The 57,671-nt window shown below is 34.6% G+C and carries 57 protein-coding genes and 2 pseudogenes (1 of these 59 running past the window's edge); 44 read left to right on the top strand and 15 right to left on the bottom strand.

Going from position 1 to position 57,671, the window contains the following annotated elements:
• The 6 genes and pseudogenes from ACFVT8_RS05285 to ACFVT8_RS05310 form a co-directional block, all read left to right on the top strand.
• On the top strand, nucleotides 1–3,859 hold a 3,859-nt coding region (locus ACFVT8_RS05285; RefSeq protein WP_387082563.1), incomplete at its 5' end, for a non-ribosomal peptide synthetase family protein.
• A gap of 783 nt (nucleotides 3,860–4,642) precedes the next feature.
• Entirely contained in the window at nucleotides 4,643–5,308 is a 666-nt protein-coding gene (locus tag ACFVT8_RS05290) for a 4'-phosphopantetheinyl transferase family protein (RefSeq protein ID WP_387082564.1), read from the top strand.
• Nucleotides 5,309–5,534: 226 nt separating this feature from the next.
• Nucleotides 5,535–6,677, top strand: coding sequence for an acyltransferase family protein (locus ACFVT8_RS05295; RefSeq protein ID WP_387082565.1), 1,143 nt, complete (start codon nucleotides 5,535–5,537; stop codon nucleotides 6,675–6,677).
• 292 nt (nucleotides 6,678–6,969) lie between these two features.
• Nucleotides 6,970–7,437: a tyrosine-type recombinase/integrase gene (locus ACFVT8_RS05300; protein ID WP_387082566.1), complete on the top strand. Its 468-nt coding sequence runs from the start codon at nucleotides 6,970–6,972 to the stop codon at nucleotides 7,435–7,437.
• Nucleotides 7,419–7,661: a YhjD family protein gene (locus ACFVT8_RS05305; protein ID WP_387082567.1), complete on the top strand. Its 243-nt coding sequence runs from the start codon at nucleotides 7,419–7,421 to the stop codon at nucleotides 7,659–7,661. Before ACFVT8_RS05300 ends, ACFVT8_RS05305 begins: the two co-directional genes overlap by 19 nt.
• Before the next feature lie 412 nt (nucleotides 7,662–8,073).
• A pseudogene (locus ACFVT8_RS05310) lies at nucleotides 8,074–9,292 on the top strand (IS110 family RNA-guided transposase); the annotation flags it as partial.
• Nucleotides 9,293–9,662: 370 nt separating this feature from the next.
• Here ACFVT8_RS05310 and ACFVT8_RS05315 read toward each other — a convergent pair.
• On the bottom strand, nucleotides 9,663–10,919 hold the full coding sequence (locus tag ACFVT8_RS05315) for an ATP-binding protein (RefSeq protein ID WP_387082568.1): 1,257 nt from the start codon (nucleotides 10,917–10,919) through the stop codon (nucleotides 9,663–9,665).
• A 524-nt stretch (nucleotides 10,920–11,443) separates the two neighbouring features.
• Between ACFVT8_RS05315 and ACFVT8_RS05320 the strand changes: the two genes are divergently transcribed.
• The 4 genes from ACFVT8_RS05320 to ACFVT8_RS05335 all read left to right on the top strand — a co-directional run bounded on the left by ACFVT8_RS05320 (nucleotide 11,444) and on the right by ACFVT8_RS05335 (nucleotide 13,362).
• Nucleotides 11,444–11,659 carry a YolD-like family protein gene (locus ACFVT8_RS05320; RefSeq protein WP_387082569.1) on the top strand — a complete coding sequence of 72 codons (216 nt, stop codon included), beginning with the start codon at nucleotides 11,444–11,446 and terminating at the stop codon, nucleotides 11,657–11,659.
• A 105-nt stretch (nucleotides 11,660–11,764) separates the two neighbouring features.
• Nucleotides 11,765–12,112, top strand: coding sequence for a YhjD family protein (locus ACFVT8_RS05325; protein ID WP_387082570.1), 348 nt, complete (start codon nucleotides 11,765–11,767; stop codon nucleotides 12,110–12,112).
• Nucleotides 12,113–12,249: 137 nt separating this feature from the next.
• The gene (gene tlp, locus ACFVT8_RS05330) at nucleotides 12,250–12,486 is read left to right on the top strand and encodes a small acid-soluble spore protein Tlp (protein WP_387082571.1); all 237 of its coding nucleotides are present in this window, start codon (nucleotides 12,250–12,252) and stop codon (nucleotides 12,484–12,486) included.
• A gap of 612 nt (nucleotides 12,487–13,098) precedes the next feature.
• Nucleotides 13,099–13,362, top strand: coding sequence for a hypothetical protein (locus ACFVT8_RS05335; RefSeq protein ID WP_387082572.1), 264 nt, complete (start codon nucleotides 13,099–13,101; stop codon nucleotides 13,360–13,362).
• 292 nt (nucleotides 13,363–13,654) lie between these two features.
• Here the strand turns inward: ACFVT8_RS05335 and ACFVT8_RS05340 are convergent, their stop codons facing one another.
• The 3 genes from ACFVT8_RS05340 to ACFVT8_RS05350 form a co-directional block, all read right to left on the bottom strand.
• Nucleotides 13,655–13,810 carry a hypothetical protein gene (locus tag ACFVT8_RS05340; protein WP_170938954.1) on the bottom strand — a complete coding sequence of 52 codons (156 nt, stop codon included), beginning with the start codon at nucleotides 13,808–13,810 and terminating at the stop codon, nucleotides 13,655–13,657.
• 1,284 nt (nucleotides 13,811–15,094) lie between these two features.
• Nucleotides 15,095–15,208 (bottom strand): DUF6440 family protein, encoded by a 114-nt coding sequence (locus ACFVT8_RS05345; RefSeq protein ID WP_387082573.1) that lies wholly within the window; start codon nucleotides 15,206–15,208, stop codon nucleotides 15,095–15,097.
• The gene (locus ACFVT8_RS05350) at nucleotides 15,208–15,339 is read right to left on the bottom strand and encodes a hypothetical protein (protein ID WP_387082574.1); all 132 of its coding nucleotides are present in this window, start codon (nucleotides 15,337–15,339) and stop codon (nucleotides 15,208–15,210) included. The genes ACFVT8_RS05345 and ACFVT8_RS05350 overlap by 1 nt, the downstream gene beginning before the upstream one ends.
• 287 nt (nucleotides 15,340–15,626) lie before the next feature.
• On the opposite strand from ACFVT8_RS05350, the gene ACFVT8_RS05355 reads away from it, so the two are divergent.
• Both ACFVT8_RS05355 and ACFVT8_RS05360 read left to right on the top strand, forming a co-directional pair.
• On the top strand, nucleotides 15,627–15,920 hold the full coding sequence (locus ACFVT8_RS05355; protein ID WP_387082575.1) for a hypothetical protein: 294 nt from the start codon (nucleotides 15,627–15,629) through the stop codon (nucleotides 15,918–15,920).
• A 465-nt stretch (nucleotides 15,921–16,385) separates the two neighbouring features.
• Nucleotides 16,386–16,883, top strand: a complete 498-nt coding sequence (locus tag ACFVT8_RS05360) for a hypothetical protein (RefSeq protein ID WP_387082576.1) — start codon at nucleotides 16,386–16,388, stop codon at nucleotides 16,881–16,883.
• 313 nt (nucleotides 16,884–17,196) lie between these two features.
• On the opposite strand, the gene ACFVT8_RS05365 is transcribed toward ACFVT8_RS05360, so the two are convergent.
• A complete protein-coding gene (locus ACFVT8_RS05365) occupies nucleotides 17,197–17,673 on the bottom strand; it encodes a GNAT family N-acetyltransferase (protein ID WP_387082577.1) in 477 nt (158 codons plus the stop codon).
• Nucleotides 17,674–17,864: 191 nt separating this feature from the next.
• Between ACFVT8_RS05365 and ACFVT8_RS05370 the strand changes: the two genes are divergently transcribed.
• The 7 genes from ACFVT8_RS05370 to ACFVT8_RS05400 all read left to right on the top strand — a co-directional run bounded on the left by ACFVT8_RS05370 (nucleotide 17,865) and on the right by ACFVT8_RS05400 (nucleotide 22,663).
• Entirely contained in the window at nucleotides 17,865–18,251 is a 387-nt protein-coding gene (locus ACFVT8_RS05370) for a GNAT family N-acetyltransferase (protein WP_387083359.1), read from the top strand.
• A gap of 255 nt (nucleotides 18,252–18,506) precedes the next feature.
• On the top strand, nucleotides 18,507–18,851 hold the full coding sequence (locus ACFVT8_RS05375; RefSeq protein WP_387082578.1) for a hypothetical protein: 345 nt from the start codon (nucleotides 18,507–18,509) through the stop codon (nucleotides 18,849–18,851).
• A gap of 486 nt (nucleotides 18,852–19,337) precedes the next feature.
• Nucleotides 19,338–19,886 carry a hypothetical protein gene (locus ACFVT8_RS05380; RefSeq protein ID WP_387082579.1) on the top strand — a complete coding sequence of 183 codons (549 nt, stop codon included), beginning with the start codon at nucleotides 19,338–19,340 and terminating at the stop codon, nucleotides 19,884–19,886.
• 295 nt (nucleotides 19,887–20,181) lie between these two features.
• On the top strand, nucleotides 20,182–21,243 hold the full coding sequence (locus ACFVT8_RS05385; protein WP_387082580.1) for a suppressor of fused domain protein: 1,062 nt from the start codon (nucleotides 20,182–20,184) through the stop codon (nucleotides 21,241–21,243).
• A gap of 165 nt (nucleotides 21,244–21,408) precedes the next feature.
• A complete protein-coding gene (locus ACFVT8_RS05390) occupies nucleotides 21,409–21,843 on the top strand; it encodes a GNAT family N-acetyltransferase (RefSeq protein ID WP_387082581.1) in 435 nt (144 codons plus the stop codon).
• Nucleotides 21,844–21,853: 10 nt separating this feature from the next.
• On the top strand, nucleotides 21,854–22,333 hold the full coding sequence (locus ACFVT8_RS05395; RefSeq protein WP_370081140.1) for a nucleoside 2-deoxyribosyltransferase: 480 nt from the start codon (nucleotides 21,854–21,856) through the stop codon (nucleotides 22,331–22,333).
• A gap of 12 nt (nucleotides 22,334–22,345) precedes the next feature.
• A complete protein-coding gene (locus ACFVT8_RS05400; RefSeq protein ID WP_387082582.1) occupies nucleotides 22,346–22,663 on the top strand; it encodes a YbjQ family protein in 318 nt (105 codons plus the stop codon).
• Between the two features lie 66 nt (nucleotides 22,664–22,729).
• On the opposite strand, the gene ACFVT8_RS05405 is transcribed toward ACFVT8_RS05400, so the two are convergent.
• Complete coding sequence (locus tag ACFVT8_RS05405) at nucleotides 22,730–23,494, bottom strand: DUF4085 family protein (RefSeq protein WP_387082583.1); 765 nt, start codon at nucleotides 23,492–23,494, stop codon at nucleotides 22,730–22,732.
• Between the two features lie 345 nt (nucleotides 23,495–23,839).
• Here ACFVT8_RS05405 and ACFVT8_RS05410 point away from each other — a divergent pair, with 345 nt between their 5' ends.
• From ACFVT8_RS05410 to ACFVT8_RS05445, 8 genes are all read left to right on the top strand, one after another.
• Nucleotides 23,840–24,817, top strand: coding sequence for a helix-turn-helix transcriptional regulator (locus tag ACFVT8_RS05410; RefSeq protein ID WP_387082584.1), 978 nt, complete (start codon nucleotides 23,840–23,842; stop codon nucleotides 24,815–24,817).
• 321 nt (nucleotides 24,818–25,138) lie between these two features.
• Entirely contained in the window at nucleotides 25,139–26,827 is a 1,689-nt protein-coding gene (locus tag ACFVT8_RS05415; RefSeq protein ID WP_387082585.1) for an AAA family ATPase, read from the top strand.
• A gap of 472 nt (nucleotides 26,828–27,299) precedes the next feature.
• A complete protein-coding gene (locus tag ACFVT8_RS05420; protein ID WP_387082586.1) occupies nucleotides 27,300–27,818 on the top strand; it encodes a TetR/AcrR family transcriptional regulator in 519 nt (172 codons plus the stop codon).
• A gap of 271 nt (nucleotides 27,819–28,089) precedes the next feature.
• Nucleotides 28,090–28,512, top strand: a complete 423-nt coding sequence (locus ACFVT8_RS05425) for a DUF3995 domain-containing protein (RefSeq protein ID WP_387082587.1) — start codon at nucleotides 28,090–28,092, stop codon at nucleotides 28,510–28,512.
• A gap of 28 nt (nucleotides 28,513–28,540) precedes the next feature.
• Nucleotides 28,541–29,152, top strand: a complete 612-nt coding sequence (locus tag ACFVT8_RS05430) for a histidine phosphatase family protein (RefSeq protein WP_387082588.1) — start codon at nucleotides 28,541–28,543, stop codon at nucleotides 29,150–29,152.
• A gap of 90 nt (nucleotides 29,153–29,242) precedes the next feature.
• The gene (locus tag ACFVT8_RS05435; RefSeq protein WP_387082589.1) at nucleotides 29,243–30,082 is read left to right on the top strand and encodes a D-alanyl-D-alanine carboxypeptidase family protein; all 840 of its coding nucleotides are present in this window, start codon (nucleotides 29,243–29,245) and stop codon (nucleotides 30,080–30,082) included.
• 314 nt (nucleotides 30,083–30,396) lie between these two features.
• On the top strand, nucleotides 30,397–31,011 hold the full coding sequence (locus ACFVT8_RS05440) for a DUF998 domain-containing protein (RefSeq protein WP_387082590.1): 615 nt from the start codon (nucleotides 30,397–30,399) through the stop codon (nucleotides 31,009–31,011).
• Nucleotides 31,012–31,742: 731 nt separating this feature from the next.
• Nucleotides 31,743–33,008 (top strand): polysaccharide deacetylase family protein, encoded by a 1,266-nt coding sequence (locus tag ACFVT8_RS05445; protein ID WP_387082591.1) that lies wholly within the window; start codon nucleotides 31,743–31,745, stop codon nucleotides 33,006–33,008.
• 63 nt (nucleotides 33,009–33,071) lie between these two features.
• On the opposite strand, the gene gltS is transcribed toward ACFVT8_RS05445, so the two are convergent.
• Nucleotides 33,072–34,256: a sodium/glutamate symporter gene (gltS, locus tag ACFVT8_RS05450; RefSeq protein ID WP_387082592.1), complete on the bottom strand. Its 1,185-nt coding sequence runs from the start codon at nucleotides 34,254–34,256 to the stop codon at nucleotides 33,072–33,074.
• Nucleotides 34,253–35,218 (bottom strand): formimidoylglutamase, encoded by a 966-nt coding sequence (gene hutG, locus ACFVT8_RS05455; protein WP_387082593.1) that lies wholly within the window; start codon nucleotides 35,216–35,218, stop codon nucleotides 34,253–34,255. Before hutG ends, gltS begins: the two co-directional genes overlap by 4 nt.
• A gap of 140 nt (nucleotides 35,219–35,358) precedes the next feature.
• On the opposite strand from hutG, the gene ACFVT8_RS05460 reads away from it, so the two are divergent.
• The 9 genes from ACFVT8_RS05460 to ACFVT8_RS05500 all read left to right on the top strand — a co-directional run bounded on the left by ACFVT8_RS05460 (nucleotide 35,359) and on the right by ACFVT8_RS05500 (nucleotide 43,920).
• Nucleotides 35,359–36,246 (top strand): LysR family transcriptional regulator, encoded by an 888-nt coding sequence (locus ACFVT8_RS05460; RefSeq protein ID WP_387082594.1) that lies wholly within the window; start codon nucleotides 35,359–35,361, stop codon nucleotides 36,244–36,246.
• A 122-nt stretch (nucleotides 36,247–36,368) separates the two neighbouring features.
• Nucleotides 36,369–36,746 (top strand): hypothetical protein, encoded by a 378-nt coding sequence (locus tag ACFVT8_RS05465; RefSeq protein WP_387082595.1) that lies wholly within the window; start codon nucleotides 36,369–36,371, stop codon nucleotides 36,744–36,746.
• 588 nt (nucleotides 36,747–37,334) lie between these two features.
• Entirely contained in the window at nucleotides 37,335–38,570 is a 1,236-nt protein-coding gene (locus tag ACFVT8_RS05470) for an acyl-CoA dehydrogenase family protein (protein ID WP_387082596.1), read from the top strand.
• The gene (locus ACFVT8_RS05475) at nucleotides 38,567–39,343 is read left to right on the top strand and encodes an SDR family oxidoreductase (RefSeq protein ID WP_387082597.1); all 777 of its coding nucleotides are present in this window, start codon (nucleotides 38,567–38,569) and stop codon (nucleotides 39,341–39,343) included. Before ACFVT8_RS05470 ends, ACFVT8_RS05475 begins: the two co-directional genes overlap by 4 nt.
• Before the next feature lie 12 nt (nucleotides 39,344–39,355).
• The gene (locus tag ACFVT8_RS05480) at nucleotides 39,356–40,399 is read left to right on the top strand and encodes a phosphotransferase family protein (protein WP_387082598.1); all 1,044 of its coding nucleotides are present in this window, start codon (nucleotides 39,356–39,358) and stop codon (nucleotides 40,397–40,399) included.
• A 426-nt stretch (nucleotides 40,400–40,825) separates the two neighbouring features.
• On the top strand, nucleotides 40,826–41,215 hold the full coding sequence (locus tag ACFVT8_RS05485; protein ID WP_387082599.1) for a GntR family transcriptional regulator: 390 nt from the start codon (nucleotides 40,826–40,828) through the stop codon (nucleotides 41,213–41,215).
• Complete coding sequence (locus ACFVT8_RS05490; protein WP_387082600.1) at nucleotides 41,212–41,901, top strand: ABC transporter ATP-binding protein; 690 nt, start codon at nucleotides 41,212–41,214, stop codon at nucleotides 41,899–41,901. The genes ACFVT8_RS05485 and ACFVT8_RS05490 overlap by 4 nt, the downstream gene beginning before the upstream one ends.
• A gap of 104 nt (nucleotides 41,902–42,005) precedes the next feature.
• Nucleotides 42,006–42,725: a hypothetical protein gene (locus ACFVT8_RS05495; protein ID WP_387082601.1), complete on the top strand. Its 720-nt coding sequence runs from the start codon at nucleotides 42,006–42,008 to the stop codon at nucleotides 42,723–42,725.
• A gap of 13 nt (nucleotides 42,726–42,738) precedes the next feature.
• Nucleotides 42,739–43,920: a hypothetical protein gene (locus ACFVT8_RS05500; protein ID WP_387082602.1), complete on the top strand. Its 1,182-nt coding sequence runs from the start codon at nucleotides 42,739–42,741 to the stop codon at nucleotides 43,918–43,920.
• Between the two features lie 237 nt (nucleotides 43,921–44,157).
• Here the strand turns inward: ACFVT8_RS05500 and ACFVT8_RS05505 are convergent.
• Nucleotides 44,158–44,378: pseudogene (locus ACFVT8_RS05505) on the bottom strand (SDR family NAD(P)-dependent oxidoreductase); the annotation flags it as partial.
• 844 nt (nucleotides 44,379–45,222) lie between these two features.
• Here ACFVT8_RS05505 and ACFVT8_RS05510 point away from each other — a divergent pair.
• The 3 genes from ACFVT8_RS05510 to ACFVT8_RS05520 are packed head-to-tail and all read left to right on the top strand — an operon-like array spanning nucleotide 45,223 to nucleotide 46,389.
• The gene (locus ACFVT8_RS05510) at nucleotides 45,223–45,711 is read left to right on the top strand and encodes a CDI toxin immunity protein (RefSeq protein ID WP_387082603.1); all 489 of its coding nucleotides are present in this window, start codon (nucleotides 45,223–45,225) and stop codon (nucleotides 45,709–45,711) included.
• 34 nt (nucleotides 45,712–45,745) lie between these two features.
• Nucleotides 45,746–45,943 carry a hypothetical protein gene (locus ACFVT8_RS05515; protein ID WP_387082604.1) on the top strand — a complete coding sequence of 66 codons (198 nt, stop codon included), beginning with the start codon at nucleotides 45,746–45,748 and terminating at the stop codon, nucleotides 45,941–45,943.
• A 59-nt stretch (nucleotides 45,944–46,002) separates the two neighbouring features.
• Complete coding sequence (locus tag ACFVT8_RS05520) at nucleotides 46,003–46,389, top strand: DUF5071 domain-containing protein (protein ID WP_387082605.1); 387 nt, start codon at nucleotides 46,003–46,005, stop codon at nucleotides 46,387–46,389.
• 844 nt (nucleotides 46,390–47,233) lie between these two features.
• Here ACFVT8_RS05520 and ACFVT8_RS05525 read toward each other — a convergent pair.
• Nucleotides 47,234–47,719, bottom strand: a complete 486-nt coding sequence (locus ACFVT8_RS05525; RefSeq protein WP_387082606.1) for a tetratricopeptide repeat protein — start codon at nucleotides 47,717–47,719, stop codon at nucleotides 47,234–47,236.
• Nucleotides 47,720–48,056: 337 nt separating this feature from the next.
• On the opposite strand from ACFVT8_RS05525, the gene ACFVT8_RS05530 reads away from it, so the two are divergent.
• A complete protein-coding gene (locus ACFVT8_RS05530) occupies nucleotides 48,057–48,902 on the top strand; it encodes an alpha/beta fold hydrolase (protein WP_387082607.1) in 846 nt (281 codons plus the stop codon).
• A 97-nt stretch (nucleotides 48,903–48,999) separates the two neighbouring features.
• On the opposite strand, the gene ACFVT8_RS05535 is transcribed toward ACFVT8_RS05530, so the two are convergent.
• The 3 genes from ACFVT8_RS05535 to ACFVT8_RS05545 all read right to left on the bottom strand — a co-directional run bounded on the left by ACFVT8_RS05535 (nucleotide 49,000) and on the right by ACFVT8_RS05545 (nucleotide 50,996).
• Complete coding sequence (locus tag ACFVT8_RS05535; protein ID WP_387083360.1) at nucleotides 49,000–49,383, bottom strand: ribosomal maturation YjgA family protein; 384 nt, start codon at nucleotides 49,381–49,383, stop codon at nucleotides 49,000–49,002.
• Between the two features lie 143 nt (nucleotides 49,384–49,526).
• Nucleotides 49,527–50,099, bottom strand: coding sequence for a GNAT family N-acetyltransferase (locus ACFVT8_RS05540; protein ID WP_387082608.1), 573 nt, complete (start codon nucleotides 50,097–50,099; stop codon nucleotides 49,527–49,529).
• 33 nt (nucleotides 50,100–50,132) lie between these two features.
• Complete coding sequence (locus ACFVT8_RS05545; RefSeq protein ID WP_387082609.1) at nucleotides 50,133–50,996, bottom strand: AraC family transcriptional regulator; 864 nt, start codon at nucleotides 50,994–50,996, stop codon at nucleotides 50,133–50,135.
• A gap of 317 nt (nucleotides 50,997–51,313) precedes the next feature.
• Here ACFVT8_RS05545 and ACFVT8_RS05550 point away from each other — a divergent pair, with 317 nt between their 5' ends.
• From ACFVT8_RS05550 to ACFVT8_RS05560, 3 genes are all read left to right on the top strand, one after another.
• On the top strand, nucleotides 51,314–52,072 hold the full coding sequence (locus ACFVT8_RS05550) for a class I SAM-dependent methyltransferase (RefSeq protein WP_387082610.1): 759 nt from the start codon (nucleotides 51,314–51,316) through the stop codon (nucleotides 52,070–52,072).
• A gap of 465 nt (nucleotides 52,073–52,537) precedes the next feature.
• Nucleotides 52,538–53,239 carry a M23 family metallopeptidase gene (locus ACFVT8_RS05555; RefSeq protein ID WP_387082611.1) on the top strand — a complete coding sequence of 234 codons (702 nt, stop codon included), beginning with the start codon at nucleotides 52,538–52,540 and terminating at the stop codon, nucleotides 53,237–53,239.
• A 192-nt stretch (nucleotides 53,240–53,431) separates the two neighbouring features.
• A complete protein-coding gene (locus ACFVT8_RS05560) occupies nucleotides 53,432–54,277 on the top strand; it encodes an MBL fold metallo-hydrolase (protein ID WP_387082612.1) in 846 nt (281 codons plus the stop codon).
• 115 nt (nucleotides 54,278–54,392) lie between these two features.
• Here ACFVT8_RS05560 and ACFVT8_RS05565 read toward each other — a convergent pair whose 3' ends face one another.
• Together ACFVT8_RS05565 and ACFVT8_RS05570 are read right to left on the bottom strand one after the other, a co-directional pair.
• Nucleotides 54,393–55,799 carry a sodium:solute symporter family protein gene (locus ACFVT8_RS05565; protein ID WP_387082613.1) on the bottom strand — a complete coding sequence of 469 codons (1,407 nt, stop codon included), beginning with the start codon at nucleotides 55,797–55,799 and terminating at the stop codon, nucleotides 54,393–54,395.
• Nucleotides 55,800–57,116, bottom strand: coding sequence for an aspartate aminotransferase family protein (locus tag ACFVT8_RS05570; protein ID WP_387082614.1), 1,317 nt, complete (start codon nucleotides 57,114–57,116; stop codon nucleotides 55,800–55,802).
• 245 nt (nucleotides 57,117–57,361) lie between these two features.
• Here ACFVT8_RS05570 and ACFVT8_RS05575 point away from each other — a divergent pair, with 245 nt between their 5' ends.
• A protein-coding gene (locus tag ACFVT8_RS05575; protein ID WP_387082615.1) for a LysR family transcriptional regulator crosses the window boundary here: on the top strand, nucleotides 57,362–57,671 show its 5' portion. It continues 569 nt past the right edge of the window; the window shows 310 of its 879 coding nt (coding positions 1–310); its start codon is at nucleotides 57,362–57,364; its stop codon lies beyond the right edge, outside the window.

Raw genomic sequence — 57,671 nt, forward strand, 5'->3', positions numbered from 1 at the left:
TTATTTGCAGTGGCTCGAAGAGCGAGATAAGGAAATATCAGGAGGATATTGGGAAAATTATTTAGCTGGTTATGACCAACAGAGCAGCTTACCAAAGTCTATCGTCAGTAAAGAAAGCAATGTTCCTTATAATCGAGTAGAGGAAATGATTGTCTTAGATAGAGGGATGACCGACCGATTGCGTCAATTGGCTGAATCCAACCAAGTTACATTAAATATTGTGATCCAAAGTATTTGGGGAATACTATTACAAAGGTATAATAACACGGATGATGTCGTGTTTGGAGCTGTCGTCTCTGGGAGACCACCAGAAATTAAAGGAATTGAAGAGATGGTTGGCTTATTCATAAATACTATCCCGGTACGTATTAAGGGTAGTGGGAATAAAACTTTCCAAGAGTTATTGCATGATGTTCAGCAAGGAGCTATGGATTCGAAGCGTTATGACGATTATCCGCTAAGTGATATTCAAAGTAAGAGTGAGCTAGGAAGTAATTTACTGGATCATGTTATGGTATTTGAAAACTATCCGATTCAAAGCGAAGTAGGGGAAGGATTGCTTGGGGCATCGGAACTGATAATTAACAAGGTCGATGTTTTTGAACACACTAATTATGATTTTGATATGAGGGTCATTCCAGGAGAGCAATTGCTAATAAAGCTTAATTACAATCCAACCATATACGATCAAGAAACAATTGATAGAGTGGAAGAGCATCTTAAACAAGTGATAAATACAGTAATAGACCGTCCTCATATCATAATAAAAGAGATTGATATTTTAACTGCACAAGAAAGTGAGAAAATTCTATATGAATTCAACAACAGTTTTGTTGAAGTGGAGAATGGGGATACAATCCATCACTTATTTGAGGAGCAGGTCAAACAAACGCCAAATCATGTTGCTCTCGTGTCAAAGCATGGTGTTATGACTTATGATGAGCTGAATAGGAAGGCAAATCAATTGGCTAATACATTGCGTATGAAAGGTGTTTCGAACGAAAATACCGTAGCACTGTTCACCGATCGATCTATAGAAGTGGTTGTCGGAATACTTGCAATATTAAAAGCTGGAGGAGCTTATGTACCAATAGACCCTGATTACCCAGGAGAAAGAATTAAGTTCATGCTAGAAGACAGTAATCCAAAAGTAATTTTATCTATAAATAAATATCACGATCAGATTAACTCCTTACTAGATTCTAATAAGTATACTAATACTAATCCAGATTTAATTATACTAGATGATCAACAATCATATACAGGGTCTGAATTAGATACTAATCAAGATATTAAATCAAATCAATTAGCTTATTTAATCTATACTTCTGGAACGACAGGTCAACCTAAAGGGGTGATGGTTGAACACCATGGTCTTTGTAATTTGAAGAAAGTTTTCTTATACGATTTACAGATTGATAAGGACGATCGGATTTTGCAATTTTCTAGTTTATCATTTGATGCATCCGCTTATGAAATTTTAATGGCCTTTTTTTGTGGAGCTTCTCTGTATATTCCAGAGAAAAGCGATATATTGGACAATCATAAATTTGAGCAATTTATGAATAGTAATAAAATCACGGTAGCTACGTTACCTCCTACTTATGTGAACCACCTGAATCCTGAAAAGTTCTTACACTTAAGAAAACTTCTCACAGCTGGATCTTCGACGACACATGATACCATTCTAAGGTGGAAAGACAAAGTAGAGTATTACAATGCATATGGCCCTACTGAAGATTCTATCTGTTCATCGATTTGGAAATGTCCAAAGGATTTTACTAACGAATCAATAGTATCCATTGGTTTCCCCATAAGAAATCACAAAATTTATATCTTGGATAATCATCATCACAGTGTTCCAGTTGGTGTGGTAGGAGAATTATGTGTATCTGGAGTAGGGTTAACCCGAGGGTATCTTAATCGAAGAGATTTAACAAAAGAGAAGTATGTAGATCATCCGTATGAAAAAGGAGAAAGGATATATAAGACAGGGGATTTGGCAAGGTGGCTACCAGAAGGTTCAATAGAGTATTTAGGACGCATTGACGATCAAGTGAAAATTAGAGGGTATCGTATTGAATTGGGGGAAATTGAGACTACCTTATTGCGATTGAAACAATTGGATGAGGTTGTTGTTATGGCTCGAAAGGATTCTCAGAATAACTCAATCATCTGTGCCTACTATGTTACTAACGATGAAACATTGGATAGTCAAGGATTAAGGGCGTACTTGAACCAATTCCTCCCAGATTATATGGTACCTTCGTATTTCATTAAAATGGATCGATTGCCTTTATCGCTAAATGGGAAAGTAGATCGAAAGAAGTTGTCTAGCCCAATAGAGGTCATGAATGCTCGAACGGAAATTGTTGAACCACGAACTAAAATTGAATTTGACTTGGTTCAAGTTTGGAAAACAGCACTAGATATCGAACAAATTGGAATCAATGATGACTTCTTTGAATTAGGTGGAACTTCGATTAAAGCTATGCAAGTTATGTCGATTTTGTCAATAGACTATGATTTAAGAATAAACGATTTATTTGAACATAGAACGATTGCTAATTTGGCCAAATTCATTGAGGTTACGAGTGATAGCCTAAAAGATAAAGTTAATCAAGCCATTATGAACGAGAAGACATTTATTCGCCTCAATCAAGAACCATTAAATCGGGAAATAAAAGAGAAATTAGACCATTATGAACGAGAAGTTGAGGATTATAAAGCGTTGGATTATAGAGTGGAACGTAATTACAAAAATGTTCTTCTAACTGGAAGTACTGGATATTTAGGCGTTTATCTCCTACAACAGCTAATGGAGACTACAGATTACCATGTGAGTATTATCGTAAGAGGTAAAAATAGTGAGCATGGTATTTCTAGAATTACAAACAAACTTCTGTTTTATTTCGGAGAAGATTTTTATCCTAAACATAAGCATCGAATTTCTATTTTCATAGGGGACATAACAAAACCATATTTAGGACTAAACGAAGAGTTATATGAAAAATTGTCCAATGACATCGACTGTATTATAAATTCGGCAGCTAATGTTAAACACTACGGAGAATATAGTGACTTTTACGACACCAATGTCTTAGGTACACATCGTTTAATCCAGTTCGCATTCAATAATAAGATGAAAGATTTTAACCATATTTCAACAATAAGTGTAGCCTCTGGTATAGTTAAAGGTCATAATCATGTACTATTTACGGAGTTTGATTATGATGTTCAACAGACTATTGACAGCCATTATGTCATGACCAAAAGAGAAGCGGAGCAATTAGTTGTACAAGCAAGACAAAAGGGATTGAAAGCAAATATATTTAGAATAGGAAATATTGTATTTAATTCTAGTACAGGGCAGTTTCAAGAAAATATTGAAGACAGTAGATTCTACAATATTTTAAATTCAACCATTAAATCTGGTATTTTACCGAATTCGAAAAGTTATATTACTGACTTCTCTTATGTGAATGAAGTAAGTCAATCTATTATTCTCCTTTTTGATAGAGAAGTGCTACTCAATGAAAATTATCATATTTATAATTGGGAAACTCTTAATGTGGAGGATATACATTACTTGCTAAAAGAATCAGGTTATTCCATTCAATTATGGGAATTAGAGGAGTTTCTTTCGTATTTGATTGAGAATAAAGGAGATCCACATGTCAATCAAATATTGATGTATACGGGACTTCTAGAGCTTAGTGAAGAATACACATATTTTAGATTGACATCGGCTAAAACTCGAATGATTTTAGATCGATTAGGATTTGAGTGGTCACAAATGAATCAGGAACTTATGCAGAAAATGTTAAAACACTACAGGAATAAATTACCAGTAAATTAATTTTACTATTTAAATAGTGCTGCAACAGAAATGGATACAAATGGAAAAAGTGCAACTTGTTGAATAAAGTAATGGATACTGACAAGTTTTATATTAGCGTTTAATTTTCAACATAAAAGCCTATAAACTAACTATAATAGATGCTTTAACTACATTCTAATTATTGACATTCTATAGCAGCTTTTCCGTCCCTGAACAATAAGCGAACACGGCTGTTCGCTTATTTGTTACGACCAAGTATAGGATTTATAGAATTTTATTACGGAAAAAAGAAAGAGGAAGTTAATGATAACAATTAACTTCCTCACACATTAATATGTGTTAATAAAACTCTTAAATTCCTTTTTTAATATGATTCATTTTAAATAGAAATTCCACCATTATTATTGAAAGCATGAATGTATTTGTAGCTTCCAATATAATCCCTAATTGTGAATTGCCAAATGTATTGGCCTCTAGCAGAATTCTAAGTCTACAACTTCAGGTATATTTACAGATTGAGAGCACGTATAGTAGCCTTCAGCTTGAATTGTAGTTAATATTTTATCCTGCATTCTTACATATGTAGTAGATGATCACTACAGTCAGAGTTAAGTTGGCATTGGCTATCATATACTTCTTTCTGTTATCCGACTTTTTAAATCCTTTTACATATTATGCTAGTTTGAAATACTATAACTTATTTATGTTTGTAGATTAATGTGGTGGTATAGAATATCGATGGTAGGTTGGAAAGGATTGATTAAATTGTGTGAAATCATTGTACTGAGGATTCCTCAAACAGTGGATCGTCAAGAATATGACTTTTTAACATCATGTATTTCTAAAGAAAGAGGTAATAAACTTACTGGCTTTGTTCAAAAGGAAGACGCTTATCGTTCTCTATTCGCTGAACTGCTGGCTCGTTCAATGATTATCAAGAAAAAAGGTATACAAAACCGCGATATTCATTTTGCAACTAATCAATATGGTAAGCCATTTCTGATGGGGGAGCCAAATTTTAAATTTAATATTTCCCACTCAGGTCACTGGGTTGTCATGATTTTTGGGACTGAGGAAGTTGGAATCGATATTGAAGAAGTAAAGAATATTCAGTTGGATATTGCAAAGCGATACTTTGCAGAAAGCGAGTATTTGGATATTATGTCAAAATCAGAATTAGAACGTTTAGAATACTTCTTTCGTTTATGGTCGTTGAAAGAAAGCTTTATAAAAGCTATTGGTACTGGCCTATCTACTCCGTTAAACTCGTTTAGTATTAGAATTTTGAGTAAGGAGCAAATATTTCTATGTCCGGAACAATCTGAGTATTGTTTTAAAGAGTATAACATTGATTCTAGATACAAATTATCCGCATGTTCGTTTCGTAATCCTTTACCCAAGTCCGTTCAACATTATCATTACAGAAATTTGGTTGGTGACATCATGAGTAATATTGGGCCGATATAAAGAATAATGTCGACGAATATATAGAACTATCTATTGAATTCTTACATTAAAGACATTTAATTCGGTTAAGAATAAATTTTTGGCGTAAGTTTTTAGCAGATCCAGAATAGAAAAGGAAAGAAGGTTATTTAGCTAATGAACTAGCTCATGCTAGGAAGGGGCTACTAATATACCAAATTGTGTGGAACGTTTTGCCAATACCTTCTATCAGAAAAGGACGGGTACTATGAATAAAAATGATAATGCATTTAATAGAAGAAATGATATGGATTGGTTAAAAAATATGGCGATTCTATTATTAATTCCCTTTCATGCAGCAAGGGTTTTTGATTACTGGGAACCTTACTACGTTATGAATGCTGATCAGAGTTGGGTATTAAGTTGGATTATTGCCATATCTTCTTACTGGCCCATGCCTTTATTGTTTTTTTTGGCAGGTGCTGCCAGTCGATATGCATTATTTTTTAGAACAAATAGAGAGTATTTAAGAGAGAGGTTCAATAAATTATTTATTCCTTTAATTATTGGGATTGTTCTTATCGTTCCACCTCAATGTTATTACGCTCTAAAGTACCATCATAATTTTGATGGAAACTATTTTGATTCTCTCATCATTTTCTTTACTGATTACAGTAATGTAACTGGATATTTTGGATCATTTACACCTGCTCACCTTTGGTTTATTTTATATTTATTTATCATGTCATGTTTATTAATCATGTTGAAAAATAAACTTAATAAAATAATGAATAAAGGGTGGATAAAAAGTAAATGGCTTTTACTACTATTATTTGTTTCATTACCATTTTCTGAAGCATTACTAACTCTAGGTGATAAAGATTTATTTTATTTTTTCATTTTTTTTATCGTTGGTTACATTATTGGAACTGATGAAAAAATACGAGAAACAATAAAAAGATTAAGATTTAAGTGTTTGCTAATACTAATACTATACATCCCTGTTTGGTTTACTTTAGCTTATATAAATCAAAACGCAGCCGATTTCTCTGCAATCTCCATAATTCTTGCTTTCATAAGAAATTTCGCCTTATTGTTAACACTGGTAGTAATTTTAGGATATGGTCAAATGTTCGCTTCAATCAATAATAAATTTTTAAAATATATGAATGAGGCAGCATTTCATATATATATACTTCATCAATCCATAATAGTTGCCATCAGTTACTATATAGTAAAACTTGAAATTGGTATCTTTTTCAAATTTGTTCTAATTTCACTATTAACCTTGTTGATTTGTATTTGTTTATATGAAGTGATTAAAAGAATGTCTATAATACGATGGATGTTTGGCATGAAAACTTTAAAACGAGGGAAATTTGATTCAAATACCCCGGTAAAACTACATTAGTATTTGCAAGCAAAGTTTTGATAAAAATATATAATCATAGAGGCGGCGTAATGCTGTCTTTTTTTATTTATAATTAGACTTCATTCGTGCAAAGATAAATGTAAATGTCAAATTATGCATAATTTGCCAAACATAAAGTGTAAGATGAATAGAGAGAAAGTACTAGTTTAATAATGGGGTATTTAGCTGAGAACGAAATATTTATCTACCACAGCACTTTCAAAAAAGCTAGGTATGGCTACGAAAGACCACGGGGTTAAAAATCAAAGCATATAGCCGTTATGTAGGAAAGTTGGAAGTAAGAGAGGGTCTTCGTATTATTAAACCACTTAAAGCTAAGCAACAAGAACGAGCTTGCTTATCCATTGAAAATGTAAACGAGATATTACATTTAACTGCTCTTAAACCTAATAAGCGTGATCATGCGATTGTAAGCCTTTTATTATACACATCATTACGTCTAAGTGAAGTTGCGGGGCTTGACCGTAATGATGTGTATATTTATGAAGGTAAAGGGACAGTAAAAGTGCGTGGATATAAAAATGTTTACGAACGAATTGTTCCACTTAGCAGTGGAGCTTGCAAAGCAATCAAAGACTATTTAGATCAACGAAATGACAATCTCGAAGCATTGTTTTTATCATCTTTATACAAACGTTTAAGCGCTCGTTCGATTCAATCAATGTTAAAACAGTATGGAATAAATTCAAGTCAACTTCGTCATACATTTATGAGGACACTTTGTTATTTCTTCCAATGATGGATTCATTGCTAAAGGATCTAAGACAAGAATATTTTAACCTCAAACGAGAACTTGCACAAAAACGTATACGAGTAGTAGGCTGGCAGCCAGTAGATGAATACTTTAGTGACGTGCAAGTTGCCACTGCAGGTAATGATGTAGTACTTCGTTATGCAAATCAGGCTCTTAAATCACAAGTGGAAAAGTTGTTGATTAATCATATACGTGTAGCTTTAGAATAAAGATTGATTGAAAATTTCCTTCAACCTTTATTTATCAGCAAATGCAGAAACACTCCATTTTGAAAAATGATTGATCAAAATGGAGTTAATCTTTTTAACTAAGTATGAGATTTTTATAAAAAATTTGATCAATTAAATGAGTCTTATTCAGCTAAAGCCCCCGTTCGTATTATAAGGTCAGCCAGATTAATCTGGTTGACTATTTTTTATTCAATTTATAGATTGATAGTAGCCGGGGTCGAACGGAAGCACCCGTGGGACTAGATCCCGACAACTAAACTGTTCGCCCTCTACTTGTTAACACATGATTAGGCTGGTTGGGACATTACGATCTCGTATAACAAGCGAAGATATGAATAACAAGCTAGATAGAGGTTACCGGTCAATACCCTACCTTAGGAGGAGATAAACTATGAATCCAGTAGTTGGTCTGGATGTCGCAAAGGTGAAAGTCAGGTTCAAATGTTCTTGGATAAAAAAAATGCCCTATAAAAGCAGCGTGAAAGTTGATCATACGGTGGATGGATTGGAAGAGTTACACTCTTATTTATTAGATTTAGAGCGTCAAACACGAATGAAGCCACCTGTTGTTTTGGAATCAACGGGTCACTATCATGCCCCAGTTGTACAGTTTTTAGGAGCAAGAGAATACATTGTCATTATCGTAAATCCACTGGTATCTTACCGAGCAAAAAGTTCTAGCTTGCGAAAAACCAAAACAGATGCCAATGATGCTTATCACTTAGGCGAGCTGTATTACAAAGAGGATTTAGCGCCCCAGAAAAAGCGTGGTGTACAGTTATTAAACCTTCGGCATCTAACAAGGCAACATGAAAATATGACAGGAATTATGATTCAAACAAAGCTTCAATTTCAAGCCGTATTAGATCAAATATTCCCTGAGTACAAAGGGGTTTTTGGCGATTTATACGCTGAGATTTCCATAAAAACTTTACAAGCTTACCCTACTTCTGAATCAGTCAAAGAAGCAGGTGTAGAAGAGATCGCACAATTCATTGATACACATTGCAAAGCACGTTCGTTTAATTGGGCACTCGAAAGATCGGAAAAATTAATCGGAGCTGCAGAACGCAATCCATTTCAATCAATTCTTTATCAAAGTCTTCTAGTCAGCTTGAATATGTATATTGATTTACTTCAAGTGTACCACCAACAACTTTCTACGTTGGAGCGTGAGATTGATGAGTTAGCAGCACAACTTGAAGAATATGAATTACTCCAATCAATCCCCGGTATTGGTGAAAAAATCGCTGCAACGATTATTTCAGAAATCGGAGAAATTGATCGGTTTAATCATCCAAAAAAGTTAGTAGCATTTGCAGGACTAGATCCTAGTGTGTTTGAATCAAGGTCGCTTTAAAGGCACGAAAAATCACATTACTAAACGCAGCTAGGCTAGGCTTCGCCACATGCTTTATACAGCTGTTCGTTGTTCTATTCGAGATAGTCGGAAAAAGAAAACAACACCTGAAACTATAGCACGAAATAAGCGATTACGAGCTTTTTATGATTTAAAACGAGAAGAAGGCAAACCATACAAAGTAGCAATAATTGCTTGTGCTAATAAGCTTTTACACTGGATTTATGCCATGTTAAAAACGAAAAACACCATTCCAAGAAACTATAAAGTAACAGTATTTTCAAATACAACAAAAACCTTCCAAATCGAATTCGGAGGGTTATTTGAGTTGCGCTTTTTAGTATAGCATGAAGTGTTTTTTAATTTAAAAGATTTTTATTGACAATCTATTAGCTGGTTTAGTCTAAGTGTAATACGTCACAATCTTATTCAATTAAGGTTGTTTTAATCATTTAAATCATATAAATAAATTGGGTTTATACACTCCAAAATGGATACTATTGCGTTATTGTATCCGGATATTTTCTCAATTTCTTTTTCATCTTTAAATTCTTCGTTTTCGAATTGTACTTTAGCAGCAAGCTCTAAAACGTCGAAATTTTTTTGCCCTACGATTTCTATTAGGAAGAAGGAATAATAATAGAAAACCGTGTTCCCTTTCCCTTTTCACTTTTTATTTCTATATCTCCGTTTAATCCTTTTACAATACTGTATGCAATCATCGTACCTAGCCCGGTTCCCTTCTCTTTTATAGAATAAAACGGCATAGCGATTCGATTTATCTCCTCAGAAGACATTCCAATTCCTGTGTCAATAATATCAATCACAATACGATTCTTTACCTTTTTTACATTAATTCGGAGCATCCCTCCATTAGTCATGGCTTCAATCCCGTTCGTTGCAATGTTAATTAAACACATTTTTAGATTATCGGTGTTGGCATATATATAATAGGAACATTCATTATCGCTTTCAACTTTAACATTACATTGGATGGCGATCGGTAAAATAACCTCTATTACTTGCTCAACAATTGGTCTAATATCTAATAATTCTCTTGCAACATTTTGTGGTTTTATAAGGGACAAATAATCGTTAATAACGAGTTGCGCTTTTTCTAACTCCATAAGCATGACTTGCAAATAGTCATCCTTTTGTGTTTCAGAGATTTCGTTTTTACTAAACATCTGCATAAATCCATATACCGTAGTCAACGGGTTTCTTATTTCATGGGCTATAGACGCTGCTAATTCACAAGTCACCATAAATTTTTCTGCACGGTGAATTTTTTCTTTCATTTTAAACCTTTCTATCATTCCTTCAATTAAATAAAGAGACAATAAAACGGTCAGAATATTGATCACTATATAATTGAATAAAAAGTGAATAAAATCAGGTTGAACTTTATCGTTTATCCGTATTTGGTTCATTAAAGCGAATATAGAAAAGGAAATAGTGCAAAGAGACATAAGCAATAAGCTGAATAATATTTTTCTTTTTTTATAATAACCAGCAAGAAAATATTGGGATACCATAGTAATGGAAGTGGCCATAAAATATACAATAACTGCAGGGTAGACTCCGTCTCCGCCTAAGTAAAAACGGTAAGAAACAAATATAACAGTAATAAAAATAAAACTCCTAAAACCACCATAGAGAACAGCTAAAAGGATTGGGATAAGCCGTAAATCATATATGTATCCATAATTAAACTTAAACGGGAATGTCATACAAAGAACAACCGCAATGGATGAAAGAAAGGAAATTAATATAGTATTACGCGCTTTTTTTCCATCTTTATCTAACCAAAATATTTGATAGAAAAAAATACAAATGATAATAATGAATGCATTTAATAATAATGTCGTTATCCCCATGATCAGCGCCCCTAAATTGAGTAATAAATGTTAGAAAAGTGATAAAACACAAAAGATTAAGATAATTATAAACATTTTTTCAAAAAAAGAAAGATGTTGAAAAAAGTGTAAAAAAAAAATTTGACTAACCTGCTCCGTTAGTTTAAGTACAATTCTTCACAAAGTAAAATTCAATCATGACATCAAGTATTAAAAAATCACCTTAAAAATAACTAAAGAAATGATTTTTATCAAACTTTATTACAAATTATCAATCTTAATTATAATCGCAATCTTTTTTACAAAGCTACAATAAGAAATAACAAATGACAGGTATTAAGCCTGTACGAGAAGCAACGACAAATAATTGGCCATGTTATGGATGCCATCCGCAGAAAATATGGAGCTGTAGCCTTATTAAGGGCGGCTTCTTATACAAAGGCTGGCACCGCTATTACAATCATCTAGTAGGCGGGCATTTAGCGTAAGGAGTGAATGAGAGAAGCCAAATTAGAAGAACGATTAAGAATTCGAGGAGTGTTTAGATGATACGTGACCGTGGAACAATGAAGTGGACGGCGATGACGCTTCCCGAGCATCTTGCCCTCATTAGAGTATGGAAGCAAGAGCAATTTTACGATAAAAAGCGAGAATTAACCGAGTGGGAGTTAGAGGAAATAGAACAGACTATACAACGTGCTATTAAAATGCAAAAACTGATTATGTTAACGCTGTGGAGCAACAATAATTTGCAGGGCTAGTTACAGGAACTGATACAATCAAAAAGGAATTGTTACTTGAGACGGATGTAGCTATCAAACGTATTGCATTTAATACAATTCAAGACGCAAAGATGGTGGACGTTGATGATTAATGGTGAGGATCGTAGTGTTTTGTATGAGTTTATAAAATTAGATATGGCTATCAGGTCATTACAACAAGACTATTCATCGCTTGAAAAGTTAAAAATGTCCAAAATCTACATCCATATTGTAGAAGATTTATTAAAAGATATAAGACATGATTTCTACAATAAAAGGCGAGTTCTGGCTACGAAAAATATTGCCGTTGTAAAGTGGGTCAAAATTGATGAATATTTCAGCGATGTAATCATCAAAACAGCAGGCGAAGATGAAGTGCTACGTTATGCCAATCAAGCACTAAAAGCACAGGTAGAGGAGCTCATTCATAACCGTTTGAATAAATGCGTGTAGAACATCAAACTTGCAATGTAAAGAATCTTATGGATTTGAGTGATCAGCACCGTACATTCTTCTTAGTAAAAATTAGTACACATAGGAACAACTAAATTAGCCAACCTAAATTTATGTCAAAACTTTAGGAGGTTACCATGGCTAATTCAAGACACTCAAAACCAGATGATAGATCCAATAACGTTGAACGAATCCGTGATATCGTTAAAAACACTGAAGAAAAACTTCATGAAGCGGAAATTAGTTTGGAGTTTGCAGACCCTATGCAAAGTGAAATGATTAAAGAAAAAAATAAGCGACGTCAAAGGTCAATTGAAGGATTAAAAGAAGAAATGAAAGATGAAATGGCGGCTCGTAAAAAAGGAGAAGTGTAGAATTGGAGACTAGGAAGAGGAACTAACATATCTCCATTCTTTTTAATGATAAAAAAGTGCTTGCTTATAAAAGCAGATGGTTTAGAAGTTCTGTAATGGACCTCTACATGCATCTGCTTTTATTATGAGGTTGTAAATGACTTATTTCATTCCATTTTGGACTAACTCTTTTTTAATCGGCTGGGCACATTGCGGAATTGGTGACAACCATCAAAAATCATACTTATCGTAGAACTAAGTTTTTAAAGGGAGCGATTGTTGAAGATAAAAGTCTAATTCCACCGTTAGAAAAGGGAATGCGATATGGGGTTGACGCTCCATTTTGGGTTGCCTTTTTAATTATTATCGGGCTGGTATTTATGAGGGATATTAATTTTTTTGTTGAAAGCTTAAAGGCATTTTGATTATAAAAGTTGAATATTGAATTATAAAAAAACAAGAAACACTCTTTATAATTTTACGTCAATAATCGACATGTTGATGTACTCATAGGAAAAAACTTTGTAAATTAATAGTGCATATTGTTACTATTTTGTGAATATAATAGCCACATGCAATTTAAGCTTTTAATTGATTTATTAAGGAATTAGGATGAAATAAAGGAGTGTAAAATTGTCGATTTCAAATCCTCAATACGCATTTTTAGAGGTTGATTTTCATAATCCTAATTTAACTAAAGCAGAACTGAAGGTTGAGAATATTTCTGAAGGGGTACGGGAAAATAATGAACTCGTAGGAAATACAAAAATAGCATCGAAAATAATACCACCTAATGTATATATAAAATTAAACTGGATAATAGGATTGCTCTTATTGATACCAATAGATATTTATTGTATTACGGCTTTGGTGGTATCTGAATTCTTATCAAAATAAAAAGTTAAAACCACCATTATAAGGGTTAGCCCGATGAGTACGATAGATCGTTTACTCTGAATAACAAACAATTGTAAGCTAAAGTGTCTTAGGTTATTTTTAAGATCGAATGCGAAAGCGAGACAGTGTGTCATGAAGAAAAAAAGTAAGTGATAATCAGCCCGGAATTATTTCCGGTTTTTTTGTGCTTTAAGAAACCGAAAGAGATGGATCTATGTGATGTTTACACAATAAGAAAAGCCCCAATACACACCTTTTTCTAAGGTGAATATTGGGAGTTAGTTTATCACTATTAACGTTTATTTTCATTTTGAATACTACTAAAATCTACTTCTTCAGCGAACTCTTCTCTGTTTTCATTTTTACGTTCTCTGTTAGCATTTTGATTTTGATTCTGCTGTTTTTTGTTGTCTTGAGTTTTATTATTTTTATGTTTATTATTACCCATGATCATCTCACCTCCACCATTAGTGTGAGAGAAAGATGATTTTTTATCCGCATAACTTACAATTAATTAAAGAAATATATGTGATGAAACAAAAAGTATGGATATAGTAACATTTTCACTTCCACTTTCTGAGAACGCAGCTGGTAATGTTAATTCACTTGTTAGTGGTTACTTGTCTCATCCTAGAAAGTTCCGTTTATTCTAAGATTCTAATGGAACTGCAAATTCATTTACGCTCAAGCAGAAAAAGACTTCTAATCGTGTATATACTCGTAAGAAGAGAACACAACAATGTTTGATGATGAATATTCAGGGATTGCTATGTTCGTTTGTTTAGGCATATTTATAATAGGAACAGCATTTTTCGTAAACACCAAACAGTTAAAAAATTAGGATGCGTAAATCGAGCTGCTAAGCTAACGTGAATTTTACTTCAAGATGGGATTTTACACAGTGGATCCCATCTTTTTCTTCTCCAACTAACAGCAAGGCGGGGCAGAAGGATGCAACTATTCTTAGAAGATTTAATGCGAGGAGATGATTTTTTGGTTAATCTATTAGAAAACATATTCCAAGCAACGGCAATAATATTAACGCTATGTTCAGTCTATTACTATAGACACTTTAAGAAAATTAGGAGAGAAAGAAAATTAACTTTGCTTGAATCTTCGGTCTACGTCATAACTCAAGTTGCACTTTATCTTTGCATAGGTAGTTTTTTCCTTCTGTTTTTAGATAGGAATTTTGGATAGAAATATTAGACTAAAGAGAAAGTGGTAGTTGTTAAGAAGGAAATGTTGTTTTACCCGTTATGCAATAAACTTGATGCTTAAGTTGAATAATGCTCATTGATCAAACTTTTTTATAAAAACCTCATACTCAGTTATTAAATTCCTGAATTTTCTAATATTAATACAGAGGACACTTTTTAGAGGTGGATGAGTCTATTGCAGCTTAACTGAAAAAACGGTAAGTATTTGGCTGTTCGTTGCGATTATAGTTGTAATTAACTTGTTTGTTGCTCTATTTGAACGGCCATACTTATAGGGTCTATTCCTGCGAGTATAATTTTGTTTTTTGGAGTTATCCGATATATTACAATGCAATCTATACCTTTTGTAGATTAAATCTGCCTTTCAGTTCAACAGCAACATTTTTTTAGAAAACAGCCTTTCTAAAAGATTGTTGCTGTTAAAACATAAAACAGAAATAATCTATAAAATGCGTAGGATCAACTCTGTTTTTATGTTTGATATTTAAAACGAATATTTAATGAAAGCCCTGTTATTCACTATTTGGTTTTATTATTGGTTTTCCATCCTTATCCAATAACGGGGTGATTCCCCCTGCATATCCACTCCAACTAAATAAATAATGAACTCCTGTTTCATTATCCATTAGTATTCTGTTCCCATTAGCCAAACCAGTTTTTGTAAGGATTTCTTCAAATCTTTTCTTTGATCCGTACTCTTCTCTGACATTTTATCGCCTTTATATGGTAACGCTATTACTGAAATTCCAAGTAACATATACTACACTCTTACCTTGGCTTGAAGACCCGCACAGGATAGAACTGATTTAGCAACAATCATTACGAAAGAGCCAACAATAAAAAATGGTTGCCCTGTTCCCTATAACCAAGAGATTAATAATGGCAACTAAAGTCGTAGAAGTGGTTGGAGTTAGTTTAATAATAAAGAAATGATAAAAGAACAGATTCCTAGTAATGGATTTTTTTGTTACACAAAGGATTGAAGATATTTTCGAAGAAATTATATAATAAAGCATGTGTTAAAATTTTTTATGGAGGCGGACTATGAAGACGGAAATGATTATAACCGTAGTTTTAATTATAGGAATGGTAATTTTAATAGAAAAAATATACAACAAAATTAATATAGAAAATTATTCTCCTATTTGGGAGTATTTTTCTAAAGCAATTCTCTATGGGTTTATTGCTAGCATTACATTACTCTATGGAAAGGAAACGCTAAGAGATGTTAATCCACTAGAATGGGCCATCATTGCAGTTTCAGCAATAGAAGGAACAGGGAACTATATTAATTATGTAAAAGAATCAAAAAGAAGAAAAAAGAAAGACTTGAGGTAATCAAACTTAGATACATAATAAAATACAGTAAGTTGGTATTTCGCTAAAGTAGAGCAGAGTCATTTATAATTTAATTTAACCCACCAGCACAATTGTGTTGCCACATACACTCCACACATGTAAAATGTGTCTCGCAACAGAGGGCAACTAACATAGTTAGTTGCCTTCTATAAAGTGTTTCAGTTTACCACAAACCTCCTCTAACAATACCCCACATCCTTCTTCGATGAGCTGAGTTTAGAGGATCAACTCCACAATTCATAAGCTATTGTGCTGCATTATCTCTCTGATCTCTTGTTATAGGTACTCCTTAGCAATCAGATAGACGATCAATAATCTCTGCAATTTTCTCGTTTGAAAAAGGTGTTTACAAATCTGTGAATATTAGGTCGATTATTTTAATATTAAACTTATAATTAGTTTAGCTATAGTTTGAATATAGTTCTATAAAAGGGAGGAATAGCTTTGTATTTATACCACATAGTGTTTGAACAAGATGATGATAGATATGTAGATCCACAAATTGCTTTAAATAATGGGCTAAGCAAAAATACAGTAGCAAGATTTTGTTCCAATGGTGGTCGATTGTTTCCTGAATTGACAGACCTCACTAGACCTATAAATGCCGAACAATGGATTGACTTTAGCATTGCATTTGGTGCTGACTTTGCTCCTATCTCCAAACATTATATAAAATTCCCGATAGTTAGTGAAAAAGTTTTGATTTTTAATCGAGATATAACAAGTGATTTATTTGCTTATGTAGAAGATGAATATATGAAAGTGGAGACTGGTGAAGAAGGCTATTTTACTAAAGGACTTCCTTCTAAAGAAGATTTAGTGAAGCAATATTGGGAAAGTATGATTACGGTAGAGGAATATTTAAAACGAAAACCTTATAAGAAACCTGAGATTTTAGTTTTTGAAACAATACCAAAAAAATTTCTTGAGTATATAAATTAATTCTCATTTAGCTGATGACAGGTAGGGGACAGCGATGTTCCCAACCAGTTTAAACGTCTTACAGTGTGGAAGAAAGAGAGCTACCATGAGAACTTACTAAATTGAGGAACACTTTATTTTCGAATAAAATTATTATGTAAACTATTGGGGCAACTTGAAAATTTGATATGAAGTGGAATAATTTAATTAGGACATCCAAAAGAGTATAATTCTTACTCATATCGTTAGCGTTTGTGTAGGCTCCATCAGTAAAGGGGAGAACAGAAAAAATCACCCATGACGAGTGATTTTTGAGAATCTATATCTACAATTATTAAATGTTTAGATTCATAATAATTTGCTCGCCAATAGGACCCATTCTTCTTTCCCCGTTATCGACAAAGCCAACTTTTAAATATAAATTTTGAGCAGGAATATTTTTATGATTAACGACTAAAACAACTTCATTACAAAGTTTAAATTCTCTTTTAATAAACTCAGGTAGTACTAGCATCCCTTTTTTGGCATATCCATTTCCTTGTTGTTTATGGTCAATAGATAATGCAGTAAGCAGCATAGCATTTGGATTATTAGAGTATTCTTTTACTCTTTCCGTTGCGTGCAGGACAAAAAATCCTACAGGCATACTGTTGCTCAGAATAACAATCGGATATTGTCCAACCATCTCTATAGAAATCTCTTTAGGAAGAGCAGTAAATTGACTTTGTTCTTCCGGAAGCTCAAAGTCATTCAATATATCTACATAATTTTTTGAGAAGTGTACTAATTCAATGGCGTTCGTTTTTTGCATAAAATAGCCTCCTTTGTTTATTATTCTAATACCAGAACAAATGTTCGTCAAGAGGCTTGATTTATGAATGATGGTTAAATAAAGTTAATCAACATGCCCGATAGATTATATTAGTATTAAAAGAATTAAAAAACTAGGGGGAATGAAAAAGGGTGTTACTTAAATATGAAGTAGATGAAAACGAGCTAACGATGTTAAAAGATGTATATCAATCAGTAGGTTGGATGAAACATGACGAACGTATAATAAAAAAAGTGTTCAATGCAAGTACACACCAAGTTTTCGCAGTAAAAGATCATAAAATTATAGGCTTTGCGAGAGCGCTTTCAGATGGTGTATTTAATGCTGCGATTTATGATGTTGTCGTACATAAAGATTATCAAGGAAGAGGGATTGCTAGAACTCTTTTAGAGGACATTATTCACCAATTACAGGATGTTTCTTGTATTCAGCTAATTGCAACAACAGGAAATGAACCTTTTTACGAAAAGATTGGCTTTAAAAAATTAAAAACTGGTATGGCCATATACAAAAATCCGCAACTAGCCGAGGAGTATTTGGAAAGTATTACTTCTTGAGAAGGAGAATACAAAAAAAGCTGTAGCGTACGGTATCGCTACAGCTCAATTTGACTTGCTTAGGTTAGTCAGTAAAGCGATTATATCATACAATAGGACAAACTAAAAATAACAACAGCAGATTTGATGAAGTATTTAAATACAAAAAAATCACACTTTCAAACAATGCCTGAGAGTAAGAAATAATAATGAATTTGATGACTTAGAGCTACAGTTGTTAATATATTTCCATATACCAAAAGGAGGAAATTAGCCATGCAAAATATAAAGGGGGTGATGGGGATTCTTTTGATTTCGGTATTAATTCTGATTGGCTGTTCGCCTGCTTCATCGCCAGATTGGGTAAATAGCTTTGTTGTTTGGGATGACTATATGTATGTAGTCAGTGACGAATATACTGAAAATGTTAGGGATGTGTTAGGTGAAGTAACTAAATATTCTGATCAAGAAGCTAAATATGATGGGAACTTTTCAAATCATTATAGAGAAGGAACGAAATATTACGAAATTAAGGGGGTAAGTCCCTCTGAAGCGATTGCTATTCAAGAAGGAGATAGCTATCGCATTGCGAATCGTAAAGGGAAATATGGATTAGAATAACAAATCAACTTCATTACGTACAATTTAACGTTAAATGAAAGGGAGTTTAGTGTTGAGAACTGCAGACTCACTTTAATATTTACTAAAATTCAGTTTACTGGCACAACATAATCGAATTTCATCCTAAACAATTCATTTGGCATTTGAAAATCAGGTAGAGCAAATGCTTATTTCGCTTGTCAAAAATCTAACTAACCTCAAATTCACCACATGCTTTGACGAACCCTTTTAATATTCTCTTGTACATATCTATACCCCAAATACCCCAAGTACTCAGTAAAAAAAGTGAATCACATAAGAATACGATTCAAGACATATAAATAAAGATGGCTTAAAAAAAATCTAAAAAATTAAGAAAATCTTCAGTTTTTCCTAAGAAAAAGATTAACTTTTTTATTTATACTTATAAAAAAAGGGAATTAATGAAACTATTTGAATATTTAAAACGTATTGCTAGTAGGAAAGAATATTGAAGTAGGTGAGGAAATGGCATACACCATTTACATAGTATTAACGAAAACAGGTACATTATTATCTAAAGCTATAGGCATGTATACTGGAAAAGAGATGAATCATGCGTCTATTGCTTTTGATGAGGAACTTTTTGAAATGTATAGCTTTGGGCGTAAACAACTAAACAATCCTTTAAGTGGGGGATTTCTGCAAGAGGATGCAGAAAGAGGGCTTTTTGAAACAGCTGATTGTGTAATTTATCGTTGTAAAATATCTCATTATCAATACTTAGAGATGATGAAAATCGTACGTTATATGTATTGGAATCGTGATCGCTATAAATATAATTTTATTGGGCTTTTTGGTGTTATGATGCAAAAGGAGGTACGCAGAGAACGTGCTTATTTTTGTTCACAATTTGTAGCAACTCTTTTAAAGGTTGGAGGGCTGAGAGTTTATCAAAACCCAGCATTAATGACACCCCATTGTGTCGCACAATTACCTTATTTAGAAAAAGTATATGCTGGGAAGCTAGCAGACTATTTACAAAGTGTACGTTCACCAGCAATGTTATACGGTTAAGGCGAAACCTCGAATCATGCTAATTATTTTTTACCCTCGCTATCATAAAGCCTCGGCGCAACTAGATATCCACTGAGGCTTCATACTTTATGGTCGCTCTAGGCTGCTGTCGCTACTGGGGCGTGGGAGCTTAAGTCCTGTTAATTTACTCGATATCCATCACCAATTAATGCAAATAAATCTATTCTGTTATAAAATTAGAGATAGTTAAATTGGATATTATTCTCTTTAGAGTAAGTTACAAACTTTATAGTAGAGTTCTAGATTATCTATACATGCAGAGGGGGCGTTATTGATGAGCGAAGAAGTAAATGCATCTGGTTGGGAAGCGATTGATCAGGAATTATTAAAAGTTTATGGAGAACAAGAGCCGAAACATTATGGAACTGTTATTCCATATTTATTAGGGGGCGAAGATCCGCTTGAAGGAATCAGTGCTTATAAGAGTGAGACACCAGTTCCACACTGGCATTTTGTAACTTATGGATTTTCTGAATTATATGAGAAAGAGCTAGAAGATGCTGAATACAGCGGATATGGGTTTGAGTTAACATTTCGTCTTGCCCGAAAGGAAGATGAGGAGGAGCCACCAGCGTGGGCGTTAAACTTGTTACAAAACATGGGAAGATATGTTTTTGACAGTGGCAATGTTTTCAGATCAGGCGATTATTTGGATGCTAATGGGCCAATTTGCCAAGGGGCTGATACGTTTTTAACGGCGCTTGCATTTACGTTAGATCCCGAGTTTCCTGCTATCGATACACCAAATGGACAATTGGAGTTTATTCAAATGGTAGGGATTACAGGCGATGAGCTTGAGGCGATGCAAACTTGGAATACTATTGGTGTACTAAATGCAGGTCTTGAGTATATCCCGAGCTATGTTACTGATTTATCTCGTGCATCTCTTTTACAGATTGCATCCATTTCCGAAGCGGTAGAAAAAGGAATGGCGGAAGAAGGTTCAAACACCGGCTATTTATTTGTGGACCAACTAGCTTGGGAGCAGGGGAAAAAGGGATTGTTCAGCAAACAGCCTAATACGTTAACGCTAGGCGCAAAGCAAGCAGGAATTATCGGTAAACTATTACGAGGACGAATATTAAAAGGGAAAAGCTTGACGCTAGTTGGTCGAGAAACCCGAGTAGTATTTGAGCCAGGAGAAAAATGTGGCTATAACGTAGATGAGGCGGATGTTACCATAACTTTAAATGAAAAGGCTGTTATGGAGCTAAATCTAAGCTTGATGCCGCAAGAAAAAGAGTTTGGATTGTCTTCTATACAGGGGCTTTCAATCTTAATTGAAAAAACGTATATTAAAGATCAGCAAGGAAACATTGTGGAAACAATCGGATGATAGAATATAGTCTCCCGCTAAGACGAACAGTAATCCAAATGATGTGACTTTGGGTTCTTATAAAAGTGGGGGATTTTTTTATTAGTTTGGCACGTAATGTTCAACCTGATAGTTCAACCTTTTCTGCTATAATTATAAGGACTGTAGAGATTGGGGTGATAAAAAATGCATATCGTTACAATTGAAGGCGTGCCATATGATTGGTTGAAGCAATTACAGGAGATTCATGCACATGTATTTGATGGAGCAATGCTACCACTAGAAAAACTTGAAAGTAAAGAAGGACTCATTTGTTTATTAGCAGTAGAAAATGAAGATATATTAGGTTTTAAACTAGGCTACATACATCCGGATAGCATTTTTTATAGCTGGTTAGGTGGTGTCCATGAAAAGAATCGTGGTCAAGGAATTGCCAGTCAATTAATGATGCGACAGCATGAACATCTGAAGGCACTTGGATTTAAAAAAGTTCGTACATATGGTAGAAATGAGCGAAAAGCAATGCTTATCACAAATCTTAAACACGGATTTGATATTATTTCAACTTTTGTAGATAAAAAAGATCGACATAAAATAGTGTTTGAAAAAACATTGGAATAGGAGTTTTATTATGAAGGCATACTTAGCAAATGGATTATTTTCATTAGGAGATCGTTTAGTAAACGAGCAGCTCGCTGCGGCAATTAGAGAGGCAGTACCAGGTATCGAATTATATGTCCCACAGGAAAATGATGCGATAAATGATAAAACGGCATATGCAGATAGCTTGGCGATTGCGCAAGCAGATTTAGAAATGCTGCAAAATAGTGATGTATTAGTAGCCGTTTTAGATGGTGTTGAAATTGATTCTGGTGTGGCAGCAGAGATTGGTGCATTTGCGATGCTGAATCGACCAATTGTAGGCGTATTTACAGATGTTCGTCAACAAGGCCGGGACAATATGATGAAAATAGAGGCACTTGTACGAGACGGAATTGAAAACCAATTTGTTTATCGCAATTTATTTGTTATTGGCTTGATTAAGCGCACGGGAGTAATTACGACTTCCATTACTGAAGCTGTAAAAGCCGTAGAAAAATATAAAAAATAGGAGGAGTTTTGGATGTTACTATCAACAACAGATATTGTAGTGGGAAAAGAAATTGTAGAAACTATAGGTTTAGTAAAAGGTAATTCAGTACAATCGAGAAATATTGGTCGAGATATGATGGCTGGACTTCGCAATATTGTCGGAGGCGAGATGAAGGAGTATGCAGAAATGCTCACTCGCTCTCGAGAAATTGCCACACAAGCTATGGAAGAAGAGGCAAGACATTTAGGGGCTAATGCAATTGTTGCGATAAGATTTTCAACATCATCTGTCATGGATGGAACATCAGAAGTATTAGCATACGGAACTGCAGTGAGAGTAAAGGAATAATCTAATAAGGGCTTCAATCAACAAGATTGAAGTCCTTACTAATGTTGAAAAAATAAAATGATTTTTTTACTTACTTATAAAGGAAACTTGTTCCGCTGAAATAATAAAGTCGATTAAGCCCATCTTTCCATTTTGAAGCAAGACGTGAAACTCATATTTGTCGTTTACTTTATATACTTCCTCATACAGCCACCATGCATCTTCCAATAAATCATCTTGCTTTATTATATTAAAATTTTCAAAAGTAACTTCATCTATATCTGTAAATCCGCCTGTATTATTAAGATGTAATGTTAAGGACGTGTCATTCTGAACAGATTTTATAATCGTACAATCGTGAAATCCAAATTTCTCAATAATCTCTTTATCAAGTGTATTAGAGACTTTTTCCATATGTCTTCTATAATTCTTACTTGTGGCTCTTACAGACTTTTCATTATCCTCACAAAATTTAGTTACAGCATTTATAACAGTATGAGTTGCTTTATTTAAAGCGAATACCCTTACATCAGCTATCTGTTTTAATATAGCTTCTGGTAACTCCTTTTTCAAACGCTCTTGATTATAGATGAAACCATTATGAAAATGTTCTATTGCCTGTTCTCTATTAAAAGGTTCATATTCGTTATTACCGTCTTTATTTTCTATTTCGGTGGTTTCCATTATAGAAGAAATTTCTTCTTGTAAATTAAGCCAACTATCTAACTCGGTGTTATAAAGTTGTTGAAAATATTCTTCTGAGAATGTTTCAGTTTGCTTTTCTTCCTCTAAAGGTAGGTGGAAACTTGTTTTTTGACATAATTCATACCATTCTTTGGTAAAATATTTCATTTTATTATCCTCGTCTCTCTAATGGTTTAAGGCTAGCATCCTCTTTGGCTCTTGTACTTTAAAAATCGATTATTGGAGTCTTCCCTTTAATTTAGAACTTGTACCAACCTTCACCTGATAAACCAATGAAAGGCAATGATCGAAAATATTATATAATAATCATTACCCTCCAAAATTCCCAGCTATCATGCAGAATTAACTGTAAAAATAAAGTTAATTATAACAAAAGTATAGAATGTAGTGCCAATTATACCAATAAAATAGAAATTTTGTAGTTAAAAGGACTAATAGTGTCCAACTCTTTTTGTATAATAGAAATGTAACTTTGAAGAGAGAGTGGGATATATGGTAGATTCACAACAAAACAAAGGCTATCGCGTCATTTCGATGTTTGACAGACTGATGGATGGTCAAGGAATTAACAAAAAGCAAGAAGCATTTACACATAATGTTGGTGAAAAAACCATACAACGGGATTTGAATGAAATTCGAGCGTATCTAGAAAAAGCTAAATTGGATTGCCATTTAGAATATGTGCGGACAGAAAATGTGTACAGGCTGACAAATAAAGGGGAAAGTATTTTATCGAAGGAGCAAGTTTTAGCGATTGTTAAAATTCTCATCGAATCAAGAGCGCTGCTAAAATCAGAAATGAGCGATATTATCGATAAACTTATTTCAATTGTTGCGGCCGATAAGCAGGAGTTTATTCACAATATTATTTTAAACGAAAAGCATTTGTACGTAGATTTAAATCATAAAAAGTCTCTTTTGCATTTAATTTGGGCTCTTTCAGAGGCGGTTCAAAAAAAGAAAATCATTAAAATTGATTATTTGCGGGAAGGCGAAACAATTCCTACAGAAAAGATTTTGAAACCACTCGCCGTCATTTTCGCAGAATACTACTTTTATTTAATTGCTTATGATAATAAGCACGAAAAGGATTTGCCCATTGTCTATAGAGTAGACCGGATACAACATTTTCTTGAGCTTGATAAAAAATTTCAAATACCATATGCCGAACGTTTTCAAGAAGGAGAATTTCGCAGACGTATTCAATTTATGCACGCTGGCGAGCTGATGCGAATGAAATTTATCTTTAAAGGAACATCTCCGCAAGCTATATTAGATCGTTTACCAACAGCAAAAATAGTATCCAAAAAAGATGGGCAATATTTATTTGAAGCAGAAGTTTTTGGACATGGTATTAAAATGTGGCTACTAAGCCAAGGAGCAAACATTGAAGTGCTAGAGCCAATTGAGCTTAGAGAAGAGATCATTGAAACGATTGAATCGATGCAGCAAAATTATCGTTACATATAAAAGAGCTTTCCATCAATATAACGTAAAAATCCGCGTAGAATCGAAGCGGATTTTTACCGTTTAGGAATGATTTATATCTTTAAAAAAAAGTCCTCAAAAGGCCAAATTAATATCATATGAAGGAATCTTTCAAATGCTTTCCTCATATAAATAAATGTTTTAAGTCCTCTAATCGTATGCCTATAAATCGCTCGTTAACGAATAATATCTTTTATATCATCATTTTATCTTAAACTCCTCGAATTCTAAAAATTCTCACATATACATTCTTTTCCACGTTATAATTGAGCCTATACTGAATAGATAAAGGGTGGCAATCAAATGACATATAATCATGAAGAAAAAGAGATATTGTATCCAGATGGTACATTAATGTATCGTGGCGGTGTGAAGAAAAATGACTTTGGTCATGACATTTATGATGGAAAGGGCACGCTATTTGACCAGGAAGGCGAGCTGTTATTCGAGGGAGAATTCGTCAATCATATGAAGCAAGGTAATGGCATCATGTACTTAAAAGGCCAAATGATTTATCAGGGCGAATTTATTCAAAATAAAAAACAAGGTAATGGTATTTTATATAAGGATGGTCAGGTATATTACGAAGGGCATTTTCGTAATGATTTAATGGAAGGTTACGGGATTTTGTATTTTGAGGAAGATGTTATTGTTCCATTTCAAGAACTTCGTGTACAGTATCCGCATTTAAATCAGCCACAATATGAAGGTGATTTTGTCCATGGCATGAAGAAAGGCAAGGGAAAACAATACTTTCCAAGTGGTTTTTTACAATATGAAGGTGATTTTATATGGAATCATATGCAAGGTGCTGGAAAGCTTTACTATGCACCAGAATCGCCAAATACTGAGGAGCTTGCAAATGGTGTAACATCCATTCAGTATGAAGGTTATTTCTTTGAGGATATGAAACATGGAAAAGGTAGGAACTATTCTAGTCAAGGTGTGCTAGTATCGGAAGGTCAGTTTAAAGAGGATGTTTTGACAGGACATGGCACTCTTTATTATGCAAATGGACAGGCCTCCTATATCGGAGACCTTGTAAATGGAGAAAAGCACGGTCGAGGAGATTATTTTAATGAAGAAGGAAAGATTATTTATAGCGGTGAATTTATTAACGGTGAACGTTTACGAATAACACCAGAAATAGAGCGAGAGATTGAAAAGTTACAGAAGCAGCTTGATGGACTTGTAGGACTTCCAAATGCCAAGAAGGAACTACATAATCTAATTAATTTCATTAAAATTCAAAGCTTGCGTGTCGACCATGGTTTAACAAGCTTCCCTATAACATATCATTTAGTGTTCTCTGGAAATCCAGGTACAGGAAAAACAACAGTGGCGCGTATCATAGGCCAAATATATAAGCATCTTGGTGTACTTTCAAGCGGGCATTTTGTGGAAACAGATCGTGCAGGCTTAGTAGCAGGATATGTTGGTCAGACGGCTTTAAAGGTTCAGGAAGTTGTGAATAAAGCAAAAGGCGGCGTACTTTTTATAGATGAAGCTTATTCACTAATCAATGATAAACAGGACGCATTTGGTAAAGAGGCGATTGATAGCCTTTTAAAAGCGATGGAGGATTTACGCGATGATTTAGTTGTAATTGTTGCAGGTTATACAGAGCTCATGGAGGAATTTTTGCTTGCCAACCCTGGTTTTAAATCACGCTTCAATCATTTTGTGCAGTTTGATAATTTTAGCACGGATGAGCTTTATGATATTTTTGCCATGCTATGTAAAAATAATGATTACCAGTATGATGACGTATTTGCACAACATATGAAGGAGCAATTGCATCAAATTCCAGTCGAATCAATTCCAAACTTTTCGAATGGTCGTTATATCCGAAACTTATTTGAAAAGCTCGTGACCATTCAATCAAACCGTCTAATTCAACAGAAAGACATTACGAGAGAAGAATTAATGGAGTTTACAGAGAAAGATATTTTATTAGGCATTGCAGAAAGTCTATTTGATAATACATTTTAACTTCTTTAAGTAAGATGTCTTTAGTAGCGAAAGCAACAACAATAAACGACTGAGTGATCAACTTCGTGCTAGCCTAAAGCCCCCGCCGCAATTATGCCGAGGCATAATTGATAAGTTGCCATTGAGGTCAAGGGATTAATAAAACTTGGCCTCAGCTGTAGATTAAATATGTTCAATAGACAAAGGTGATTTTCACTCTTAGTCACCATTGTCCGCTAATATCAACGGTTCCTCGTTTACTGTCAATAGTGATCTTTTCGAAATAAAATGAAAAAAGGAGAGAAAGATGAAAAAACTTTTAGCTATTATATTAGTAGGCGCATGTATTTTACCAAGGGTAATGACTATAAATGTAACGATTAGCAATAACATTAAAGTTCCTAAAAATAACAGATTGAATAATTGACAAAAAAGAAAGTAGTAGTAATCTAACACAAAAACATACGCTACCGTATCTAAGTGGAGAGATGAAATGCAATTAACGAGAGAAGATTGGATAAAAGCAGGATTACAACAATTAGCTGATGAAGGAATACATAAAGTCCGTATCGAAGCACTTGCTCGACTACTAAAAATAAGTAAAGGGAGCTTTTATCACTATTTTCGTGACCATCAAGAGCTGTTAGATTCTATGGTCGACTATTGGGAAATACATGCTACAAAACTGATTGTTCAAAGTATGGAGCAACAGGATGCTTCATTGGAACAGCTATTACAGATTAGTTTTAATCGAGATAAAAAAATGGAAAATGGTATTTATACTTGGGCTAAATACGATCCTGTTGTTGCAACACGTTTAGTGGATATTGAAGAACAAAGAATTTCTTGTGTTGCGAAATTGTATCAAAAAAAGGGTTTAGACAATGCTGAATCGATTGACAGAGCGAGACTAGCCTATTTAACGTATGTAGGATGGATGACAAGGTTTGAAGAAAATCCTAATTTTGATATTGATAAAATGGTTGAGCTTTTAACTTCTTTCAGCAGTTGACCAAACATCCGTGGCTGCCGATACGTTAGTACTACTCTTTCTCACAAAAAACATCCGCTGAAATAGAGGAACTCAATCTATGAACTTCACCCCTTGTGAGAAAAGCCTGATGTGCAAGCACAAAGCCGAATCCGGACGCAGTTATGCCGAGGCATAATTGACTACACGATTATAAATGTCCCTAATATGGTTATAGAACCTGAAGGGACAAAATTATTACCATAACATACGGTAGTGTATGTTTTGGGATTACGATATTGGAGGTAACTATATGAAATCAATTTTACCATTAGTAGCTGTGGGATTACTGTGGTTTATCAGTTTTTTGCATATGTATTGGGCATTTGGAGGTCGATGGGGTTCTACCGCTGTGATTCCTGTAAGAGAGAGAGATCATAAACCTGCATTTACTCCGAGAATATGGGGAACATTATTCGTAGCCATTCTTATTCTATTTGCTAGTATCATTATCGTTGTTCAAGGTGATTATTTGCAAAGTCTCCAAGCAAATAGTTTATCAAAAATAGGAAGTATTGTCTGTGCTATAGTTTTTATTGTTCGGGCGATTGGTGATTTTAATTATGTTGGGTTTTTAAAAAAAATAAAACATTCACAGTTTGCTAAATACGATACTTGGGTCTACAGCCCATTATGTTTGTTCTTTGGATTTGTCTATATCATTCTACTGTTTTAAAATGAATAATAGCAAGGGGGAAACAAAATTGAACCAAACAATATACTTACTTCGTCATGGCGAAACTGAGTTAAATACACAAGGACGATACCAAGGAGAGCTCGATTCTCCATTAACAGAAATGGGTGTATATCAAGTACAGCAAAATGCACAAATGCTGAAAAGTTTAATTGGAGATCCTAATGAATGGAAAATTTTTTCGAGTCCATTAGGCAGAGCCATGCAGAGCACTGAAATAATTTGTGAAACAATTGGATATGCTTTGAAGAATGTTGAAAAAGATAATCGTTTAACTGAGGTTGCAGTGGGACAGTGGGCTGGGTTAACGATGAAAGAAATCGAAAATTCTTGGCCAAATCTTCTTCATAATACAGATGTGTATAATTGGTATTTTAATGCGCCTAATGGAGAAGCTTATGACGCGGTAGTGAACAGACTAAGTACTTGGCTAGAAGATATTCAACATATACCGAAAGTGATTGCTATTTCACATGGACTTACAGGTCGTATTTTACGAGGGATATATGCAGATTTAAAAAAGGAAGATGCACTGAAGTTAGAAGTATCTCAGGATGTATTTTTTAAATTAGCGAATAAAGACATAACGAGAATTTGTTCGGATTTCGATGATTTTTATTAAAAAAAATCAATCTTAAGAATTTCTTCATAAATTTCCAACAGGAATATTCAGAAATGCCTCCTATTATAATGTGTGGGGGGCGTTTTTTTTATGAAAAAATTTGTCTTATTTTGTTTTATATGTGCGGCTGCATTCTTTTTTTATTATATGAAAAACACAACAACGGAACAAACGCCAGTAGAGCTACCTTCGTTGCATAGTAAAAATGCTTTGTTGCTGAATGAAAAAGGAGATGTATTATACGAAAAAAATGCAGATGACATTATTTATCCTGCATCATTAACGAAAATTATGACAGCGATAGTTGCCATTGAAATGACTTCGGATCTGCAGAAGCAAACAATCGTTACACCACAAACGATTTCTAAATTCACTGCTCAAAATGCTTCCATGGCAGGCTTTAAGGCGGGAGATTTTGTAACGATAGAAGATTTATTATATGGCACACTGCTTGCTTCTGGGGCGGATGCTACAGGAACACTTACGGATGCACTGGCGGGTAGTGAAGAAGCATTTGTGACATTAATGAATAATAAAGCGCATGAATTAGGGATGAATGATACCCATTTTGTCAATGCCAGCGGATTACATGATCCTGCTCATGTCTCCAGTGTCCGTGATATAAGTAAGCTTTTTCGTTATGCCATTAAAAATCCTACTTTTTATCAAATCTTGACTTCGAAAAGTTATTTGACACATGTCCCAAATGAATTAACGATAACAAGCTCACTTTTAACGAAAATACCAGGTGGGGAAGGTACAATATTGGGAGGGAAAACGGGTTATACACCTGAAGCTGGTCTTTGTTTAGCCTCTATAATCGAAAAAGATGGTAAACAATATATTTTCGTGACGACGAATGCGAATGGGCAGGCTTGGACACCACCATTCCATATTGAGGATGCTCTTACAGCGTACGATGCGCTGTGAAGAGGAAAAAATATGAAAAAATTATAACTTTTTATCGTTTCAATCGTCATCTTAATACTGTAGAACCAATATAAGTAACCAATTGGTCTGAATTTATTAAGCCAGCTCAACTACATTTAACCTATGAAATAAAATTGATCAACAAGCACCTGGTACAACGGTTGTTTCGTGATAATAAAGTAATAAAGTCGTTTACATTATAATATAATTGTTTGAAAAATAATAAAGTCATTTAAAATTAAATTGTCGATGATGCTATTCAACAAACGGGGAAAGAACTGTTGGGGAACTGAATCTGATAAACTTTGGGAGGTATGAAATTGTCCATCGAGAAAATTCTGTCGATTGTGGCCGTATTGTTCTTTTTGAGTTATTTCATTTTTTTTCTCATACTTCACTTTAAGAAAACAGGCTATCATCCTATTCGACATGCTGTTAGTGATTACGGTGTAGGTGCTACAAAAAATTTATTTTTATTTTACGCTTGGTTCAGCAATTTAGGGGCATTGTCACTTTCTATCGTGTTGTTGAATGTAAAAGATCGCTTCTCCATATCCGCGTCCATTCCGATTTTAATCATTCTAATGGTCATCTCCCGTATCCTCATGTTATTCTTTCCAACTGACCTAGAAGGAGAGAAACTTACGGTTCAAGGAAAACTCCATTACTTATTTGCTATTCTTGCGTTCGCTTTTTCCTATATGGTCATTGATCGTGGAGGAAGTCATTTAAAATTACTAGAAGGCTTTCAAAATCTAAATCTGTTTTTTTACATCATAACCATGATTTCTTCTATATCGCTTGCGGCTGTTATTGTAACGATGTTCAAGCCGTTGAGATTTATCTTTGGGATTTGTGAGCGAGTGTTCCTGTTGTCAATCAACATTTGGTTTATTGTCGTAAGTATCTGGTTCGTTTACCTTCTATGAATGATTGGGTTTTAAACGACTTTATTGTTATTTCTAGGAGTTCTTATTCAGTAATTGTTCAAAGAATTAAAACATCTTTACTTTTACACCGTCCACATTTAAGGACGGTGTAATGCGTTTTTCTACTATAAGATTAAACATCTGTATTCTCTACATAACTTTATTTAAAATCAACATTTGGTCTATTTTTCACTCATAAATAAAAACCAAGACAATTATCATGCCTCGGTCTAGACAGGCTTTAAAATCGTATAGTTTGTTCTTTTAGGTGACGGATTAATTACACGTGCGTTTTGTGTTGTATTAAGCCGACCAAAACGGCTAACTGAAATTTTCTCAACTATATCTATGATATTACTGAAAACGAAATTGTTAATAAAATCGAAAAGAACATAATCATATTATGGGTCAAATATTGAATTAAGGAAATGTGTTCATCAGAGGTATTACGTGCCAATTGTTTTCATCATCTAATGCCAGCTCTACCATGGGTGATTTTTGATGAAGAAAAGCGAAAATGATTTTAGAAAAATATCGATAAACAATTTGATAATATGCCGTTCATCCTAACTATAAAAACCGTAATACAAAAATTATAAATTACAAAAACTAGTTGATTCCTACTATTTCCTGGAATAATTTATTAATCTATAATTAGAGTCGAATCCTATACTTTTATGGAAAAAACATATGAGAAAAGACATCTGTGATGAAAAGGGCGGTGTAGAACAATGAAAAAACTTTTACCCTATGCTATTATTTTGACTTTTTTAATCAGTTTTGTGTTTGTTGGTAATACTTCTGCAAATGCTGGGGGAACATCAGTTATTCAATCAGTAGCAAATGACACAACAGTTTATGTAGAACCTTCCGTAGAAAGTGCCGTAATCGGTCAAATAGCGAAGGGTAGTTATGTAACAGCTACACTAGTAAATGAGGAATGGACTCAAATTAAGGTTCAACAGCTAGAGGGATATGTAGAAACGGCAGCATTAGTAAGCCTTATATCTGAAAAATATGTAGTGACGAAAAAAGATGGAACAACTTTATTTACATATCCAAGTCCAAGTGCACAAAAAGTGGGACAGATTTACGAAAATAGTATTATCTTTGTATATGGATCAGCACCTGGAGGTTGGTCATTTGCCCAATATGGTCATCAAACAGGTTATGTTGCAACGAATTCTTTAAAGAAACCTGTTGCGACAAAGAAACGAGTAAATGCTGCTAATGGCGCTGTGCTTCGTTTAACTGCTAGCCCAAGTGGCGAGGTTATCGGTACGCTTGCCAATAAAACAGAGGTTCAGCAATATACAACGCTAGCAGGCTGGGCCTATGTAGAAGCAGGTGAACAAAAGGGCTATGTTAAAGCTTCAGACCTGGCAAATATCCAAATAACAGATAACAAAGTATACAATAAAGGTGTACCAGTAGCGAAAGGGAAAAAGAAGCGTGTGGCTCTAACATTTGATGATGGGCCAGATGCAAAAGTTACCCCACAAGTTTTAGCGATTTTAAAGAAATATGATGCAAAGGCTACATTTTTTATGGTTGGGCAAAATGTCTCTAAAAATTCAGCAGTCGTAAAGCAAATTTATGATGCTGGTCATGAAATTGGCAATCATACATGGGACCATGCAAAGTTAACAGCCTTATCGGCAGCAAATGTTAAACAAGAGGTTGATAAAACTAACAATGCAATTTATGCAGCGATTGGACAGTATCCAACGGTTTTCCGCCCGCCATATGGTGCAACGAATGATAAAGTTCGTTCTGGCATGACGATGCCTTCAATTCTATGGTCAATCGATACGCTAGATTGGAAGCATCGCAATGCTGAGAAAATATTAACGTATGTGAAAGCGTCAGTGAAAGATGGCAGCATTATTTTAATGCATGATATTCATCAAAATACAGCAAATGGTTTGGAAAACGTAATGCTTTACTTGCAAAAGCAAGGCTACGAATTTGTAACTGTTAGTGAAATATTACAATAAACTATAAGGCAATAAAATAAGGCCGTGCAACTGTCTAATCATGACAATTGCACGGCATCTTTATTATTTAAATAAATTGATAGTCGTAATAATAATTGGAATACCGAATACGTCGATTAAAAACGCCCCGACAATGGGTACTACAAGAAATGCTTTTTTAGATGGACCAAAGCGTTGCACAACTGCTGACATATTGGCCATCGCATTTGGCGTTGCTCCTAAACCGTGTCCGGCAAAACCGGCAACCATAACCGCAGCATCGTAATTTTTTCCAAGAATCTTAAACAATACAAAAGTACTAAATAAGACAATGAAGAATACTTGTGCGAAAACAATGATGAATAGTGGAAGTGCTAAATCAGCAATTTCCCATAATTTAATACTCATAAGTGCCATTGATAGGAAAACACCTAAAGTCACATCGCCGATTAAAGAAATGCTTTTCATGTTAATCGCTTCAGGTTTTACTTTATCCATAATATTGCGCACTAGTACAGCGACAAACATTGAACCAACATAGCCAGGTAGTACGAAGCCAGTCGCTTCTGAAAATAATGTTCCAACATATGTACCTACAGCCATACAGAATGTAATTAATAATACTTGTGTAAAGAAGGAGTCGGATGTAATTTGTTCATGTTTATTTTCAAAATCAACTTCATCCGTTTCTTGTTCATCTGGCGTTAAATTATATTTGCCAACTAAGTACTTTACAATAGGACCACCGATTAAGCCACCAGCTACTAAACCACATGTAGCCGCAGCCGCACCGATTGTCATGGCTGATGAAATACCCAAGTCTTCTAAAGTTTGTCCAAATGCTGCAGCGGCACCATGGCCACCTTCCATAGAAACAGCACCAGCCATCATACCGATTAATGGATGAATCCCCATTAGCGATGCAAGAGATACACCAATAACATTTTGCATTAATGCTAGGAAACCACAAGCCAACCAATAAATAATTAATAATTTTCCACCAAGCTTCACAAGTTTAAAGCTTGCTCCTAAACCAATTGTTGTAAAGAAAGTGATCATAAATAAGCTTTGTAATGACGTATCTAGCGAAATTTCTAATACGCCAGTTGTCTTTAGAATAGTCGCCAATGCGGCGAATAGTAAGCCACCAACAACAGGTGCTGGTATACAAAAACGCTTTAAAAAACCGATTTTATTGATGAGCCAACCGCCCAATGCGAATAGTGCAACTGCTAGAAATACTGTTGTAATTTGATTAATTTCGATCATGTACCTTGTCTCCTAAGTAAGTGATTTAGTGCTTCATAAACAAAATAAGCTCCTAGTTTAACTGTGCGCCCATTCTCATCTAGTGAAGGATTTACCTCACAAATATCAAAAGAATGTGTATTTGGATGCGAAGTTACTTGTTGAATTATCATGCGTACAGTTTTGGGATCTAGTCCAAACGGTGATGGGGCACTAACACCCGGTGCAAATGCAGCATTTAGTACATCCATACAGAGCGTTAAGAGAATATAATCATGATTATCCATAAATTGCTGAAGATCCTGCATAATTTGCGCATTATTTTCTGGCGTCATATTGTCTTCTAACACATAATTCACGTGCAACTCATCGGCTTTATCAAAAAGCTCTTTTGTATTGCCGAAACGTTGTATGCCTAAAACAAAATAATCGGCATGTGCATCCTGTTCTAAAATCTGACGGAACATTGTACCAGATGATGGTTGCTCATCGTATGGTCGTAAATCAAAATGAGCGTCAATATTGACGATCCCGATTTTCGCATCTTTAGGTAACGCTGAACGAACGCCTAAATAGTGTCCGTATAGTGTTTCATGGCCACCTCCAAGAACGACACATTGTATTTTTTTATTTAGCAATGTTTTGACAATTTCGCCGAGTTCACGCTGTGCCTCTTCTAAAGCGTGATTAAGACAAAGAACGTTACCAACATCTATAATTTGCTGTTCATCATTAAATGTCCAAGGTAAGCTAGATAATGATTCACGTAGAGCATTAGGAGCACTTGCTGCCCCTATACGCCCCTGATTACGACGTACACCTTCATCACATATAAAGCCCACAATCCCGGCAAGTTGATTATCTGAAGCGCTTACATCATTAATAGGAATTCTTTTCACTTTTTGATGTAAACGGAAACTACTCGTATTAGTAGTTGAATCTATACGGCCTTTCCATTGTTTTTGATCTGTCATTGTATACATATCTTCATCAACTCCATTTCCAATATTATTCTAGTGAAAATATTGTTATGAATAAATTATATATTCACATAATTATTATTGCTAATATATAATTAATATTAATCTATAGCTTAAAACTATAAATGTGGAGGGATGTTGCTGTGGATTTTAAACAATTACAATATTTTTTAGCAGTTGTGGAGCAAATGAATTTCTCGAAGGCAGCTGAAAAACTGCATATTTCTCAGCCGTCTCTAAGTAATGCTATTAAAAAATTAGAGCAAGAAATTGGCTCACCTTTACTTGAAAGGAATACAAGAAATCTTCAATTAACAGAAGCAGGCGAGCTTTTATATGAACGAGCAAACGTTATATTGAAAAACATGGAAGTTTTAAAAATAGAAATGGATGAGGTAATTGTGCGTGGCACAAGCGAAATAACGATAGGCGTGATGGAATCGATTAAGCATTGGCTCCCAAAAGTCATTACGGAGTATAAAAAAGAGTATCCACAAATGATGATTCATCTAGTAGATATTTTAGGAAGTAAGCGTGTCGAAAAATCGCTCAAGGGCTATAAAACACATTTAATTATTACAAATCAGATAATGGATGATGAAGATCTCGAAGTTAAATGCTTATATGAAGAGCGACTTGTAGCCGTTTTACCAATAAATCACCCATTAGCGAAGAAAGAGAAGCTAACGATCGCTGATTTAAGTGAAGAGCCTTTTATTATTAGTACGGAGGGCTTTCAAACGAGACATGACATTCTAGATGCATTTGAAAAGGCTGGAAAGGACATTAATATCCAATTTGAAATTGAACGTTTTGAGACGGCTGTGTCTCTCGTGCGTGAAAATTTAGGGGTTACCATTCTACCTGAAAACTATTTAAAAGGTCCTACAGCTAAAACTATTGTGCAAAAAGAAATAGATTGCCCCAATTTACGTCGAAATGTTTATTTGGTGTACTTAAAAAATCGTCATTTACCTTTAGCTATTCACGAATTGCTTACTGATATTATGGAGATAGGCAAAATACTTTAGAATATGTAAAGCAAGCTTAAACGAACAAAATTGAAAAAAGCAATCGCATTATAGGGGTATGTTAAAAATTCGACTGTCCAAGTTTTTTACGTAAATTATCAATATACAAGAGAGGAGACAATATGAGAAAAATAGTAATTGGTATTCTAATCGTTTGTATATACAGTTTTCCTTTTGTTTATTTTTCGATGTACCAAGATTTTGCTAACCGATCAATGCTCGGCTACTTAATGATGCTTGTAGTGACTTCACTTCTTGCTTTTTTGGAGAAAATTCTGTGCAACTCATTTCCTTTTATTATCGGTAATATTATATCGGTTGTTAGTTCTTTTCACTTTATCGGTAGGATGGAAGATAAGCTAGGAATAGGATGGGATGCCGGATATTTTAAACCCTTTTCACCTTCTCAACTATTAGTAATTGTGAGTGTCTTAAATTTAATTCCTCAGTTCTTCGCTATGAAGTTAGCTAATGGATACAAAAATAAAATTAAAGATTAATTTGATTGAGTAGAGTAACTTCTTTGAATTAGAAGTTACTCTTTTTTATGCTACGAATTGTTTCTTTACCTAATTTACCAATTCTAATGAAGTGGTTCATTACCCAAAATTTTGGATGACTTTTGTTAAAACGTATACCATTTATAAAAGTTGATTTCCGTTTCGACTGGACGCCCCCAGGAAGCTTTGCTCTGTGCGAAAGCGTAGTGCTAACGTAGCGGTAGCAAATGTTTTATCTGTGCGAAAGTGAAGCGACAGCAACAACAAATGTTTTCTGCGCGAAAGCGAAGCGGCAGCGATAAAAGCGCTCAGTCGGAACGGAAATCAACCACACATTATGAAAAAGACGCTATTCTGATTTGAAGATACATATTATGGCAAAATAGTGTTTTGATTTGTATTTTTTTATCGTCATGAGATTTTCTATCAGCTAAAACACTGTCTTAAGTATGAATTTTCTCTATAATTCAAATTTTTGTTTAATAGACATTGATTTACAAGAAATATAGCGGTAACATTTAATGTAAGAATAAAAATGAATATTCATTCATTTGTCATTTTGGTGTTCAAATAAAGGGGGGCTTTTTTATGAATTTTTCTTATAGTGAAAAAGTAGTCGAACTACAAGAGAAGCTGACAAATTTTATGGAGCAATACATTTATCCAAATGAGGCAGTGTTTGCTGCACAGGTGGAGGCAATGGAAGATCGTTGGGGAGCGATCCCGCCAATTATGGAGGAATTAAAGCACAAGGCAAAAGAAGCGGGCTTGTGGAATTTATTTTTGCCAGATAGCGAATATGGTGCAGGTTTGACGAATTTAGAATATGCGCCTTTATGTGAAATCATGGGACGCTCTTTACTTGCTCCTGAAGTGTTTAATTGTAATGCACCAGATACAGGAAATATGGAGGTGCTTGTGCGTTACGGCTCAGAACAGCAGAAAAAACAGTGGCTAGAGCCGTTATTACGTGGAGAGATACGTTCTTGCTTTGCAATGACTGAACCTGCAGTCGCGTCAAGTGATGCAACAAATATCGAGGCAAGTATTGAACGGGATGGCGATTATTATATTTTAAATGGACATAAGTGGTGGACGACAGGAGCGGGTGATCCTCGCTGTAAAATTGCTATTTTTATGGGGAAACATAAAGATTCTACAGCACCTATCCACGAGCAACAGTCGATGATTTTAGTGCCGATGGATACACCTGGAGTGAAAATAGAGCGTATGCTTACGGCATTTGGTTATGATCACGCACCAGAAGGACACGGTGAGGTGACGTTTACTAATGTTCGAGTACCAGTTGAAAATATTTTGTGGGGAGAAGGAAAAGGCTTCGCGATTGCGCAAGGTCGTTTAGGACCAGGTCGTATCCATCATTGTATGCGTCTTATTGGAGCAGCTGAACGTGCCTTAGAGGAAATGTGTGTGCGTGTTCAGGAGCGACACGCTTTCCATCGACCACTCGCAGATCAAGGTGTCATGCGTGAGCGTATTGCGGAGTCCCGGATCGATATTGAGCAGGCAAGACTATTAACGCTAAAGGCAGCGTACATGATGGACACAGTAGGAAATAAAGAGGCAAAAGCAGAAATTGCGATGATTAAAGTAGTAGCGCCAAATATGGCATTGCGAGTTATTGACCGAGCTATTCAAGCATTCGGCGCTGCTGGGGTAGGGCCTGATACGACGCTTGCGGCACAATGGGCAAATTCTCGAACATTACGATTAGCTGATGGACCGGATGAAGTGCATCGTAACACGGTTGCCAAGTTGGAGCTGAAAAAGCATGCTAAAAAACAAGAGGAGCTGGTGAAATGACGGTACTTGATTTATTTAGCTTAAAAGGGAAAACTGCCATCGTAACAGGTGGAGGGCGCGGTCTTGGAGCCCAAATTGCGCAAGGCTTTGCTGAAGCAGGTGCCAACATTGTCCTGTGCTCAAGAAAGGTCGAGGCATGCGAAGAAGTAGCCGCAGAATTAGCTAAATTAGGCGTGCAAACATTAGCTCTTGCCTGTGATGTGACAAAGCCAGAGGATATAGCAAACGTAGTATCAAAAACGCTTGAAACATTCGGCAAGATTGATATTTTAGTCAATAACAGTGGGGCGTCTTGGGGTACTCCTGCTGTTGAAATGCCATATGAGGCTTGGCAAAAAGTCTTCGATGTTAACGTCAATGGTACATTTTTAATGACGCAAGCTGTTGGTAAAATAATGCTAGAACAAAAGAGCGGAAAAATTATCAACATCGCTTCGGTTGCAGGACTTGGTGGTACATTACCTGAGTTCATGGATACAATTGGCTATAACGCTAGTAAAGGTGCGGTTATCACTTTAACAAAAGATTTAGCTGTAAAATGGGGGCCACATGGTGTCAACGTGAATGCGATTGCCCCAGGATTTTTCCCAACAAAAATGTCAAAAGTTTTAATTGAGCGCGGACAAGATTATTTGATGGGAGCGACGCCGTTAAAACGGTTAGGAACTGAAAATGACCTAAAAGGTGTTGCATTATTTTTAGCCGCAGCTGCCTCAGATTATATTACGGGGGATGTCATCGTTGTAGATGGCGGTATGAGCTCAATCGTTTAAGGGAGGGGTACAATGGATACGATACAAGTAAGGGCAAGTGAACGTATTGATGAAGTGAAATTACAGTCATTTTTAAAGAGCCAATTTCCGGAATTACCAGAGGGGAAGCTAGAGATTTCACAGTTTAGTGCTGGACATTCAAATTTGACTTATTGCCTAAAAGTAGGCGATTTTGAAGTTGTTCTTCGTCGACCTCCACATGGACCAGTCGCTAAGAAAGCGCATGATATGAAACGTGAGTTTACGATTATATCTGCATTACATCCATTTTTAAATGCTGTACCTAAACCTTATGTGTACGTTGACAATCGAGATATTATCGGCAGTGATTTCTTCTTAATGGAACGCAAAAAGGGGATCGTACTTGATACTCATTTCCCATCTGGCACTGAAAATACGGAAGAGTTAGGACGTCTCATTTCTGAAAAGATGGTTGATTCACTTGTAGCTCTTCATGCAATACCATATAAGGAAACGCAACTAAAGGATATGGTGAAGCCAGAAGGATTTATGGAACGGCAAGTACATGGGTGGATTGAGCGCTATGACAAAGCAAAAACGGCAGAGCATGCTGAAGTAGCCGCGTTGACAAAATGGTTAAAGGATCATGTACCTTCTAATGGCGAAGCAGCTATCATCCATTACGACTACAAGCTTAATAACGCTATGTTTTCAAGCGATTATTCTGAGATGATTGGTCTTTTTGATTTGGAGATGACAACTGTAGGGGACCCATTAGCGGATTTAGGGGTAGCTATGAGCTATTGGATGCATGCAGATGATCCCAAAATGCTGCTCTACGCATTTGGAGAACCACCAATAACGACTTTACCAGGGTTTTATACACGGCAGGAATTCATTAACCGCTATGCAGAGAAAAGTGGGCGTGATGTTTCAACTATCGATTATTATATTACATTTGCCTACTTTAAATTAGCAGTAATATGTCAGCAAATCTATTATCGATACGTCAATGGTCAAACAAAAGACGATCGTTTTGCACAAATGGATAAAATGGTAGCTGCACTAATTCATCAGGCGTCCAAGGCACTATAAACCATGTTAAAAATAACGGTTGCTTGTAAAGCAGCCGTTATTTCACGTTGTTAAAAACTTTGCTGTCAACGAAATTAAGATGTCAAATAGCATGCAGCTCATTGAGTTTTTCTACTTAAACGAACGTAGAAAGTACAACTAGTTTTCTTTTTTTGGATACAGGGATTTATTTCCATGTATTTGATTGACATAAAAAGTGTATTAAGCATATAATACATTACGAAGAGTGTATTGTGTGCTTAATACACTTTTGCTTTTTTTTAAGAAAGGTGTATGAAGTTGTTAATACACCAAGACCGATTAGCGGAGTAATGGCTAAATAATAAATTGGGTGGTTCATTTTTTAAAGTACTTAGCCCACCATTATGCTCAATCTGTATTAAGTGCTTAATACACGAAAATATGATTCTCTGGGAGTTGAGTTAATTGACTGTAAAGTTTAATAATCGGGATCCAGTTTATGTCCAGGTTATCCGACATTTTAAAGAGCAAATCGCCAAGGGGTATTTTGAACCTGGTCAGGAGATTCCGTCAAGAAGAGAACTAGCTAATCAACTGAAGATTAACCCAAATACCGCACAACGGGCTTATAAGGAAATGGAGGAACAAGGATTGATTTTTACTGAGGGGAATATGCCTAGCTGCATTACTAAAGATGAAGCGGTCCTTAAAAGTGTCCGCGAGGAATTGATTATCGAAGCAGTTGACTTATTTTTAGGTTCTATTAAATCCATCGATGTGCCGTTATCTGAAGTGTTGGAACTAGTGAAGAAAAAGCATGATGCCGACAGCGGAGAAGCGGAGGAATCGAAATGATCGAAGTAAAGAATGTCATGAAAAAATACGGCAGGAAACAGGTATTAAAAGGACTTTCTTTTACTGCTGAAAAAGGTGAAATTACTTGTTTAATCGGTATAAACGGAGTAGGTAAGACGACAATCATGAAAGCTATTATGGCACTCACTCCTATAAATAGCGGTGAAATTTTGATTGATGGAGAAAAAATCCGGAAAGAAAGCTTTGAAAAAGTTACCTTTATTCCAGATACAATTACGATGTTGCCGCAAATGAAAATTTGTGATGCCTTTGAGTTCATGGCCGATTTTTATAAAAACTGGGATTCTCAAAGGGCAGAGGAGTTGCTGCAATTTTTTAAACTAGACCCTACTGAACGAATTGCCAATTTATCAAAGGGGAATATGGCTAAAGTCAATATGATATTAGGTTTGGCACTGAATGTGGATTACTTACTGATGGATGAACCATTTTCTGGTATTGATATTTTCTCTCGTGAACAGATTTCCGAAGTGTTTACAAGCCACTTAATTGAAGATCGTGGTGTGATTATCACAACCCATGAAATTAGTGATATTGAACACTTGATTGATAGAGCGGTGCTTATTGATAACGGAGAAGTAATAAAGGAGTTTAGCGTAGAGGAAGTACGTGAAAAGGAAAGGAAATCAGTCGTTGATGTCATGAGAGAGGTGTATCGTGGATGAAAAACTTTTTCAAACTTCTTAATTTCGAAGTAAATCGATTTTTCAAATTGTACCTAACTTTAATAGGATTGATAATCGTCAGTCAGTTCATTGGGGCGATTGTTGTGTCAAAAGAATATATGAATAACGCAGATCAAGTGATGTATAAAAATCAACTATCAATGAGCCAATATATTAAGGAATACGGGGTTTCTCCTTATTATCATTTCATTGAGTCTGGTTGGTTTCTGATGCCAATCTTTTTTAGCATCGCCATGTTGGTGATTTATGTTTTCTTTATTTGGTATCGAGATTGGTTTGGAAAAAATACGTTTATTTACAGATTATTAATGTTGCCAACTGAAAGAATTACTATTTATCTCGCAAAATTGACGACTATTATGCTGTTGGTACTTGGTTTGGTAACTTTGCAAATATTGTTATTCCCGATCGAAATACAAATTTTTAATAGTATTATACCAACAGATTTACAATCGCATTTTTCATTTTATGATATTTATAGTTTAAAAATGTGGCGCTGGCTGTATCCGAAAACTTTTACAGAATTTATCCTGATTTATGGAGTCGGGCTAATCCTTGTAGCAGTTCTATTCACAGCCATTTTAATTGAACGAAGTTACGGTTTAAAAGGCATTTTTTTCGCAATCGTTTATGGAATGCTTTCGTTCGGAGTCCTTTTTGTACCAATACTAGTGAATGAATTTGATAGTGGCTATTTTTACGCACTTGAAGTCTTTCTAATGGAACTGGTAATGAGCATCATCGTATTAGGCAGTGCTATTTGGATCGCGAATCATTTGCTAAAATATAAAATCAGGGTCTAAGGGGGGAATGACAATGAAAAAATATTGGAAAACGATATTGATTAGTTTAATCATCGTGATGACAATTGGTACTTATTATATTCAACAGGCAATGGCAAAGGGTGTATCCTTTAAAATAGAAACAACTAGCGGAAATAAGGGAGAAATCGAAAATCTTATTATTCAAGCAAATTATCAGAGCGGTGATATTATTCGAGGGTTGCATATATCAAAGGATAGTTCGACTAATCAGAGCAGGTCTTTCATTGGAGAGTTGATAGGACGAAATAACCCTTTGATGTTTCAAAAATATATTGAAGAACACCGTAGTTTTATGCGTGGAAAAGAATTAAATCCTGGTCAGTATTTTGAAGACGAAGACCGTTTGATTTACACCACTTTTCAAAGTAATGGTCGAAAAGAGGGCCGAGGAAATTTGTTCACTCTTCAAATCGAAACACTTGATAAACATACAAAGGACAGTTCTTCATTTGAAATCAATATGCCAGACCAAGTGAGATATGACTGGATCAATGAGAGAGATGTCTATGTAGAGAATGGAAAAATAAAGATTTTAGGAACTAGCTATCTCAATGGTGAGGAAGAGCTGCATATATATACGGTTGATGAAAACAAAAAGGAATTAGAACATGACTCCATACTTACAAAAAAAGAGTCAGAAGAGATAGGCAAGGCCAGCATCCATATATTTAATGACTTTAAAAATGTACAAAATGAAAATTATTTATTATATATGATTGAAAAATACAATCAACTAGAAAATGGTGAGCGTGAAACGATCTTTAGTAAAATGTATCTTTATAACTATCTCAATAATGAAGTGAAGGAATGGACAATTCCAGCCGAATTAAAACCATATATGAAGTCAATTTTTCTAAATGGAACAGATATATTCATTCCTGTTCATTCAGCTAATAGATTAGAGCTGAACCGTTATAATATTGAAATGAAACAGTGGGAGGAGCCTTTAAACTTTAAATATCCAAACATTACAAATGATGAAGAAAAACCTTTTTTACAGATTACAGATGGTAAACTATATTTAGTCGATCGTGTTTCTGACGGTCATTTGTTCATTATCGGTGATTTACGTACAGGTGAATCATTATATGAAGGTAAAATCATCGTCGAAAACAAAGAAAATCTAGATGCAGATTACTCACTATTTATCGAGCAATTTTATAACATTAATTAAAGAACATAAAATTTAAAATACTTTTGAGATGCTTTACTAAAAGAACATTGAGTTGCTTTGGCAGCTCTTTTTTTATTGGACTAACTGTGCAATTTATATCAATAAGAAAAGATAAAAAATAGGGTAAATATATATGTGAAGGTGATATTATGGACCAAATTTGGATGCTGGGTTATTGAAATAGATGTTAATCGAACAAAGAAATTTTTATGATAAGTATCATAAAATCAGCGAATATACTTCATTTAAAGTATTAACAAATTGCTGTTGTGTTAAATTTTCACCAGAAAATTCATAAATTTTATTTTCGTGACCATCAGCTACCAAAACATTCGCAGCTGCCTCAGCTAAATCTGGGCGATATACCCAACCGATTTTTCCTTCACCAGCAGAAGTTACCCAAGGAGCACAGCCATACAGCCTCGAATTGTGACAAGTTCATTTTCTACATACCAATGAGAGAGATTAAACAAATAGTATATTAAACTAACGGAGTGCGTTAATTAAAATCATGGAGTTGCATATGTAGCTCTTTTTTCTTTACTCGAACGAGGTAGTTAAGTAGAGAGGAAAAAATTACATATATAAAATAAGTCAATACATTGTTAAGATTTAATAGGTAATGTATTCTATGGAAAGAAATTAGAGCGGGGCGTTTCTCCAACAAGTGAAGACGTTTTTTTACGAACAACCAAGCAAGAGGATTGGATTAAAATCAATTTCCAATATTACTGGTATTGATGAAACTTCAATTGGAATAATAAAGAAAAAATATTGTTGAACTAAAGGTGCGAGAGTTAAACAAGGTGTTGCAGCAGCAGCATCTTTTTTCTTGCTGTGCTAACGGTACAGGGTAGGTGAAGAAAGTATATTGAGGGGGTACAAGGGTAATGTATCAATTCCAACACGAGAGACGAAGAAAAGTTATATAAGGTATATGTCATTATATTTATTATAGTTGTATTGATAAATGCAGTTTTACTATTTGTAGATGGTAGTACCCTTAGTGGAATAATCAGTCTTTTATTTTTTTCTATTGTTCTTCACTATGGTTTACGAAAGATAGTTTGGCGGCATCATTCATAAAATGTATAGCGTGGATACATATAGTTTTCTTGTTTATTATATTTCTCATTATGTTAATTAATATTATAAAGTAAGTACCTTATTCAACTAAATGGTAACGTTAATTAAAGATCATTGAATTGCATATGCAGCTCTTTTTTCTATATTGAACAAACGACGCTTAGTAGAGAAAGGTGGAATTGATAAAATACTCAGAAAATAGTTAGGGTGAATATGATGGAGGGTAAAAAAGAACGTTTAAAAGAGTTGCTAGACAAGCAAAAACAAAAACGAATAAAAGAAGAGGAAAAAAGAGAATACGAAACTGTTTTAGAGGAATTTAATGAGTTATTTCCGAATACTGATTCTGAGGTAGAGATATTATCAAAAGAAGATTCAAAAAAAATCACGGATGAATTATTTGAAGAATTTCCATTTTGTAGTAGCGGGGTTGAATGGACATTGATGTTTTACAAAACTATATTTTCTCACTTTGTTGACTATGAAGGTGCATTAGCAGAGCTAGTAATTAAAAATCATAAAATAAATAATGAAATATGCTATATTATTGACCTTAATTATCAGCATGTTATTAAAACAAAACTGATTAAAATTATACATAGAGTTGAAGAAGTTAGAAAATGGGACAGATATATTTATTCACCCCAAATTAAATTGGTAATTGATTTCCCATCCAACGATATAGCCGTAGGTTGGAAGAAATAAGTATCTAAGAATGTGAAGCTTTACACTGAAAATTTTGAAGGAGAGAAATGAAATATGTGAGGTATATTACGAAAACGATGTACCTGCTTCATGGATTTGGGGGAAAGATGTTCTTACTGGTGGGAGTAAAGAAGACTTAGAGTGGACATTAAGCACAGTTTTAAAAGCATTTGAAAAGCCTGTGCTTGAAATAGTTGGTGATGATGAAGGCTTAATTGAAGTAAAGGAATAGTAAAAAGTCTGGTGCAACTAAAGGGGACGATCGCTTAAAAATCTATGGGAGGGATTCATATGGAAAACTTTGAAGATCTTTTGCCAAGACATAAGCATGATCATGATAGAGTAGAAATGATTAAAAAAATGGATAGAGATAAAATATTGCCTTTATTGCCTAACCTCCTCGAATGGATTCAAGATATGAATTGGCCGGTGGCACCAAGCATATTAGAATTACTTTTAACTTTTCCAGAAGATATTGTCCCACATGTGCAAGATGTTTTATCTTTAGATGATGATAACTGGAAGTGGTTTATTTTACATTTTTTAGTTACAAAATTGCCAGTAGAGTCAAAAGTTCAGTTTAGAGAGTATTTAACAAGAGTGGCTGAAACACCTACAAATAATGAACTCGCAGAAGAACTTGATGAAATCGCAAAAGAGATTTTGGAAACAATCTAAAAAAATATCTCTTATTCAATTAAAAGGTGCGATTAATTAATTAATTAATTAATTAATTAAAGCAATCACTTTAGTTGAATAAGGAGCAGAATAGTTCAAGAAAAAGAACAAAAAATATTAGTGAGTATGTTTGTTGTGAAAGGAAATGTAATGGATAAGGTAACACTTTATTTAAATATCGAAAAAAATCATATCTTTTAAATACTGCGCTTTATATTGCAGGTTTCATTGTTGTTATTTTTATATTTGGACCTCCGAAGTACTATGTTGTCCCTATTTTATCAATGATAATAACTTATGGTTTTTTAGAGTTAGTAGAATATAAACGTTGGAAAAAGAAAGTTATTGAGTTTAGTATCCTCAAATAACGGGGGATTTCCGTTCCGACTGAGTGTTTTCCTTGGGCGGTCGATGAGCCTTCTGTTTCTCTACTCGTTTCTAAGGCTCAACTATGACGCTGATCCTAAGGAGTAGCTCATTCTACACTCCAATCAATCTCATACCAATTTGTTTTTCAATGCTGTAAAAACAACAGATTATCCGACATTAGAATATATATTGCAATATATATTCTCGCACCCAATTTATTATCAGAACAAAAAATTCCCGTTAAGAAAATCAAGAGAGAGGGAATGCATGTTCTTATTTTATCATAGATTCTTTCAAAATAAAATCTTCACAGCATAAATAGCTTGGAATATATAAGGTCATTTCAATGATGACCTTTTTTTACAAAATTGAATTTATCAAGAAACTCAAAGTTATATAGTTTAATGGGGTTTTAGATTTATTTAGAAATATGAAAAGATCAGGTTCAAAAATAGGAGCCTGATCTTTTATAGTGTTATTCCCAAGTTTGATCTAGCTTATCACTGTAAAACTTAATGGCTTTGCTATAATTTTTTATGCCTTTATGATTAGTAGTGTGAATTACTGTATTTAATAAAGTTTCCATAGCCTTTGAGTGTTCCCTAAGATTGTAAAGAGTCATCGCATAAAAAACCTTTACATGTTCGGCTTCTGGAAACTCACTTAGAGCTTGTTCAAGAATACGTTTCGACTGTTCATATTGCCCTAATGTACGATAGGTGCTACCTAATCCTAAATAAGCATCTACTAAAAATTCTGGTTTAAGCCCTAATTGAATCGCTTTTTCATAGTGGGGGACAGCCTCTTGTTCTTTTCCTAATGAATCATATGTCCAGGCACATTGAAATTGGTAGTATCCATTTTCAGGCTCTTCATTAACTAGAGCCACCATTAATTGATTCGCTTCTTCCAATCGACCATTCTCTCTTAATGTGATGATGTGTTGTAATCGCTTATCCATTTTCCTGTATCCTCTATCTTTCTGTTTTTTTCTAATATTTAATAATTTTAAACTTTTGAATTAATGTTGTATACTTGATTCGAGTTTTAAAAATTTAACTTTTCTATATTATCAGGCATATTGAATGGAAAAATATAGAGTTATTATCATGTACGAAATCGACAACAATGAAGCGGCTCAGCGCTCGTTTTTTAATTAATAAAATAATAATGGGGTGAATTAGAATGCTTGAGCGTTCTATGGAGAAAACACGGGAATGTAAAAAAGAAAGGGAGTGATAAGAAAGAAGAGCATAATATGAAGCTCTTCTATATAAAAAGAAAAGAGGACGATTATTATGAATAATTATCAAAGCATCTTTAGTGAAGGATTTGATTTAAAATATTGTGTGAAGGGACAAGGTAAGCCGATATTGGTAGTGGGTAGCAGTGTATATTATCCACGCTTGTTCTCGGAAAATTTATATAAACATTTTCAATTTATCTTCTTAGATCATAGAGGTTTTGTGAAGCCTCCACGTTCTTTAAAGAAAGAAGATTATACTTTGGATAAAATTGTCGAGGATATTGAAACAGCAAGACAATGGCTAAAGCTTGAGGATTTCATCATTTTAGGCCATTCTGGGCACGCATTTATGGCTTTGGCATATGCCGAAAAATATCCCCAGTATGTTCAGAAGGTTATATTATTAAATTCAGCACCGACAAACAGTCAAGAGAGACAGCAGCAAAGTTTTTCATTTTTTAATGAGACTGCCAGTGCTGAGCGTACAAAGCAATTCGAGCATGATATTGCCTTCTTAGAGAATGATATTCACAATGATCCTGAAAGACGATTTGTGCATATGTGTATCCGCATGGGAGCGCATAGCTTTTATGATTATACGTTCGATGCTGCTTATATGTGGGATGGCGTCTATACAAATATGGAAGTTATTGATTACCTTTGGGGTGTAGTTTTTGCTGAACGAAATCTAATCCAATCTATGGCACACATAGATAAACCTATTTTTGTAGGGTTAGGAAGGTATGATTATTTAGTCGCTCCTGTTTTGCTCTGGGATGTCATTGATTATTCATATGAAAATGTAAAGAAGGTCATTTTTGGAAAAAGCGGCCATAACCCAATGTTTGAAGAACCGGATTATTTTGATAGGGAATTAATCAACTGGATTAATGAATAGAATAATGACATAAGGTTTATTAATTTATAACCCTAAATACAAAAATCGCTTGAGAAATTAAAAAAATTCTCTAGCGATTTTTCGTTTAATTGTATATTTAACCTCGAGAAGTGAACTTAAGTGCCACCTTATCTAGTATAGTAGCAATTATAATACCTACTGTATAACGAACTAAATCCACTACAAGAAAACCTTTGCCAAGTATCAAAGCACCGAGCGTTGTTCCACGAATTTGATTAATCCAGTCTTCCTGATATAACTGGCTAAATTCAATGCTGAAGCTAAACAAAAAACTGAGCCACATGGCTGTAAAGGTGCTCTTACGCACTAGCAACAATCGGAATCCGAAATAGACCATCATAGCCCATAGCATGTCCCCAGCGTTCTGCGCTACAAATGACGGAAGTAGAAGACTCCATTTTCTAGAAGCTAGGCCTAAAAAAATGGTGATAATAATAACTATCAAATAAGTTATTTGCATGTTACGGTATTGCAAGTTAATAGGCTTATGCTTATTAATCAATAGAATCACTCTTTCGGTTGTTAATATTAGTTCATTATCTCATAATTAATGTTCGAAAGAATTATATGTCTATGCACTTTGACGAAAGAGTACCTAATTATTTAGTTAACCTTGTACTCTTCTTTAAGCAATCCGTATATTTCTAAATCTATAACTCCTTTACCAGACCATAAAGTAGCTTGTCTTAAAAGCCCTTCTTTAAAAAAACCATTTTTCAGGAGAACCTTTTTAGATGCTTCATTTAATGGCATAACCTCAGCTTGTATTCGGTTTATATTAACTTCCTCAATTAAAAATTTGACAAGTATTTTAACTGCTTCCGTTGCAAGGCCCTTACCCCAATAATCCTCTGCGAAAAAGTAACCAATCGTCACCATATTCACTTTTTGATTAAAATCCATTGCTTCTATAATGCCTACTAATTTATCGCTATGCGACTTTTGAAAAATGCCCCATTTAACTCTGTTTTTCTTCTGATAATCCCTGTCAAAATGACCAATCATTTTACCTACTGTTTGGATATTATGTTTTGGGATGATCCCACAATATTTAAAGATTTTTTCATTATCGTAGATCGCAAATACTTCCGGTAAATGTGCATCTTCAATTTTTTTTAGCACAATATTTTCGGAGCTTAATAATGGGAACTCTGTAAACACTTTTTCGATATTCATAGCATATTCTCCTTATTTTTTATTAAGTATTCTTCACTTGATCGGAATATAAATTTTCATTTTCATTGTATTTGGAAATATAGAATTTATTACGTCTGTAATTTCAAAGTCAGGGCCGTTATTTCTCTCGTAATTTGAATTTGGTAACCAAACCCCGTAAATATAACGTCGAGTATTTTGAACGGATTCTACAGAGCCATCAATTTTAAATTCCGCATATTTACCTTCGGGAATCAGAGTATTGACAAAGTTGTCATTTATAGAAATATCATATTTCTCTACTTCTTCGCCAACAATAAAGGAAAATCGTCCATCATCTTTAAATTGAGTAGAGACACCATAAGCCATATTCGGTGTAATTTTGTTAGAAATACGCTCATAGTACTGGTTATTACCGAAATCAAAATAAAATTCAGGAATATCTATAAAATACTTTTCGTCTTGTAAAGTAGTTTTATATACATATCCTGTAATAAGCTTTTTTTTGAGATAAACAATTTCAGGCTTGTTCATTGTTAATTCCCCCTTAATTTTATAATCCAAAAAGTTTATTTTTGTTTGAAGGGGAGTGGTATTTTTAACTTTCCGGTATTTCGAGGGAGTTACCCCGAAATAGTTTGTAAAAGCACGTGTAAAAGCCTCTTGGGAACCGTATTGAAAACTAATAGCGATTTCTAATATGTTTTTTGAGGTTGTTTCTAATAAAAGGGCAGCTTCACATAGCCTTCGATTTTTAATATATTGTTGAACTGAAAATCCAGTAATTGCTTGAAAAAGCCTTTGGAAATGAAAAGCTGAAAAATAAGATGCTGTTGATACATTTTTAATTAATAATTCATTCTGTAAGTGCTCTTCAATATATTCGATTGAGTTTTGAATCCTTTCATAATAATTCATACCATAGCCCCTTTCTATAGATAATATTAAAGATAAACTATAAATGTTTTTTGATAATTTGTGCTAATTTTATCTGTGCGAAAGCGAAGCGACAGCAACGAGAAAGAGCTTAGGCGGAACGCAAATCACCCCACGCTATGTGATAATTGATAATATAAATACATTGCGGTAATTTTTTTGGATATGTATAATTTTACTATATTATACAGAAAGCGAGTGATTTGTGATGAAAGTCAGCTCTATTTTTCCAACAAATAAATATAAGGTGTGGAAGAAATAAATAATAGATTCTTCTGCACAAAATCGGAGGAATTGACATGTATAGTAATTACGGACCTTTATGTACAGAACTTTATGATTTGACAAAACCAGTAGGATATTCTATTGGTGGAGATATTGAATATTATCTTGAACGCTTAAAAGGAACTAAGGGAAGGGTACTTGAAGCAGGAGTGGGCTCTGGACGCTTCTTAATCCCTTTACTAGAAAATGGATATGATGTTGAGGGGATCGACTACTCACCAGAAATGTTAGATACATGCCGAAAACACTGCAAAGAAAGAGGATTCAAGCCAAATCTATATGAAGGTAACTTAAGCAATTTTTCATTAGACTCAAAATATGAAGCGATTGTTATGCCGACAGGTTCGTTCTGTTTAATTGAGAATTCAAAAGATACGAAGGATTCTTTAACATGTATGTATAATCATTTGATACCTGGAGGCCGCCTAATTGTAGACATGCTTTTACCTACAGACTGGCTAACAGGGGAAATTACTTCATCCTACTATGAAATCTCGCAAGAAGAAGGAATTGCAATAGAAAGAAAAGCAGTTGAAATGAACTGGATCGAACAATATACGCTAACCGTATTAAAATATGAAAAATGGCGAAATGGTAAATTAATAGATACAGAGTTACAAAGATTTCCTGTAAGATGGTACGGAATAGAAGAATTCAAGCTTATATTAACAAATATAGGTTTTTCTGAAATTACTTGCTCCGCTGACTATGTTTATAACAAGAAGCCTTCAAAAGAGCATTCACTAATTACATTTGAAGCTGTTCGTAAATAAATAAACCTGCTAGATTTTAGCTAAGGAAGTAGCTAAATATCTAGCAGGTTTTTAGATTTAATCATAATTCTTTTTTCTCATACCTTGTCCATTGTACAGCTACGTATACTGTGGATCGCTTAATGTTAAATTCATTCCAAATTGAGTCCTTTTCAACCACCAATTCTTTCGCTTTCCAAATGATATCATTATGGTCTAATATTGGATTTACTAATGAAATATTACATGATATTTAAAATTCAGAATCTCAGTCTTTGAACTATGAACTCGTTGTTGAAAAACTTGATGGATATTTTGATGAACTTAGGAAAATATTCTACACGTCAAGAAATGAATAAGCGGTTGCGGTTTGGAAATGTGCATTCAACACGAAAAAAACGGTTGACTGTACTTATCAGTATCGTACTTCGAGCACTAGTCATTTTCAATAATGTAGGTAAAGAATCGACGGGGGAGGGATATGAAATGATTGATGCTCGTGAGCCGATAATTGTAGAGTTTCCTTTGAGAGGAGAATGGCACTCTCCTAACACTCCAGGTACAAAAATTCCGAGTCACGGCACAAACAAATTAGGATCAAGATATGCTTACGACTTTATACAAGTGGATTGGGAAAGAAAGGGCTGGCCCGCTTATCGTGTTAGTTTGGCGCAATATCTACTTTTTGGGGTTCCCTTAGATGAATATTATTGTTGGGGGCAAGAAATATATGCTCCTTGCGAAGGAATCATTATCCAAGCAGAGGATGGTTATAAAGAACGAACACGAACAAAATTGCTTTCAGATATGTCTAACGCTTATAAAAATGCTCATTATTTCGACCCGAAGAAAGACGACATACAATCAATCGCTGGCAACTACATCATTATAGAACGTGACGACAATGTATATGCTGCATTAGTCCATCTTCAAACAGGATCAATTCAGGTTTCAGTTGGTCAGCGTGTAAAAAAAGGTGAAGTTATTGGTAGAGTTGGTCATTCAGGTAACTCCTTTGCTCCGCATTTACATTTACAACTTATGGATAGTAGTGACATAGCTACAGCAAACGGGTTGCCACTCGCTTTTGAACAATACGAATTATTTAAAAATGGCAAATGGGAAATAGTATATAATGGAATTCCAAGAAATAAGGATCGAATAAGATTTCAAAAAGCTGATGAATGAGATTAAATTAAAACTTCATAAAGGAGTATAGTCAGGAAAATGGGTTTAGCGTTTGAACAATATAACTAAAAGATTTAGGCTATACCAAAGTCGCTAGTTTTGAATTACAATCCATTTTTTTCTTGCTTTATTTTTACTGAAAAAAGGAAAAATATGATTGTCTAAAATTCAATGACGGAAGAAGGGTTTTCCATGCATAAAGATATGAATTATGGTAGCGACTTTAAATACATTCCAGCGACATCAATTTGGAGTGGAGATGGTGTAGAAGTATTGCCTGATTTATACCAGCATACAATTCAAATTGTTAATATCGTACTCTGCGGTGAACCTCATAAGAAAGAGTTCGTATTAGTTGATGCAGGCATGCCAAAAAGTGCAAAGGAAATTATTTCAATAGTCGAGAAGAGGTTTGGATCAAATAGTCGGCCTAAAGCATTAATTTTAACGCACGGGCACTTTGATCATGTTGGAGCAGTAATTGATTTAATTGAACATTGGGGTATGCCGGTTTATGCCCATCCTTTAGAATTACCTTATTTAACTGGTAAAAAAAATTATCCTGAACCTGATCCTATTGTAGATGGAGGCTTAATAGCAAAAGTGTCATCCATTTTCCCGAATGAAGCTATTAACTTAGGAAACAACGTTGAAGCGCTTCCGTCTGATGGCAGTGTTCCATTTATGCAAGGTTTTCGCTGGATTCATACTCCGGGTCATACGCCAGGGCATATATCTTTATTCCGAGAAGAGGACCGGGCGTTAATTGCTGGAGATGCATTTGTTACGGTTAAACAAGAATCGCTCTACAAAGTGTTGCTACAAAAAAAGGAAATCAGCGGACCGCCACGATATTTCACGACGGATTGGCAGGCTGCTTGGGATTCCGTAAAAAAAATAGAATCATTAAAACCTTCCGTTGCTATTACAGGACATGGATTACCAATGAAAGGGGAAGAGCTTGCTAGAAATTTGCATAAGTTAGCGACTGAATTTGAGCAGATTGCTTTACCTAATCATAGCAAATTCCTCAATTAACATTTTTAAATAATTTTCATGAAAAAACTGCATCTCCAATTGTTAGATGTGTCTAACCATTGGAGTGCAGCTTAGTTTGAGTCTGTCTTATGAACTTGGTGCTTTATATAAATATTTACTTATAAATTGTCGTATTTTCCTTATTCACCTCAATGTTATTTTCGGGAATAATAAGGGTGAAACCTACAATAACGATGAATCCAGTAATTAAGCCATAAATAATTGGTTGAGTAGAAGCAATTCCAAAAATAATAAATGAAATAAAGATAACTAGTGAACTAGCAATAATAGAATAAAAAGCAGCTTTGCTTGTTACACGCTTCCAATAAAGGCCAATGATGAGAGGTACGAAGATAGCACCTGATAAAATTGCGTAGGCCATGTCTAATGCCACCAGTATGTTTTGAATCCATACTGAGAAAATAATTGCTAACACACCTAAGCAAAGTATGGCAATTCGAGATGTTTTGATGACATCTTTATCAGTCATATCTTTTTTTACATATACCTTTATGATATCGTTAGTAATTAGGGTCGCAGAGGCAAAGATAGCACCTGAAGCATTTGACATAAGTGCAGAACAAACACTAGCAAGAACAAGCCCCAACAAGCCTGGTGGGAGAATTTCTAATGCAAGACTAGTAAACGCAGATTGAGAGTCTAGATTTGGAAGTAGCACAAGTGCGCACATTCCCACTATACTTAGTACTAAACCATAGAAAACACTGTATATACCGGCTGATATGGCACTTCTTTTGGCTACCTTTTGGTTTCTCGCTGTAAATACGCGCTGCCAGATGTCTTGAGAAACCATTAAACCAAAGAAGTACAATAAAAAGTATTGGAAGATACGATCCCAGCCGATATTTGTAAGGCTTAGATGCGTTTCTGGTACACTACTAAATAGAGCTGTTAAACCTCCGACGCTGTTTACGCTAAACGGGAACATAATAAAAAATACACCGATCGTCATTACTATAAACTGTATGATATCAGTTAAGGTAATACTCCACATTCCTCCTAAGATTGTATAAAAGAGCACGATCCCTCCGCCAATAATCATTGAAGGAATAAGGGACCAGCCTAGTAACACATGAATAACATTTCCCATACCAATTACTTGTGTTACTACAACCATAAGAGTATAGATGGCTGTAACAATTGCACTAATAAGCTGAGTTCCTTCTCCAAAGCGCTTTCCCAGTAGCTGACTAATAGTAAATACTTCATATCCGCTAATTTTATTTACGACGAAAAGACCCAAGGCAGCTATACCAAAGCCCATCATTGAAACAAACCAAAGGCCAGAAACTCCGAAATTATAGCCTAATGTCGTTGAACCCATGGTAGCAGCACCACCTATAATAACAGCTGCTAAACAACCGACATGGCTGTAATACCCTAAACGACTTCCTGCGAGGACAAAATCTTTTTCAGATTTCGCTTTTTTGATTCCGATTATTCCTACAATTATCAATACACCGAAATAGAGAAGAAGAACAAAAGTATCCAGTATATTCATTTATACACCCCCCGAACTTAATTCTAATTCGTATTCTGTAATTGCTTCGTCAAGTAAGGATAGTCCTAAGTCTAAATGTTCCTTATCTATACTTAATGGAGGCATCATGCGAATTACCTCGCCCTTATTACCACTTAAATAGTAAATAACTCCTTTATGCAGACACTTCTCTAGGATGTTTAGCAGACCCTTACCATTTGGTTCTCGGGTCTCAGGATGAATAATTTCAATTCCTATCATCAAGCCAATACCACGAACATTGCCAATCGTGTGATGTTTCTCTTTTAAGTGTATTAATTTATTTAATGCATAGTCACCTAATATTCTAGCATTTTCCACTAAACCTTCATCTTCTAAAACGTCTATCGTAGCGCATGCGGCTGCACATGCGACAGGATTTCCGCCAAATGTAGTACTATGACTGCCAATTGTCCATTGTTCCATTAACTCCCGTGAAGCTACTGTTGCGCTAAGGGGCAAGCCACTGGCAATTCCCTTTGCAATTGCCATAATATCAGGTATCACACCAAATCGACTTGCCGCAAACCAACCACCAGTTCGTCCAAAACCAGTCTGAACTTCATCAAAGATTAATAAAATTCCGTTTCTATCACAGATTTCTCTTATTTTTTGTAACCACGCCTTTGGAGGGATAACATAACCACCTTCTCCTAGAACAGGTTCTAAAATAACAGCTGCCACTTCATCTGGAGACACTAGATGATTAAATAAACGTTCAAAATCTTTTTCAACGTGTTCTGACCAATAGTCATCATGATTTAAACCCTCTGGTGTTTCCGATAATTGAGCATAAGGTAATTGATAGGTCATGTTTGCTCCAACCGGTAAATTCCTTCTGTATTTACTTTTTGATGTAGTAAGACTTAAGGCGCCCATCGTTCTTCCGTGGAATCCTCCGAGGAAAGAAACAACATAAGGTCTCTTGGTTACATGTCTTGCTAATTTTACTGCACCTTCAATTGCTTCAGCACCGCTATTTCCAAAGAAAAAACAATCCAATGGATCTGGTAAAATCTTTTTCAATTTCTTAGCTAATAGAATAATTGAATCATAATTAATAATACCGATAGGACCATGGACTAAATGATCAACTTGATCTTTAATAGCTGCAATTACCTTTGGATGTCTATGACCTGTATTTTCTGTAGCAATACCAGAAGTAAAGTCTAAATACTTTTTACCATCGACTCCTATATAAAATAAGCCCTCAGATTTTACTACTCGCAGATTTGGAAAATCCTTCGCCATTGTGGGCGCTAATAAACCTTCTTCATTATTGTTTTTCAAATCAATCATAAACTCATCCCCATTTCATTAATGTTGAAAGAATTTTCCCTTAATTCAGAATAAACGTCAAATGCCTACCATAAGAAATTTTAATGGTTAAAAAATAGTTGATAAAGCAGGGTAGAAATAAAAAACATCTAATTCAACCTGGCATTACACTCATAATTTCTTACATGGAAGACGGGTAATTATTACTTTATAATGGAAATACAGATTTATTATGTGGGAATAAGGGGAAAGTAGATGGTGATTAGATGGAACTAAGGAATTTAAAAACCTTTCAAGTAGTCGCAGAGGAATTAAATATCACAAAGGCTGCTAAAAGATTAGGTTATACACAGCCAACTATTACATTACAAATACAGTCTTTAGAAAAAGAACTGAATCACACTCTATTATCAAGAGTTGGTAAAAAGACTCTTCTAACAGCTGCTGGAAAAAAGCTAAAAGACCATGTCGACAGCTTATTCATTTTTATAGATAAGATTGAAAAAGACATGGAAGAACTACATGTACCGTCTGGCATTCTAACTATTGCTGCCTCGGAATATTATTGTACGCAAC

The organism is Lysinibacillus sp. NPDC058147, assembly GCF_042884205.1.
Classification (GTDB): Bacteria; Bacillota; Bacilli; order Bacillales_A; family Planococcaceae; genus Lysinibacillus.

Excerpts from the sequence above, each read along its gene's own strand:
- ACFVT8_RS05295 (WP_387082565.1), top strand. The coding sequence starts at position 5,535 with ATGAATAAAAATGATAATGCATTTAATAGAAGAAATGATATGGATTGG.
- ACFVT8_RS05315 (WP_387082568.1), bottom strand. The coding sequence starts at position 10,919 with ATGGGGATAACGACATTATTATTAAATGCATTCATTATTATCATTTGT.
- ACFVT8_RS05320 (WP_387082569.1), top strand. The coding sequence starts at position 11,444 with ATGATACGTGACCGTGGAACAATGAAGTGGACGGCGATGACGCTTCCC.
- ACFVT8_RS05325 (WP_387082570.1), top strand. The coding sequence starts at position 11,765 with ATGATTAATGGTGAGGATCGTAGTGTTTTGTATGAGTTTATAAAATTA.
- tlp (WP_387082571.1), top strand. The coding sequence starts at position 12,250 with ATGGCTAATTCAAGACACTCAAAACCAGATGATAGATCCAATAACGTT.
- ACFVT8_RS05340 (WP_170938954.1), bottom strand. The coding sequence starts at position 13,810 with ATGGGTAATAATAAACATAAAAATAATAAAACTCAAGACAACAAAAAA.
- ACFVT8_RS05345 (WP_387082573.1), bottom strand. The coding sequence starts at position 15,208 with ATGGATAATGAAACAGGAGTTCATTATTTATTTAGTTGGAGTGGATAT.
- ACFVT8_RS05350 (WP_387082574.1), bottom strand. The coding sequence starts at position 15,339 with ATGTTACTTGGAATTTCAGTAATAGCGTTACCATATAAAGGCGATAAA.
- ACFVT8_RS05355 (WP_387082575.1), top strand. The coding sequence starts at position 15,627 with ATGAAGACGGAAATGATTATAACCGTAGTTTTAATTATAGGAATGGTA.
- ACFVT8_RS05365 (WP_387082577.1), bottom strand. The coding sequence starts at position 17,673 with ATGCAAAAAACGAACGCCATTGAATTAGTACACTTCTCAAAAAATTAT.
- ACFVT8_RS05370 (WP_387083359.1), top strand. The coding sequence starts at position 17,865 with ATGTTAAAAGATGTATATCAATCAGTAGGTTGGATGAAACATGACGAA.
- ACFVT8_RS05375 (WP_387082578.1), top strand. The coding sequence starts at position 18,507 with ATGCAAAATATAAAGGGGGTGATGGGGATTCTTTTGATTTCGGTATTA.
- ACFVT8_RS05380 (WP_387082579.1), top strand. The coding sequence starts at position 19,338 with ATGGCATACACCATTTACATAGTATTAACGAAAACAGGTACATTATTA.
- ACFVT8_RS05385 (WP_387082580.1), top strand. The coding sequence starts at position 20,182 with ATGAGCGAAGAAGTAAATGCATCTGGTTGGGAAGCGATTGATCAGGAA.
- ACFVT8_RS05390 (WP_387082581.1), top strand. The coding sequence starts at position 21,409 with ATGCATATCGTTACAATTGAAGGCGTGCCATATGATTGGTTGAAGCAA.
- ACFVT8_RS05395 (WP_370081140.1), top strand. The coding sequence starts at position 21,854 with ATGAAGGCATACTTAGCAAATGGATTATTTTCATTAGGAGATCGTTTA.
- ACFVT8_RS05400 (WP_387082582.1), top strand. The coding sequence starts at position 22,346 with ATGTTACTATCAACAACAGATATTGTAGTGGGAAAAGAAATTGTAGAA.
- ACFVT8_RS05405 (WP_387082583.1), bottom strand. The coding sequence starts at position 23,494 with ATGAAATATTTTACCAAAGAATGGTATGAATTATGTCAAAAAACAAGT.
- ACFVT8_RS05410 (WP_387082584.1), top strand. The coding sequence starts at position 23,840 with ATGGTAGATTCACAACAAAACAAAGGCTATCGCGTCATTTCGATGTTT.
- ACFVT8_RS05415 (WP_387082585.1), top strand. The coding sequence starts at position 25,139 with ATGACATATAATCATGAAGAAAAAGAGATATTGTATCCAGATGGTACA.
- ACFVT8_RS05420 (WP_387082586.1), top strand. The coding sequence starts at position 27,300 with ATGCAATTAACGAGAGAAGATTGGATAAAAGCAGGATTACAACAATTA.
- ACFVT8_RS05425 (WP_387082587.1), top strand. The coding sequence starts at position 28,090 with ATGAAATCAATTTTACCATTAGTAGCTGTGGGATTACTGTGGTTTATC.
- ACFVT8_RS05435 (WP_387082589.1), top strand. The coding sequence starts at position 29,243 with ATGAAAAAATTTGTCTTATTTTGTTTTATATGTGCGGCTGCATTCTTT.
- ACFVT8_RS05440 (WP_387082590.1), top strand. The coding sequence starts at position 30,397 with ATGAAATTGTCCATCGAGAAAATTCTGTCGATTGTGGCCGTATTGTTC.
- ACFVT8_RS05445 (WP_387082591.1), top strand. The coding sequence starts at position 31,743 with ATGAAAAAACTTTTACCCTATGCTATTATTTTGACTTTTTTAATCAGT.
- gltS (WP_387082592.1), bottom strand. The coding sequence starts at position 34,256 with ATGATCGAAATTAATCAAATTACAACAGTATTTCTAGCAGTTGCACTA.
- hutG (WP_387082593.1), bottom strand. The coding sequence starts at position 35,218 with ATGTATACAATGACAGATCAAAAACAATGGAAAGGCCGTATAGATTCA.
- ACFVT8_RS05465 (WP_387082595.1), top strand. The coding sequence starts at position 36,369 with ATGAGAAAAATAGTAATTGGTATTCTAATCGTTTGTATATACAGTTTT.
- ACFVT8_RS05470 (WP_387082596.1), top strand. The coding sequence starts at position 37,335 with ATGAATTTTTCTTATAGTGAAAAAGTAGTCGAACTACAAGAGAAGCTG.
- ACFVT8_RS05475 (WP_387082597.1), top strand. The coding sequence starts at position 38,567 with ATGACGGTACTTGATTTATTTAGCTTAAAAGGGAAAACTGCCATCGTA.
- ACFVT8_RS05480 (WP_387082598.1), top strand. The coding sequence starts at position 39,356 with ATGGATACGATACAAGTAAGGGCAAGTGAACGTATTGATGAAGTGAAA.
- ACFVT8_RS05490 (WP_387082600.1), top strand. The coding sequence starts at position 41,212 with ATGATCGAAGTAAAGAATGTCATGAAAAAATACGGCAGGAAACAGGTA.
- ACFVT8_RS05500 (WP_387082602.1), top strand. The coding sequence starts at position 42,739 with ATGAAAAAATATTGGAAAACGATATTGATTAGTTTAATCATCGTGATG.
- ACFVT8_RS05510 (WP_387082603.1), top strand. The coding sequence starts at position 45,223 with ATGGAGGGTAAAAAAGAACGTTTAAAAGAGTTGCTAGACAAGCAAAAA.
- ACFVT8_RS05520 (WP_387082605.1), top strand. The coding sequence starts at position 46,003 with ATGGAAAACTTTGAAGATCTTTTGCCAAGACATAAGCATGATCATGAT.
- ACFVT8_RS05525 (WP_387082606.1), bottom strand. The coding sequence starts at position 47,719 with ATGGATAAGCGATTACAACACATCATCACATTAAGAGAGAATGGTCGA.
- ACFVT8_RS05530 (WP_387082607.1), top strand. The coding sequence starts at position 48,057 with ATGAATAATTATCAAAGCATCTTTAGTGAAGGATTTGATTTAAAATAT.
- ACFVT8_RS05535 (WP_387083360.1), bottom strand. The coding sequence starts at position 49,383 with ATGCAAATAACTTATTTGATAGTTATTATTATCACCATTTTTTTAGGC.
- ACFVT8_RS05540 (WP_387082608.1), bottom strand. The coding sequence starts at position 50,099 with ATGAATATCGAAAAAGTGTTTACAGAGTTCCCATTATTAAGCTCCGAA.
- ACFVT8_RS05545 (WP_387082609.1), bottom strand. The coding sequence starts at position 50,996 with ATGAATTATTATGAAAGGATTCAAAACTCAATCGAATATATTGAAGAG.
- ACFVT8_RS05550 (WP_387082610.1), top strand. The coding sequence starts at position 51,314 with ATGTATAGTAATTACGGACCTTTATGTACAGAACTTTATGATTTGACA.
- ACFVT8_RS05555 (WP_387082611.1), top strand. The coding sequence starts at position 52,538 with ATGATTGATGCTCGTGAGCCGATAATTGTAGAGTTTCCTTTGAGAGGA.
- ACFVT8_RS05560 (WP_387082612.1), top strand. The coding sequence starts at position 53,432 with ATGCATAAAGATATGAATTATGGTAGCGACTTTAAATACATTCCAGCG.
- ACFVT8_RS05565 (WP_387082613.1), bottom strand. The coding sequence starts at position 55,799 with ATGAATATACTGGATACTTTTGTTCTTCTTCTCTATTTCGGTGTATTG.
- ACFVT8_RS05570 (WP_387082614.1), bottom strand. The coding sequence starts at position 57,116 with ATGATTGATTTGAAAAACAATAATGAAGAAGGTTTATTAGCGCCCACA.